The organism is Sphingobium terrigena (assembly GCF_003591655.1).
In the GTDB taxonomy this organism is placed as follows: Bacteria; Pseudomonadota; Alphaproteobacteria; order Sphingomonadales; family Sphingomonadaceae; genus Sphingobium; species Sphingobium terrigena.
The window spans coordinates 173,015-229,141 of the sequence record NZ_QVRA01000004.1 but is presented as its reverse complement, the minus strand read 5'-3'; the positions used below and the strand labels follow the sequence as shown (position 1 = coordinate 229,141).

55 protein-coding genes (2 of these 55 only partly in view) are annotated in these 56,127 nt (G+C 64.4%); 38 read left to right on the top strand and 17 right to left on the bottom strand.

The features are described from left to right. The 5 genes in view from D0Z70_RS06440 to D0Z70_RS06420 are tightly spaced (at most 28 nt apart) and all read left to right on the top strand, a layout consistent with a single transcriptional unit that may run on beyond the window. Positions 1-1,280, top strand: the 3' portion of a protein-coding gene (locus D0Z70_RS06440; RefSeq protein WP_239018835.1) for a DUF1592 domain-containing protein. The gene continues 1,153 nt to the left of window position 1, outside the view; 1,280 of the gene's 2,433 nt are visible here — the last part of the coding sequence; the start codon falls outside the window, past its left edge; its stop codon occupies positions 1,278-1,280. 10 nt (positions 1,281-1,290) lie between these two features. Then, complete coding sequence (locus D0Z70_RS06435) at positions 1,291-2,631, top strand: DUF1552 domain-containing protein (RefSeq protein WP_119744612.1); 1,341 nt, start codon at positions 1,291-1,293, stop codon at positions 2,629-2,631. Next, entirely contained in the window at positions 2,624-3,991 is a 1,368-nt protein-coding gene (locus D0Z70_RS06430) for an ankyrin repeat domain-containing protein (protein WP_239018834.1), read from the top strand. The genes D0Z70_RS06435 and D0Z70_RS06430 overlap by 8 nt, the downstream gene beginning before the upstream one ends. Before the next feature lie 28 nt (positions 3,992-4,019). Next, complete coding sequence (locus tag D0Z70_RS06425) at positions 4,020-4,517, top strand: c-type cytochrome (RefSeq protein ID WP_119744611.1); 498 nt, start codon at positions 4,020-4,022, stop codon at positions 4,515-4,517. 11 nt (positions 4,518-4,528) lie between these two features. Beyond that, the gene (locus tag D0Z70_RS06420; protein ID WP_239018833.1) at positions 4,529-5,200 is read left to right on the top strand and encodes a cytochrome b/b6 domain-containing protein; all 672 of its coding nucleotides are present in this window, start codon (positions 4,529-4,531) and stop codon (positions 5,198-5,200) included. A gap of 14 nt (positions 5,201-5,214) precedes the next feature. On the opposite strand, the gene D0Z70_RS06415 is transcribed toward D0Z70_RS06420, so the two are convergent. Then, positions 5,215-5,679: an Lrp/AsnC family transcriptional regulator gene (locus tag D0Z70_RS06415; RefSeq protein WP_119744610.1), complete on the bottom strand. Its 465-nt coding sequence runs from the start codon at positions 5,677-5,679 to the stop codon at positions 5,215-5,217. Positions 5,680-5,796: 117 nt separating this feature from the next. Here D0Z70_RS06415 and alr point away from each other — a divergent pair, with 117 nt between their 5' ends. From alr to D0Z70_RS06400, 3 genes are read left to right on the top strand one after another with little or no spacing between them, the layout of a single operon-like run. Beyond that, a complete protein-coding gene (gene alr, locus D0Z70_RS06410; RefSeq protein WP_119744609.1) occupies positions 5,797-6,930 on the top strand; it encodes an alanine racemase in 1,134 nt (377 codons plus the stop codon). Beyond that, a complete protein-coding gene (locus D0Z70_RS06405) occupies positions 6,927-8,183 on the top strand; it encodes a D-amino acid dehydrogenase (protein ID WP_119744608.1) in 1,257 nt (418 codons plus the stop codon). The genes alr and D0Z70_RS06405 overlap by 4 nt, the downstream gene beginning before the upstream one ends. Positions 8,184-8,203: 20 nt before the next feature. Beyond that, positions 8,204-8,548 carry a RidA family protein gene (locus tag D0Z70_RS06400; protein WP_119744607.1) on the top strand — a complete coding sequence of 115 codons (345 nt, stop codon included), beginning with the start codon at positions 8,204-8,206 and terminating at the stop codon, positions 8,546-8,548. Between the two features lie 68 nt (positions 8,549-8,616). Here the strand turns inward: D0Z70_RS06400 and D0Z70_RS06395 are convergent, their stop codons facing one another. The 3 genes from D0Z70_RS06395 to D0Z70_RS06385 form a co-directional block, all read right to left on the bottom strand. Next, positions 8,617-9,894: an amidohydrolase family protein gene (locus D0Z70_RS06395; protein WP_119744606.1), complete on the bottom strand. Its 1,278-nt coding sequence runs from the start codon at positions 9,892-9,894 to the stop codon at positions 8,617-8,619. Next, positions 9,887-10,714 (bottom strand): helix-turn-helix domain-containing protein, encoded by an 828-nt coding sequence (locus D0Z70_RS06390; protein WP_119744605.1) that lies wholly within the window; start codon positions 10,712-10,714, stop codon positions 9,887-9,889. Before D0Z70_RS06390 ends, D0Z70_RS06395 begins: the two co-directional genes overlap by 8 nt. Positions 10,715-10,791: 77 nt before the next feature. Beyond that, complete coding sequence (locus D0Z70_RS06385; protein WP_119744604.1) at positions 10,792-12,300, bottom strand: ANL family adenylate-forming protein; 1,509 nt, start codon at positions 12,298-12,300, stop codon at positions 10,792-10,794. A 129-nt stretch (positions 12,301-12,429) separates the two neighbouring features. Between D0Z70_RS06385 and D0Z70_RS06380 the strand changes: the two genes are divergently transcribed. After that, the gene (locus D0Z70_RS06380; RefSeq protein ID WP_119744603.1) at positions 12,430-13,374 is read left to right on the top strand and encodes an enoyl-CoA hydratase/isomerase family protein; all 945 of its coding nucleotides are present in this window, start codon (positions 12,430-12,432) and stop codon (positions 13,372-13,374) included. Here the strand turns inward: D0Z70_RS06380 and D0Z70_RS06375 are convergent. The 5 genes from D0Z70_RS06375 to D0Z70_RS06355 are packed head-to-tail and all read right to left on the bottom strand — an operon-like array spanning position 13,306 to position 18,910. Then, complete coding sequence (locus D0Z70_RS06375; RefSeq protein ID WP_119744602.1) at positions 13,306-14,718, bottom strand: amidohydrolase family protein; 1,413 nt, start codon at positions 14,716-14,718, stop codon at positions 13,306-13,308. The genes D0Z70_RS06380 and D0Z70_RS06375 overlap by 69 nt on opposite strands. Next, entirely contained in the window at positions 14,712-15,863 is a 1,152-nt protein-coding gene (locus D0Z70_RS06370) for a CoA transferase (protein WP_182913863.1), read from the bottom strand. The genes D0Z70_RS06375 and D0Z70_RS06370 overlap by 7 nt, the downstream gene beginning before the upstream one ends. Before the next feature lies 1 nt (position 15,864). After that, positions 15,865-17,361, bottom strand: coding sequence for a class I adenylate-forming enzyme family protein (locus D0Z70_RS06365; protein ID WP_119744601.1), 1,497 nt, complete (start codon positions 17,359-17,361; stop codon positions 15,865-15,867). Positions 17,362-17,370: 9 nt separating this feature from the next. Next, the gene (locus D0Z70_RS06360) at positions 17,371-17,661 is read right to left on the bottom strand and encodes a hypothetical protein (RefSeq protein ID WP_119744671.1); all 291 of its coding nucleotides are present in this window, start codon (positions 17,659-17,661) and stop codon (positions 17,371-17,373) included. A gap of 22 nt (positions 17,662-17,683) precedes the next feature. Then, entirely contained in the window at positions 17,684-18,910 is a 1,227-nt protein-coding gene (locus tag D0Z70_RS06355) for a CaiB/BaiF CoA transferase family protein (RefSeq protein WP_119744600.1), read from the bottom strand. Positions 18,911-19,142: 232 nt separating this feature from the next. Here D0Z70_RS06355 and D0Z70_RS06350 point away from each other — a divergent pair, with 232 nt between their 5' ends. Together D0Z70_RS06350 and D0Z70_RS06345 are read left to right on the top strand one after the other, a co-directional pair. Next, a complete protein-coding gene (locus D0Z70_RS06350) occupies positions 19,143-19,934 on the top strand; it encodes an SDR family oxidoreductase (protein ID WP_119744599.1) in 792 nt (263 codons plus the stop codon). Between the two features lie 170 nt (positions 19,935-20,104). Beyond that, positions 20,105-20,410: a hypothetical protein gene (locus D0Z70_RS06345; protein WP_119744598.1), complete on the top strand. Its 306-nt coding sequence runs from the start codon at positions 20,105-20,107 to the stop codon at positions 20,408-20,410. A 59-nt stretch (positions 20,411-20,469) separates the two neighbouring features. Here the strand turns inward: D0Z70_RS06345 and D0Z70_RS06340 are convergent, their stop codons facing one another. Next, positions 20,470-20,934 carry a MarR family winged helix-turn-helix transcriptional regulator gene (locus tag D0Z70_RS06340; protein ID WP_119744670.1) on the bottom strand — a complete coding sequence of 155 codons (465 nt, stop codon included), beginning with the start codon at positions 20,932-20,934 and terminating at the stop codon, positions 20,470-20,472. 76 nt (positions 20,935-21,010) lie between these two features. Beyond that, positions 21,011-22,267 carry an acetyl-CoA C-acetyltransferase gene (locus tag D0Z70_RS06335; RefSeq protein ID WP_119744597.1) on the bottom strand — a complete coding sequence of 419 codons (1,257 nt, stop codon included), beginning with the start codon at positions 22,265-22,267 and terminating at the stop codon, positions 21,011-21,013. Between the two features lie 157 nt (positions 22,268-22,424). Here D0Z70_RS06335 and D0Z70_RS06330 point away from each other — a divergent pair, with 157 nt between their 5' ends. Both D0Z70_RS06330 and D0Z70_RS06325 read left to right on the top strand, forming a co-directional pair. Beyond that, positions 22,425-24,089, top strand: a complete 1,665-nt coding sequence (locus tag D0Z70_RS06330) for an MFS transporter (RefSeq protein WP_119744596.1) — start codon at positions 22,425-22,427, stop codon at positions 24,087-24,089. 18 nt (positions 24,090-24,107) lie between these two features. Further along, a complete protein-coding gene (locus D0Z70_RS06325) occupies positions 24,108-25,151 on the top strand; it encodes an NAD(P)H-dependent amine dehydrogenase family protein (RefSeq protein ID WP_119744595.1) in 1,044 nt (347 codons plus the stop codon). Here D0Z70_RS06325 and D0Z70_RS06320 read toward each other — a convergent pair. Beyond that, positions 25,145-26,008, bottom strand: coding sequence for an SDR family NAD(P)-dependent oxidoreductase (locus D0Z70_RS06320; RefSeq protein WP_119744594.1), 864 nt, complete (start codon positions 26,006-26,008; stop codon positions 25,145-25,147). The two genes, D0Z70_RS06325 and D0Z70_RS06320, sit on opposite strands and share 7 nt — an antisense overlap. After that, complete coding sequence (locus tag D0Z70_RS06315; protein WP_119744593.1) at positions 26,005-27,222, bottom strand: MFS transporter; 1,218 nt, start codon at positions 27,220-27,222, stop codon at positions 26,005-26,007. The genes D0Z70_RS06320 and D0Z70_RS06315 overlap by 4 nt, the downstream gene beginning before the upstream one ends. Before the next feature lie 222 nt (positions 27,223-27,444). On the opposite strand from D0Z70_RS06315, the gene D0Z70_RS06310 reads away from it, so the two are divergent. The 7 genes from D0Z70_RS06310 (at position 27,445) to D0Z70_RS06280 (ending at position 32,233) form a co-directional block, all read left to right on the top strand. Then, the gene (locus D0Z70_RS06310) at positions 27,445-27,651 is read left to right on the top strand and encodes a hypothetical protein (RefSeq protein WP_147418744.1); all 207 of its coding nucleotides are present in this window, start codon (positions 27,445-27,447) and stop codon (positions 27,649-27,651) included. 15 nt (positions 27,652-27,666) lie between these two features. Beyond that, positions 27,667-29,001: an MFS transporter gene (locus D0Z70_RS06305; RefSeq protein WP_119744591.1), complete on the top strand. Its 1,335-nt coding sequence runs from the start codon at positions 27,667-27,669 to the stop codon at positions 28,999-29,001. Between the two features lie 32 nt (positions 29,002-29,033). Then, positions 29,034-29,336: a DUF1330 domain-containing protein gene (locus tag D0Z70_RS06300; RefSeq protein ID WP_119744590.1), complete on the top strand. Its 303-nt coding sequence runs from the start codon at positions 29,034-29,036 to the stop codon at positions 29,334-29,336. Positions 29,337-29,341: 5 nt separating this feature from the next. Further along, complete coding sequence (locus D0Z70_RS06295) at positions 29,342-30,127, top strand: acid phosphatase (protein ID WP_119744589.1); 786 nt, start codon at positions 29,342-29,344, stop codon at positions 30,125-30,127. Beyond that, positions 30,124-30,777: a carboxymuconolactone decarboxylase family protein gene (locus D0Z70_RS06290; protein ID WP_119744588.1), complete on the top strand. Its 654-nt coding sequence runs from the start codon at positions 30,124-30,126 to the stop codon at positions 30,775-30,777. The genes D0Z70_RS06295 and D0Z70_RS06290 overlap by 4 nt, the downstream gene beginning before the upstream one ends. A gap of 122 nt (positions 30,778-30,899) precedes the next feature. Continuing rightward, complete coding sequence (locus tag D0Z70_RS06285) at positions 30,900-31,130, top strand: biotin/lipoyl-containing protein (protein ID WP_006950849.1); 231 nt, start codon at positions 30,900-30,902, stop codon at positions 31,128-31,130. Beyond that, positions 31,127-32,233 carry a Gfo/Idh/MocA family protein gene (locus D0Z70_RS06280; RefSeq protein ID WP_119744587.1) on the top strand — a complete coding sequence of 369 codons (1,107 nt, stop codon included), beginning with the start codon at positions 31,127-31,129 and terminating at the stop codon, positions 32,231-32,233. The genes D0Z70_RS06285 and D0Z70_RS06280 overlap by 4 nt, the downstream gene beginning before the upstream one ends. Before the next feature lie 2 nt (positions 32,234-32,235). Here the strand turns inward: D0Z70_RS06280 and D0Z70_RS06275 are convergent, their stop codons facing one another. Further along, positions 32,236-33,036, bottom strand: coding sequence for an enoyl-CoA hydratase/isomerase family protein (locus tag D0Z70_RS06275; protein ID WP_119744586.1), 801 nt, complete (start codon positions 33,034-33,036; stop codon positions 32,236-32,238). A 147-nt stretch (positions 33,037-33,183) separates the two neighbouring features. Here D0Z70_RS06275 and D0Z70_RS06270 point away from each other — a divergent pair, with 147 nt between their 5' ends. Continuing rightward, positions 33,184-34,875, top strand: a complete 1,692-nt coding sequence (locus tag D0Z70_RS06270) for an FAD-binding protein (RefSeq protein WP_119744585.1) — start codon at positions 33,184-33,186, stop codon at positions 34,873-34,875. Between the two features lie 168 nt (positions 34,876-35,043). Then, positions 35,044-35,319 carry an HU family DNA-binding protein gene (locus D0Z70_RS06265; RefSeq protein WP_006950838.1) on the top strand — a complete coding sequence of 92 codons (276 nt, stop codon included), beginning with the start codon at positions 35,044-35,046 and terminating at the stop codon, positions 35,317-35,319. 107 nt (positions 35,320-35,426) lie between these two features. Here the strand turns inward: D0Z70_RS06265 and D0Z70_RS06260 are convergent, their stop codons facing one another. Both D0Z70_RS06260 and D0Z70_RS06255 read right to left on the bottom strand, forming a co-directional pair. After that, entirely contained in the window at positions 35,427-36,764 is a 1,338-nt protein-coding gene (locus D0Z70_RS06260; protein WP_119744584.1) for an LLM class flavin-dependent oxidoreductase, read from the bottom strand. Between the two features lie 136 nt (positions 36,765-36,900). Then, positions 36,901-38,253 (bottom strand): FAD/NAD(P)-binding protein, encoded by a 1,353-nt coding sequence (locus D0Z70_RS06255; protein WP_119744583.1) that lies wholly within the window; start codon positions 38,251-38,253, stop codon positions 36,901-36,903. Positions 38,254-38,352: 99 nt separating this feature from the next. On the opposite strand from D0Z70_RS06255, the gene D0Z70_RS24855 reads away from it, so the two are divergent. Genes D0Z70_RS24855 through D0Z70_RS06240 form a run of 4 tightly spaced genes read left to right on the top strand, consistent with a single transcriptional unit; the run spans position 38,353 to position 41,624 of the window. Beyond that, positions 38,353-38,490 carry a hypothetical protein gene (locus D0Z70_RS24855; protein ID WP_182913861.1) on the top strand — a complete coding sequence of 46 codons (138 nt, stop codon included), beginning with the start codon at positions 38,353-38,355 and terminating at the stop codon, positions 38,488-38,490. 1 nt (position 38,491) lies between these two features. Then, positions 38,492-39,469, top strand: a complete 978-nt coding sequence (locus D0Z70_RS06250) for an ABC transporter substrate-binding protein (RefSeq protein ID WP_119744582.1) — start codon at positions 38,492-38,494, stop codon at positions 39,467-39,469. A gap of 4 nt (positions 39,470-39,473) precedes the next feature. After that, a complete protein-coding gene (locus D0Z70_RS06245) occupies positions 39,474-40,667 on the top strand; it encodes an acyl-CoA dehydrogenase family protein (protein ID WP_119744581.1) in 1,194 nt (397 codons plus the stop codon). A 12-nt stretch (positions 40,668-40,679) separates the two neighbouring features. After that, a complete protein-coding gene (locus tag D0Z70_RS06240) occupies positions 40,680-41,624 on the top strand; it encodes a D-isomer specific 2-hydroxyacid dehydrogenase family protein (RefSeq protein WP_119744580.1) in 945 nt (314 codons plus the stop codon). A gap of 4 nt (positions 41,625-41,628) precedes the next feature. Here the strand turns inward: D0Z70_RS06240 and D0Z70_RS06235 are convergent, their stop codons facing one another. Next, the gene (locus tag D0Z70_RS06235) at positions 41,629-42,465 is read right to left on the bottom strand and encodes a LysR substrate-binding domain-containing protein (protein WP_119744579.1); all 837 of its coding nucleotides are present in this window, start codon (positions 42,463-42,465) and stop codon (positions 41,629-41,631) included. A gap of 288 nt (positions 42,466-42,753) precedes the next feature. On the opposite strand from D0Z70_RS06235, the gene D0Z70_RS06230 reads away from it, so the two are divergent. From D0Z70_RS06230 to D0Z70_RS06175, 12 genes are all read left to right on the top strand, one after another. Next, complete coding sequence (locus D0Z70_RS06230; protein WP_119744578.1) at positions 42,754-43,572, top strand: ABC transporter permease; 819 nt, start codon at positions 42,754-42,756, stop codon at positions 43,570-43,572. 2 nt (positions 43,573-43,574) lie between these two features. Beyond that, positions 43,575-44,372, top strand: coding sequence for an ABC transporter ATP-binding protein (locus D0Z70_RS06225; protein WP_119744577.1), 798 nt, complete (start codon positions 43,575-43,577; stop codon positions 44,370-44,372). Then, positions 44,369-44,983, top strand: a complete 615-nt coding sequence (locus D0Z70_RS06220; RefSeq protein WP_119744576.1) for a cysteine dioxygenase family protein — start codon at positions 44,369-44,371, stop codon at positions 44,981-44,983. Before D0Z70_RS06225 ends, D0Z70_RS06220 begins: the two co-directional genes overlap by 4 nt. After that, positions 44,980-46,242: a rhodanese-like domain-containing protein gene (locus D0Z70_RS06215; protein WP_119744575.1), complete on the top strand. Its 1,263-nt coding sequence runs from the start codon at positions 44,980-44,982 to the stop codon at positions 46,240-46,242. The genes D0Z70_RS06220 and D0Z70_RS06215 overlap by 4 nt, the downstream gene beginning before the upstream one ends. Before the next feature lie 16 nt (positions 46,243-46,258). Then, positions 46,259-47,347 (top strand): LLM class flavin-dependent oxidoreductase, encoded by a 1,089-nt coding sequence (locus D0Z70_RS06210; RefSeq protein ID WP_119744574.1) that lies wholly within the window; start codon positions 46,259-46,261, stop codon positions 47,345-47,347. Position 47,348: 1 nt separating this feature from the next. Continuing rightward, positions 47,349-48,308: an ABC transporter substrate-binding protein gene (locus D0Z70_RS06205; protein WP_119744669.1), complete on the top strand. Its 960-nt coding sequence runs from the start codon at positions 47,349-47,351 to the stop codon at positions 48,306-48,308. A 132-nt stretch (positions 48,309-48,440) separates the two neighbouring features. After that, complete coding sequence (locus D0Z70_RS06200) at positions 48,441-51,023, top strand: TonB-dependent receptor plug domain-containing protein (protein ID WP_119744573.1); 2,583 nt, start codon at positions 48,441-48,443, stop codon at positions 51,021-51,023. Further along, on the top strand, positions 50,998-51,963 hold the full coding sequence (locus D0Z70_RS06195) for an ABC transporter substrate-binding protein (protein WP_119744572.1): 966 nt from the start codon (positions 50,998-51,000) through the stop codon (positions 51,961-51,963). Before D0Z70_RS06200 ends, D0Z70_RS06195 begins: the two co-directional genes overlap by 26 nt. Positions 51,964-52,046: 83 nt before the next feature. Next, entirely contained in the window at positions 52,047-52,838 is a 792-nt protein-coding gene (locus D0Z70_RS06190; protein ID WP_119744571.1) for a class II aldolase/adducin family protein, read from the top strand. A gap of 11 nt (positions 52,839-52,849) precedes the next feature. After that, positions 52,850-54,202 carry an LLM class flavin-dependent oxidoreductase gene (locus D0Z70_RS06185; protein ID WP_420820373.1) on the top strand — a complete coding sequence of 451 codons (1,353 nt, stop codon included), beginning with the start codon at positions 52,850-52,852 and terminating at the stop codon, positions 54,200-54,202. A 104-nt stretch (positions 54,203-54,306) separates the two neighbouring features. Further along, positions 54,307-54,960, top strand: coding sequence for a peroxiredoxin-like family protein (locus tag D0Z70_RS06180; RefSeq protein WP_119744668.1), 654 nt, complete (start codon positions 54,307-54,309; stop codon positions 54,958-54,960). 128 nt (positions 54,961-55,088) lie between these two features. Beyond that, positions 55,089-56,127: the 5' portion of a bifunctional sugar phosphate isomerase/epimerase/4-hydroxyphenylpyruvate dioxygenase family protein gene (locus D0Z70_RS06175; RefSeq protein ID WP_119744667.1), read on the top strand. Its footprint extends 824 nt past the window's final position; 1,039 of the gene's 1,863 nt are visible here — the first part of the coding sequence; the start codon lies at positions 55,089-55,091; the stop codon falls past the right edge of the window.

Genomic DNA, 56,127 nt, shown 5'->3' with positions numbered 1-56,127 from the left:
TCCTGTGCAAGCCCGCCCGCGCCACCGCCGAAACCGCCTGCGCCCGGCAGATCGTGGCATCGCTCGCCCGCCGGGCCTATCGGCGTCCGGTGACCGACAGCGACCTGACCCCGCTGATGCGCGTTTATGCGACCGAACGCGCCCAGTCCGATTTCGAACATGGGGTCGAGGCGGCGGTGGAGGCGATCCTGGTGTCGCCCCACTTCCTGTTCCTGGTCGAACAGGATCCGGCGGGCAGCAAGCCGGGCGGCGTCCGGCCCCTGACCGATCTTGAACTCGCCTCCCGCCTGTCTTTCTTCCTGTGGAGCAGCATCCCCGACGAAACCCTGCTGCATCTGGCCGAAACCGGCCAGTTGCAGAAGCCCGGTGTCATCGACGCGCAGGTCACGCGGATGCTGGCCGATCCGCGCGCGCAGGCGCTGACGACCAATTTCGCGGGTCAGTGGCTCTATTTGCGCAACTTGGACCAGCAGCGCCCCGACATCACCGTTTTCCCCAAATTCGACACCCGCCTTCGCAGCGCCATGGCGCGTGAGACGGAAATGTTTTTCAGTTACGTTCTGCGGACCAACCGCAGCTTGCTGGATTTCATCGCGGCGAATTATACCTTCCTCAACCAGCGGCTGGCCGACCATTATGGTATCAGCGGCGTCACCGGCACCGCCATGCGCCGCGTCAGCCTGGACCCGGCGTCCAATCGCGGCGGCCTGCTGGGGCAGGCGAGTATCCTGACCGTCACCTCCTATGGCAATCACACGTCCGTCGTGAAGCGGGGCAAGTGGATTCTCGACAATCTGCTCGCCGCATCGCCACCGCCACCACCGCCAGACGTGCCCGCCTTGCAGGAAAAGCATGACGGTCGCCTGCTGACCGCGCGTGAACAGCTGGAACTGCATCGCAAAAGCCCGGCCTGCGCCGCCTGCCATGTGAAGATGGACCCGCTGGGCTTCAGCCTAGAAAATTTCGATGCGATCGGTGCCTTCCGTCAGAAGGATGCGGGCCAGCCCATCGACGTGTCGGCGCGGATGCCTGACGGCACCCAATTTGCCGGGCTTTCCGGGCTGAAACGGATATTGCTGACGCAAAAGGACGAGTTTGCCAGCGCCTTTACCGAGCGGCTGCTGACCTATGCGCTGGCCCGCGGCGTGGATGCGCGCGACATGCCGGCCATCCGCACCATCGGCCGCAGCGCCGCCGCCGACGGCTATCGCATCCAGACCGTCATCAAGGGGATCGTGCATAGCGCGCCCTTCACCCTGCGAAGGACAACCGGTCAATGAGGGGAGCAAGATGATCATCCTGCGCAAACCGCTTAGCCGCCGTACCCTGTTGCGCGGCGCAGGCACGACCATGGCGCTGCCATTTCTGGAAGCGATGATGCCATCGGCCAAAGCCGCCGATGTCGCGGCCCGGCCCAAGCGGCTCCAGATATTCTATTCGCCCAACGGCATGATGATGAACCAGTTTCTGCCGACAACGCAGGGACCGGGTTTCGCATTGCCGCCAACGCTGGAGCCGCTGGCGCCGCACCGCGCGCAGATCAGCGTCATTACCGGCCTTGGCCACCCCAGCGCGGCGGCGATGGGGGATCGTCCCGCCGGCCACGGCCGCTCCTGCCCCGCCTTCATCACCGGTGTCCATGTCAAGCAGACCGAAGGCACCGACATACGCTGCGGCATTTCGGTCGATCAGGCCTATGCCGATCATCTGGGTGACGCGACCCAGCTCAGCTCCCTGGAACTGGGGATCGATCAGGCCAGCCTGCTGGGTAGTTGCGACATCGGCTATAGCTGCGCCTATACCAACGGCATCAGCTGGCGGAACCCCACCGTCCCGCTGCCCGTCACCGCCAATCCGCGCGACGTGTTCGAACGGCTGTTCGGCGATGGCGACGCGCTGGACGCCAAGAGCCGCGTCGCCCAGTTGCGGCGGCAATCGAGCATCCTGGATTTCGTAATGGATGACAGCGCCCGGCTGAGCGGCGCGCTGGGGATGGAGGATCGCCACAAGCTCGACGAATATCTCGAAGCGACCCGCGACATCGAACGGCGCATCCAGCGCGCCATCGCATCGGGCGGCGGCGCGCAGAGCGCCGATCTGGAACGGCCTGCTGGTATCCCCGACAGTTTCGACGCGCATGTGCGCCTGATGATCGACCTTCAGGTGCTGGCGATGCAGGCCGACATCACCCGCATCGGCAGCTTCATGATCGGCCGCGAACTCAGCAACCGCACCTATCCCGAAATCGGCGTGCCGGATTCGCATCATATGCTCAGCCATCATGGCAACAACCCGGAAAAAATGGCCAAGCTGGCCCGGATCAACCGGCATCATATGGAATATTTCGCTTATTATCTGGACCGGATGAAGGCGGTGAAGGACGGCGAAGGATCGCTGCTGGACCGGACTTTGGTGCTGCGCGGATCGGCCTTTGGCGACCCCAATGAGCATGACCATATGGACCTGCCCGTCATTGTCGCGGGCGGACTGGTGCCGGGCGACCGGCATATCGTCGCGCAAAAGGGGACGACCATGTCCAACCTGCTGCTGAGCGCGCTGCATGTGCTGGATGTCCCCGCAACCCGTTTCGGCGACAGCGATGGCCCGTTCAAGGCGCTGACCAGTGCCTGATCGCCTGCGCGCTCTCCTCGCCTTGCTGGTGCTGCTCGCCGGTTGCGGCATGGCGCAGGCGCGCGCGCCGCAGAAGGATGACGGGCTGGCGCGCGCTATCGTAGCCAATGACGTCTTGGCGGTGCAGGCCGCGCTGGCAGATCGGGCCAACCCGAACCAGATATGGGCCTTCGGTGCGACGCCGCTCAGCTGGGCGGTGAATGTCCAAAATCCATCGATCGTCGCTGCGCTGCTGGCCGGCGGCGCAAGCGTCAACAGCGCCGATCAGGATGGCGTAACGCCATTGTCTCTAGCCTGCGAACTGGGCGAGCCGATAATCGTAACACAATTGCTTGATGCGCGCGCCGATGTGCGCGGTGTCCGCGCCGACGGCACGACCCCGCTTGCCATCTGCGCCCGCTATGGTCCTGCCGACGCCGTCGCGCGGATGCTGGCCATGGGCGCGGCCCCGGACCGGATCGACAGTCGCGGCCAGACGCCCCTGATGTGGGCTGCCGCCGCCGGACGGACTGAAGCCATCGCCCTGTTGCTGAAAGCCGGAGCAAACCCCAACCGCGTGTCGAAGGGTGGCTTCACGCCCCTGTTCTTCGCGATCAAGAGCGGCGTGGTTACCGCCACCCAGGCGCTGCTCGCCGCGGGCGCGGACAGCGCCTATCGCGGCCCGGAAAACACAAGCGCGGCGCAGCTTGCGCTTTATCAGAAAAATTACGGCGCAGCCGCCCTGCTGGTGCCGCATGGCGTTGACGTGACGGAGCGGGACCGGACCGGGGAGCAACTGCTCCATGGCGCGGCGGCAGGCGGCGACACGGAACTCATCCGCCTGTTGCTGGCCGAGGGGGCCGATTCCAATGGCCTGACCGGCCCGTCGCGAGTCACCTGGGTAACCGAAGCCAATTTCGGCGTTCCCCCGCCGCCAGTGCCACCCACGCCGCCGCTGCTGATCGCTGCTGCCAACGGCCATAAGGATGCGATGGCGCTGCTGCTGGCCGCGGGGGCCGATCCCCGCTTCGTCGCAGCCGACGGCACCAATGTCCTGCTGGCAGCCGCGCGTGGAGGCAGCGCGGCCACGCTCGACTATGCCCTGTCGCTGGCGCCTGTCGTTGATGTGACAGGACCATATGGCATGACCGCGCTCCACTGGCTGCTCGCCGGTGGCGTGCAGCCGGAGCTGGAAGCGATGCTGCGCATCCTTGCCGCCCATGGCGCGCGCACGGACATTCCCAACAAATTCGGCGCGACTGTCGCCCAGATGGCCGATGGCGGTCTCACGGAAGTGAAGCAGATTTTTCGCACCGTCTTTCCGGACAAGGCATCAGTGAAAATGGCGGGTGCCGCGCCGCAGACCGTTCCAGACCATTGAACAGCCAAAAAGCAGGGTAGATTATCGCATGACCATATCGCCGTCTTTTCGCCGCCCGACGCTCGCGCTGCTGGGATTTTCGCTGATCGGCCTGCCGATGCTGGCGGGACCGTTGACAGCCGCCCCAGCCGCCGCGCCCGCGCCCAAGACGGCGATCGCTGCGCGTCAGGCGGGCTACAAGAAAATGGGCGCAGCCATGAAGGCGCTGAACGACCAGCTCAAGAACGACGCTCCGGCGAAAGCCGCGATGGTCGCTGCGGCCCAGACGATCGCCGCCACCGCGCGCGATCAGTCCCGGCTGTTCCCGGCGGGCAGCGGCCCGACGGCGGGCGTCCCCACCGACGCGCTGCCCAATATCTGGACCGATCGCGCGACCTTTGACGGGCAGATGGCGAAGCTCGTCGCCGAATCCGGCAAGCTGGTCGGCATCGTCAATGGCGGCAATGCCGACGCCATCCGTGCCCAGGCCAAGGCGACCGGCGGCACCTGCGCCGCCTGCCATCGCCAGTTCCGCGCCGACAGCTGAGCGATCCCGCCATGCCGATCGACGCTCCATCCAGACGCTCGCTTGTCTGGGATATCTATATCCGCCTGTTCCACTGGCTGCTCGTCGGCCTGCTGGGCTTTTCCTGGTGGAGCGGCGAACGGCATGAGATGGAATGGCACCGCCTGTCGGGCTACGCTATCCTCTTCCTCCTGATCTTCCGCCTCTATTGGGGCTTTGTGGGCAGCGGGACGGCCCGTTTCGTCCATTTCGTGCGCAGTCCGCGCACGGCCTTCGCCTATCTCCGCAATCTCAGGACGCGCCCGTATCGCGCCACAGCCGGTCATAATCCGGTCGGCGGATGGAGTGTGGTACTGATGCTCGTCAGCCTGATCGCGATGGTGACGGCAGGCCTGTTCGCGGTGGATGTGGACGGTCTGGAATCCGGTCCCCTCGCCGATTATGTCAGCTTCGATCAAGGGCGCGTCGCCGCTGATCTGCACGGCCTGTTGTTCAACCTGCTGCTCGCCCTGGTCGCGCTCCACATCGTCGCGATCCTCTATTATCTGCTGCGTCTGCGCCATAATCTGATCGGCCCGATGATCCATGGCCGCGGCACCATGCCGGTCGAGCAAGCAACGGACCTGCCCGTCGGGTCACCCTGGAAAGCGCTGATCGGCCTGCTGATCGCCGCCGCCTGCACCTGGGCCATCGGCTTCCGCTAAGCCTTGCTTGCCTCTCACCCTTTGCTGCGGCGCGGGCGCAGCGCGTCGCGCATGGCGATGCTGGAATTGATCCGGGTCACGCCGGGCATTCGCGACAATATCTCGCTATGGATACGCTCATAGGAGTCGACGCTGTCCGCCTCCACCCGCAACCAGTAATCGACCGCGCCGGTCATCAGGAAACATTCGCGGATTTCCGGGCATTGCCGCACCGCATGTTCGAAGCGGGCGAGATGATCCTCGGTCTGCCGGTCCAGCGTCACCTGCACCAGCACATTGACCAGCCTGTTGTCGTCCCGCCCGCCTGCCACGACCGTATAGCCGCGAATATAGCCCTCTGCCTCCAATTGGCGGATGCGGCGGTGGCAGGCCGACGGCGACAGGCCGACCTCCGCGGCGATCTCGGCATTGGATCGCCGCGCATTCAGCTTGAGCAGGCGCAGAATCGCGCGATCCATATTGTCGAAGGACATGGCCATATATGCAAATTCCCTGAAACAATCGGTGATATAAGCGGAAAATATCGAATAATCATCCGCTGATTGCGTGGATATTCGAACAAACGTGATTTACACTGCGGCGGTATCGGAAAGGGAATGGCGATGCAGCATGGGACCGCGGGACATTTGCGCATCGACCTTGGCGCGCTGGTGGCCAATTATCGGCTGATCGCCGGGCATGTCGCCCCCGCCAGCGTGGCCGGCGTGGTCAAGGCTGACGCCTATGGCCTGGGGGCCGCCCCGGTATCGGCGGCCCTCTATGCCGCAGGCTGCCGCCATTTCTTCGTCGCCCATCTGTGCGAAGCGGTGACCCTGAAACCGCATCTGCCGACCGACACCACCCTCTATATCCTCAATGGCCTGCCGCCCGGTGCGGAAGCGGATTGCGCCGCGATCGGCGCGGTACCGGTCCTCAACGCACTCGAACAGATAGATAGCTGGGCCGCCCTTGCCCGCACTCTCGGTCGCCGCTTGCCGGGCGTGATCCAGGTCGATAGCGGCATGGCCCGCCTTGGCCTGACGCCCGACGATCTGGCGAGGCTGCGCCAGTCGCCGGAGCTGCTGGACGGTAGCGACCTGCGGCTGGTCATGACCCACCTCGCCTGCGCCGATGATCCCGACGACGCCTTCAACCCGCACCAACGCGCCTCCTTCGACGCTATCGCCAGCCAGTTTCCGGGCGTCCCCCGCTCGATCGACAATTCGGGCGGCGCAATGACGGCGGGCGTCGGCCATGGCGACATCGTCCGCGCCGGGATCGCCCTCAATGGCGGCGCGCCTCATGGCCAGCCCAATCCCATGCAATCGGTCGTCGCGCTCGACGCATACATCGTCCAGCTACGCACTGTCGAAGCAGGTGCCGGGGTCGGCTATGGCCTGACCCACCGTTTCGATCGCCCATCCCGTGTGGCGACCATCTCGGTCGGCTATGCCGATGGCTGGCCGCGTCATTTGAGCAACCGTGGCAGCGCCTGGATCGGCGGCGTGCGGGTGCCGATCGTCGGGCGGGTCTCTATGGACAGTATGGCGCTCGATGTCACCGACGTCCCCGATGCCTTGCTCCACGCCGGTGCGCCGGTCGAGCTGATCGGCCCGCACCAGACGATCGACGATGTCGCGGCGCAGGCCGACACGATCAGCTACGAAATATTGACCCGGCTCGGCCACCGCTATGCGCGCACCTATCTGCCCGCGCCGGTCGCCACCCCCGACAGGAGCATCATGGCATGAAGGTCGTCATCCTGGGCGGCGGCGTCATCGGCGTCACCTCCGCCTGGTATCTCTCGCAGGCGGGTCATGAGGTCGTCCTGATCGATCGCCAGACTGGCGTGGCGCAGGAAACCAGCTTCGCCAATGCCGGCGAAATCTCGCCCGGCTATGCGTCGCCATGGGCCGCGCCCGGCATCCCGGCCAAGGCGCTGCGCTGGCTGTTCATGCAGCACGCCCCGCTGATCCTGCGCCCCAATGTCGACATGGCGATGCTGCGCTGGATGATCGCGATGCTGGGCAATTGCAATGCCGCCGATTATCGCATCAACAAGGGGCGGATGGTGCGCCTCGCCGAATATAGCCGCGATCAACTAATCGCCCTGCGCGCCGATACTGGCATCAGCTATGACGAGCGCAGCCAGGGTACGCTCCAGCTGTTCCGCGAACAGAAGCAGCTCGACGGCATCGCCAAGGATATAGAGGTGCTGCGCGCCGACAATGTCCCGTTCGAGGTGCTGGACCGCGCCGGATGCCTGGCCGCCGAACCGGGCCTCGCCGCCAGCGCTTCGCCCATCGCGGGTGGCCTGCGCCTGCCCAATGACGAGACGGGCGACTGTTTCAAATTCACCAATGCCCTCGCGGACATGGCACGCGCGCGCGGCGTCCAGTTCCTGATGGGCCGCACGATCAAGGGGTTGGCGCGCGAAGCCGGGCGTATCGCACATGTCGTCACCGACGATGGCCCGGTCAGCGGCGACGCCTATCTCGTCGCCATGGGCAGCTTTTCGCCGCTGCTCCTCGCCCCGCTCGGCCTGCGCCTGCCAGTCTATCCGGTGAAGGGCTATTCGATCACCGTGCCGATCATCCAGCCGGATGCTGCCCCGGTCTCCACCCTGCTCGATGAAAGCTACAAGGTCGCGATCACCCGGCTGGGCGACCGCATCCGCGTGGGCGGCATGGCGGAATTGTCGGGCTACACCAATGATCTGCCGCAGGCGCGCCGCGACACGCTTGACCATAGTGTCGGCACGCTGTTCCCCGGCGCGGGGGATCTGAGCAAAGCGACATTCTGGAGCGGGCTGCGGCCGATGACGCCCGATTCCACCCCGGTGGTGGGGGCCACGCCGATCGACAATCTGTTCCTCAACACCGGCCATGGCACGCTGGGCTGGACCATGGCCTGCGGGTCGGGCCAGGTAATCGCCGACCTGATAGGCGGCCAAACCCCCGCGATCGAGACCGCCGATCTGGCGCTGGCGCGCTACGGCCGCTGATTTTCAAAGAGGATAAAGTCATGACCATTACCCGCATCGAAACCGGCCCGCGCATGAGCGAGGCGGTCATCCATGGCGATACGGTCTATCTGGCCGGTCAGGTCGGCGAAGGCGACAGCGTGACCGCCCAGACCCAGAGCGCTCTGACCGAGATCGACCGTCTGCTGGCGCTGGCGGGCAGCAGCAAGGCGCACATCCTTCGCGCAACCATCTGGCTGGCCGACATGGCCGATTTTGCGGAAATGAATGCGGTGTGGGACGCCTGGATCGCCGACGTCGCGGCCCCCACGCGCGCCACCGGCGAAGCGAAACTGGCAACGCCCGACTATAAGGTGGAAGTGATCATCACCGCCGCCCGCGCCTGATCCGGCACGGCGCAAAAAAAGCGGGGCGCTCTGGAGAGAGGGACAGAGCGCCCCGGCTATGCCCTCACTTAGAAGGGCAAATTATACATGGTCGTCGCGTTGTCCTGCAGCACCTTCTTCTTGACCGCATGGTCATAGCCGCCCAGCACATCGACGACATGCGCCTGCACGCCGGGATAGAGCGATGTGGGATGCGGGAAGTCGGTTTCGAACATCACCTTGTCCACGCCGATGGTTTCCAGCAACAGCTTGGGACCGACCTTCTCGAACCAGAAGGTGACCCAGAAATGGTCGCGGAAATATTCCCATGGCCGCTTGTTGAGCAGGCCTTTCTTGGTCGGCAGCATCTCGTTGAACTGATGCTCCAGCGCCTCGATCGCGAAGGGCAGCCAGCCCATGCCGCTTTCGATGAGGCCGATCTTCAGCTTCGGGTGACGGTCCAGCCGTCCCGACACCATCCAGTTGCCCAGCGTCGCGGCATTGCCGATCGAGAACATCGTCGCCACCACCGACAGCGTCTGTTCAAAGCCAAAGCCTTCCCAGGTCAGCGTATTGGGATCGACCGCCGAATTGAGGTGGAAGTTGAGCGGCATACCGGTCGCTTCGCACATCTCCAGGAACGGCGTCCAATAGTCGTGCAGGAAGCTCGGCACGCCGACACGTTCGGGCGTGTCGGGCAGGACGAAGCCCTTGAGGCCCATGTCGTAACAACGGCGCGCTTCGGTCTCCAGCGCCTTCTGGTCCCAGAAGGGCAGATGACCCATGTTGAAAATGCGGTTGCCCGACACCTGCTGATATTCGGCCGATGCGTCATTATACATCTGGACGATGGCCAGCGCGAGGTCGGGATCGCCCAGCGACATCAGCGACCCGGCCTGGGTCACGCCCGAATTCTGGAAACCGATCTGGGCATAGACGCCCATATCGTCCATCGCCTGCAACCGTTCCTTGATCAGATGACCACCCGGATGCGCCTGCTCCAGCTTGGGAAAGGCGAGCCGTCCCAGCAGCTTGTTATTGTCAGCGCGGATGACATTGCCACCCATCGACCCGAAATTGCGGTCGCCGACATACCAGCGTTCCACCCCGTCATTGTCCAGCTTCACATAAGGAACCTTGGACTTTAGCGCAGCGGGCGCGCGCGAAGTGAACAGGTCGGGCGCTTCGGTGATATGCGTGTCGGTATCGACGATCTTGATTCCGGCAAGCGACGGGTCCAGCCCGCCGGACTGAGACGCATAATCGACCTCACGGATGACGCCGCCCTCGGTATAGCCCTCGGCCGACCAATATTTGCGCGCGGATGCGGCCAGTTCCTCGTTGGCCTTGTCCTTCACGTCAGCCATGCTTGGCCTCCATCGTCTGGCGGCTGGCATCGAACAGTGGGGAGACAGGCGCGGGTGCCGGTTCCTCGACGCAGCGATGAACGGCCTCGTTCAAGGTGCGCAGCAGGCTGTCGGCATCGATCTGGTCGGACGGCTCATAGACAAAGCCAATCGCCAGCGGCTGGCCGTCGGGCATGTTGGGCAGCAGCACGGCGGTGACGTCGGCAATCGAGCCAAAGCCCGCCTTGCCCGTGGCAAAGCCATGGTCGCGGCAGGCCTGGACCTGCGCCGCCATTTCGGTGGGCAGGAATTTGCGGTCGGCGCTCGCTTCGGCGTTGAGGCGACGGATCATGCCGTCGCGACGCGGCTGGGCAATGGTCGACAGGAGCAACCAGCCAGCGGCGCTATCGGACAGATGATCCTGCTGGCCGCCGCAGAAACCGGCGGGACCGGCAGTGCGGAAGGTCCGCTTGCCAACGCGCCAGTTGAACACCTGCACCTTCAGCCCGACCATGCCGAACACGGCCACGCCAAGCCCGGTCTGCGCCGAAAGCCGGTCGATCAGGCCAGTGAGCGCACCATCACGGACCAGCTTGGGCTGAACGGCAGCCCCCAGCATCGCGGCGCGTGGGGTGGGTGAATAGGAACGCGAACAGGGATCCTTGTGCAGCAGGCCAAGGTCGACGAGGCTCGACAGCAGTTCAGACGTGCTGGACTGGGGGCGGTCGAACCGGCGGACAATGTCCATCACGGTAGCCTGGGGATGATCCTCATCGAAGAATTCGAGCACTTCGATGACGCGCTTGGCGATCTTAGCCTTGTTGGACTCGACTTGAGCCATGGTCCTCTCCTCCGGTTTATGAACAGTAGTGTTCACTAACGCGGCGGACCTGTCAATTAAAAATGAGATGCTCTCGTTTATGTGCTGTTCATCGTCGCATTGTCCAACTCGCTGTCGGTTTCGTCGAACAGGCGGCGAAGCGCCATGCGATCCGTCTTGAGCGACGGAGTGCGCAGAAAATCCGCACAAAACCGCCATTTCACCGGGACATGAGTGGCGAGCAGATGCGCGCGGACATGCGCCGCCAGCGTATCGGCATCGACCGGCGAGGCCGCAGGCGACAGCCGGATCGCCGCCGCCGGAACCTGCCCCAGCCGCGCGTCCGGCACGCCGATGACTGCCACCTCGGCGACCGAGGGGTGCAGCATCAGCGCCTGTTGGATCGACTCTGGCAGCAGCTTGAACCCGCCCCGGATGATCGCCCCGTCCGCCCGGCCCAGCAGAAACAGGAATCCGTCCGCGTCGATCCGCGCCATGTCCGACGTGCGAATCCAGTCTGGCCCGATTCGCGGCGATATGACCTCCAGCAATCCGGGCGTATCGGGCTGCAGGGGCGTCCCGCTGTCCGCATCGACGATACGCAATTGCGCTCCCGGCATCGCACGGCCCACCGTCCCGCGCTTGGCCTTGCCCCATGTCGCGTGCAACTCCGCCGTCATCATCGCCACCGGCCCGGCAAATTCGGTGGCACCATAGGATAGCAGGATGGGGATGCCATAATGCGCCTCGAACGCCTGCTGCACGCCGGGGTCGAGCGGCGCCGCGCCGCAGCCGATCGCCTTGATCGACGCCAGATCGGCGACCGGAATATCCGCGTCCAGCACCCCGCGCACGCTGCTGGGCGGCAATCCGGCATGGGCCGGGCGATAGCACAGCACATGGTCGTGCCAGGCGGCGATGGTGAACCGCTCCAGCAACAGCATCCGCTGCCCCCGGATCAGCATCGGCAGGGTGGAATAGAGGCCCGAAATATTGCCGATCGGAAAATAGAGCAGGAAAGGCGGCGCGGCCTGCACATCTTCGCCCTGCCTCTGGGTCAGCGGCGACCCCAGAAAATGCTGCTCCATCAGTGTGTAGGACACGGCAAAGGATTTGGGCGGGCCGGTGGTGCCGCTGGTCAATATCTCGATCTGCGGCTGATCCGGCCCGGTCCGCTTACACGCCGCTCCGGTCGCCGCACTACGCAGCGTCGCGTCCATGCCCTCCAGCGCGATCACGGCCACGCCCTCGTCCCGCGCTGCGTCGATCACCGCTTCGGTCAGGTCGTCGGCAAAGGCGATCAACGCTGGTCCACCTGTCCGCACGACATCGCGCGCGATTCCGCCGGGCGACTGGAAAGCATAGATCATGCGGATCGTGCGCCCTTGCGCCAGCAATCCGAGCAGCGCAGCCAGCGCCGCAGGCCGGTTGCGCGGCACGAAGGCGACCGGCGCATCCGGTCTGACCCCGCTGGCGGCCAGCGCCGCCTGCACCGCATCGGCAACTTGACGGATCGCCCCCCAGTCATGCCAGCGCCCTTCAAATTCGATCGCCGGCAGCGCCGGGTCACGCCGCAAGGCGTCAATGCTGCATTGCTGCAAACTCATGCCTGTCTCCCTGACGCGACGGATAGTGGGGCAGGGCAGGGTGTCCCGCCAACCATCTTGCGCAACGCTATGGCGATGAATGGGAAGTTTCGGTTTGCGACACCGACACGGGCTTCTAGCCTGCCACCGATGACGCCGCCCGCCGCCCCGATCGACCCGCAGCAACTCACGATTTCGTGGGACGGGGAGAGCGCACCCTATGCGATTGTCGATCTGGACGCCGTGCAGGACGCCACTCCCTGGCACCTGCCACCCTGTCCGCTGATCGGCATCGGCACCCCAGACCATCCCCGCGCCAAAGACGTCGATCTGTTAATCGAAGCGCCGGTATCTCTTGCCATTATAGCTGCCGCCATCGACGCCCAGCCAAAGGCGGCTGCGGTGCTGGTCCAACTGTTGCGTCTGATCGCAAACATGGACGCCGCGCCAGCGCTGGTCGCCGAATCGCTCGCCTATGGCCTGCTCCAGGGCAGTGACGCGCATGCCCAATGGCTTGCAACTCGGACCCCGGCACCAGCCTCACCGCCCGGCGACGTCCGGCTGGACCGCACCGATGACCAACTCATCATCACGCTGGACCGCGCCCACGCCCATAATGCGATCGACCGCGCCATGCGCGATGACTTGCGCGGAGCGTTCGATCTGGCGGCGCTGGATTGCGACATCGCCCGCATCAGCCTGCGCGGGGAGGGGCGTAGTTTTTCGGTCGGCGCAGACCTCTCCGAATTTGGCACCACCCGCGATCCCGCGACCGCCCACGCCATCCGCATGGTCACGCTCCCCGCCCATGCGATTGTGCGCTGCGCCGACCGGCTGGACGTCCATGTGCAGGGCGCTTGCGTCGGCTCAGCACTGGAAATGGCGGCCTTTGCCACTCGCCTGACCGCCAGCCCCAGCGCCTGGTTCCATTTGCCCGAGCTGGCGATGGGCATCATCCCCGGCGCGGGCGGCTGCGTTTCCGTATCGCGCCGGATCGGGCGGCAACGCGCCGCGCTGATGATCCTGTCAGGCCGCCGGATCAGCGCTGCTACGGCACTCGACTGGGGCCTGATCGACGCCTTCATGGACGATTGAACCGCCGATCATCGTCAATCTCACATCTCCCGCGTTCAGCCGCGTCCGCGCGTCGTCCCAACCCCGGTCCAGCAAACACAGATCCGCCGCAGCGCCCACTTCAACCCGCCGCACCCGCGACAAATCGACCGGATCGGCCAGGAACAGGTCGCGCGCCTGCTCCGGCGTCAGCGCCTCATCCACTCCCACCAACGCGTCCGCCGCCGTGCGTCGTGACACCGCCGCGCGCATCGCCGCCCAGGGATCGGCGCTGCCAAAGGGCGCATCGCTCCCGCCCGCCAGCACCACGCCCGCCCGCACGAACGCACCCAGCCGATAAAGGAAGGGCCGGTCGCGGGCATCGACATCGGTCAGATAGCGGTCGCCCCGCTCGGCGATAAAATGGGGCTGGCTGACCGCCTGCAATCCCATCCTTGCCATGTCCGCCAGCAGCGTGTCCGGCGTCACCCCGGCATGTTCGATCCGGTCGCCCGGCATCACCCCGGCCTCGCCCAGCGCTGCCAGCGCGAACACCAGTTCGGTCTGCGTCGTGCAATGGATCGCCGCCACCCGCCCGCGATCATGCCCACCACGCAGGAAGGCCACGCAATCGTCAAAATCGGGCAGTGCCTGTTCATGCAGATGCAGCTTCGCCGGGCCAATCTCAATACCGGACGGGGGCGGCGCGTCCGACAGTCCCAGCGTCCCGGCCAGCACTACCCGCTGCGGCAAATGCCCGGCGCGATGCTCGCCAGCAAAATGTGCCGCCATCGCCCCGTCATTGGCGGGAGACATGTCGGTCACCCCCGTCACCCCCATCGCCGCCAGTTCCGCTCCAATCGCGGCAAAATCCGGCGGCACGCTACCGAGCCGGTCGCGCAACCATGGGTCGGCATCGAACAGCTGCCCGCTCGCCCGGTCCAGCCCCGGTGGCGACGGTCCATCGCCCAATAGCAACGCCATCGCCGCGCTGTTCAGAAACCACATGCGCCCTGACCGATGCTGCACCCGCACCGGCCGTGCACCCGCCCAGCGGTCCAGCCGCGCCGCGTCCAGCATCCCGGCCACACTCTCATGATAGCCGATGCCGCGCAGCCAGCCTGCACCGGGCCGTGCCAGCGCCGCCGCCAGACCCTCCTCGTCCAGCACATCAGGCGGCCCGCACGCCACCGACTCGCGCGCCACCGCCAGCGCGGCGCAATGGATATGATGGTCATGCAAGCCCGGCAGCAACGCCCCGCCCGCCGCCTCGATCACCCGCTCGCCGTCCACCGGCGCAAGCAGCCCGATCGCTACGATCCGCCCGCCTGAAATCCGCACATCGGCCTGCGTCTGCCCGTCCATCTCCGCCCGCCGGATCAGCATTGGGCCAGCCAGACGTCATTATCCTGCCCCATCGCCGCCACGCGCCCGGCGGGACGCATATCCGTCACCGGAAAAACCTCCCCCTGCGCTGCGCCCCATGCCTGCAAGTCCGTCATCAGCGCCTTCTCGTCGCGCCGCCTCTCGCTGTCCAGCGCCATGGCGACGATCGCGCTCATCGACAGGATCATTCGTGCGCCCCGTCCGTCGCGGACCCGATCCAACGCCAGCCGCGCGGCATATATGCCGGTCAGCGGATCGGCGCAGGCATCCCCGCCAAAGCCCACTCGCCCGCTTGCGGCTATTATGGCATCGCTCAAACCACCCGCCACGCTGGCATCATCGCCAAAGCCGATCCAGTTGCCAGCATCACCCGTCGCACCATGGCCGGTGATCGTCATCCACACCAGCCCCGGCACCGCCCGCACCAGCGCATCGGCGTGGATCCCCAACTGTCGCAACGCGCGCGGTCGCGCCGCCTCTACCACCACGTCGGCGCGTCGGATCAGCGCGATCAGCGCCTCCCGATCCGTTTCCTCACGCAGGTCCAGCGCCACATTATCCTTGTCCTGATTGATCCGTGCAAACAGCGCCGGATCGCCCTCGCGCATCCGGTCGGGCCGGTTGCGGCTCTCGACCTTCACCACCTGCGCCCCGGTCAGGCCGATAAGATGCGTGGCCAGCGGCCCCGCCCACAGCGCCGACAGGTCGATGACCAACAACGGTTCCGTCCGTGCCTTGACCGGCCCCTCGGCCGTCACCTGGCAGGGCGGCGACACCGGCACTTCCCCCAGCCGCGCGATCGCCAGCCCCAGCATACGCCCCTGCGTCACCAGCGCAGCACTATCGCGTGCAAGAAAAGCGGCTAGAATCTGAGCATCATCACCGGGGTCGATCCCGCCGTCCTGAAATAGCGCAGGCAGCATCGCCCGATCGTCATCGCGCGCCAGCGCCAGCGCGACATGCCCGTCCCGCGCGGCATAAAGACGGCATCCACCCCCCGCCGACACCGCGCCCGGCACGGCAAAGCCGTTCAGCGCCGCCCGCTCACCCATCAGCATCGTTCCGGTAAGCGCCGGAGGCATCCCCATCGCCCGCAACTCTCCCTCCGCCCATCCAGCCAGCGGCAGGGTCAGCGCGCGCGGCATGTCAGGCGGCAAACAGCTTCTTGATCTCCCGCCGCAACAGCTTGCCCATTTCATTATAGGGCAGGGCATCGGCGAACAGCACCCGTTCCGGCACGCGCGAGGATCGCAGCCGGGCGCGCACCATCTGCTTCAATTCATCCTCGCCTGGCGCGTCATGCCCCGCGCGCGGCACGACGATCAGCCCAACGGCTTCACCCCATTCGTGGGAGGGGATGGCGACCGCCGCCGCTTCGGCCACCGCCGGATGGGTCATGACCACATCCTCGATTTCGCCGGGTGAGATATTCTCGCCCCCCCGCACGATCACATCGTCGGCCCGCCCCGACAGGAACAGATAGCCGTCCGCGTCGATATAGCCCGCGTCGCGCGTCGGGAACCAGCCGTCGGCGTCCAGCGCGCTGCGTTCGCGATATTCGCCCGACACCTGCTCGCCGCGCACATAGATTTCGCCTGGCTCACCCGGCGGCAGCACCGCGCCATCCTCGTCGCGAATCTCGATCTCTACAGTCGGCAGCGGTCGGCCAACCGATCCCAGCCGCGCCCGTACGATCGGGTCGTCCGATCCATGCGCCGCGCGATGCTCGTCCGGTCCCAGCAGGGCGATGGTCGAACTGGTCTCGGTCAGCCCATAGGCATTGGTAAATCCGGTCGCCGGAAACAGGTCCAGCGCCTGATGGATCAATTCGATCGGCATCTTGCCGCCACCATAAGCGATTGCGCGCAGCGCCGGCAGGTCAGGATTATGGCCCTTCGCCATAGTCTCAATGATCCGCGCCAGCATGGTCGGCACGACAAAGGCATTGCTCGCCCCTTCGCCCGCCGCCAGATCGAGCCAGGCTTCGGGCGAGAAAGCGGGCAACATCAATATCCGCCGCATCGCATAGATGGAGCTGAGCAAGGCGGCGATGCCCGCAATATGGTATGGCGGCACGCTGACCAGCGCGGCATCCTCTTCCGGCGCTGCGGCAAATTCGACCGTGCCCAAGATATAGGACACAAGGTTCGCGTGGCGCAAAATCGCTGCCTTGGGCGCGGCGGTGGTGCCGCTCGTGAACAGCTGGATCGCAACGCCCTCGCCATCCTCGCCCTCGCTCGGCGCATCGACAGCGCGCGCCTGCGCGGCCTCGACAAAGGCGGCGCGAGTCAGCACGATATTGCTGTCCGCCGGGCAAAGCCGCCTTACCCGATCCACATCGCCCACGATCAGCGCCGGGGTGATCCGCTCCAGCAGCGCGCCAAGGTCCGCGTCCGCCAGCCGGTAATTCAATGGCACATAGGGGACGCCCGCCAGCGCTGCGCCAAACAGCGCCATCGCCGCCGCCTCGCTGCTCTCATCCAGCAACGCGACATGGGCGCAGCCGCTGTCGCGGATCAGCGCCGCCGCGCCGCGCGCGCCAGCCAGCAGATCGGCATAGGACCAGCGCTGACCGTCACAGACCAGGCCGATACGGTCGGGCGCTGTATCGGCGGCCATTTCCAGAAAAAGGGCGATGTTCATGGGGTAATGTCAGTCCGACGCGGGCAGGGGCTTGGCATCCTTGATGCTCAGCGCCACGCCATCGACCGACAGCGATCCCTTGCCCGGCTTGACGCACAGCAGCTCGAACGTCCCGGCCGCATCGATATAGCGCTTGCCCATCAGCGTGCCGGCGGCAAAGGCCGTGTCCGGCGTGCCGATCGCATCGGGCTTCGCCTCGCCCATCGCCGCGCCGCCACATTCTATGCCGCCAGTGCCGCTGCGGATCACCATCACTTCGGTGTCACACACCGCGCTTTTCAGTTTCGTTCCGGGCTTCATGTCCATCCTGCCTTTCAAAGCGTCACGCAATTGCGCCGCTGGCTTTCCATTGTTCGATCTGGTCCCATTCGACACCCAGTTCCATTAGCACAATTTCGGTATGCTCGGATGCCTGCGGCGCGCGGGTCGTTTCCAGAGGCTTGCCGTCAAACTGCACCGGGCCACGGACCAGCCGTAACGGCTTGCCACCATCGGCACCCTCGACCTCGATGATCATGTCGTTGGCCAGCGCCTGTTCGTCGGTCAACAGGTCGGCAAAGCTCTGCACCGGCGCCCATTGGCCCTTCATGGTTTTCAGGTGCGACCGCCAATAGGCAAAGGGTTTTTGCGCGAATGCCTTGACCAATATGTCGCTCGCCGCGCCCGCATTTTCGATCAGCGACAGCACATCCTTGAAGCGCGGATCGTCCGCTGCTTCCGGCACGCCCACATGCGCAAACGTATCGGCGATCAGGCCGGTCGGGCTGACCATGCACAGGTTGATCGTGCCGCCATCGGACGTGCGGAAATTGCCCATGAACGGGTTGCGCAGCGATCCGCCTGATACCGGCATCCCGTTGCGCGTCTCGATCCCGGTTTCCATCACCTGCGAAATCAGCGCGCCCGATGCCCACCAGGCTGCGCTCAGCAGCGACACGTCCAGTTCGGTCGCCTCGCCGGTCCGTTCGCGATGGAGCAGCGCGCCGGAAATGCCCCCGGCGATGAACATGCCGCCGATCGAGTCGCCGAATGCGGGAATGCCCTGGGTCAGCGGACCCGGCAGGGCTTCGGGCGTCATCGCATAGGCGACCCCACTGCGCGACCAGAAGCAGGTGCCGTCAAAGCCGCCAATTTCGCGCTCCGGCCCCTTGTCACCCAGCGCGCTGCCACGGGCATAGATGATGTTCGGGTTGACCGCGCGGATATGTTCAATGTCAAACTTGTTCTTCTGCCGCACCTGGGGCAGGTAGTTGGTCAGGAACACGTCGGCCGTCTTGGCCAGCTCGTAAAGCACTTCCTGTCCTTCGGCGGTGGACAGGTCGATGCCCACGCTGCGCTTGCCGCGATTGGGATGCTCGAACAAAGTATGGCGCAGTGGATCGAGCGTCACCCCGCCCATGTTGAGGAACCCGCGCTGGGTGTCACCGCGCACCGGATGCTCGATCTTGATGACGTCCGCGCCCCAATCGGCCAGGATCGCCCCTGCGGCAGGCACATAGGTGAATTGCGCCACTTCCAGTACGCGCACACCCTTCATGACCTGGGTCATAAACTCTTATCCCCTCATTCGCCGCGCAACGCGACCTTCATCGCTTAAAAGTGGTAGAAGCTGTGGCGGTTGCCGCAAGAGCCGACAGGCTGTTGGATGCGGGCTATCGCTAGCGCGATGCAAAGCCCCGCCTCAACGCCGCCACGATATGCGGCACGGTCCGAAAAACTGGGATTGAGCGCCGGGAAATCCAGGCCGATAGCAGGCGGGATAAGATACCGGAAGGATTGCCATGCTGATCGACTCTTCGCTTTCCGCCATCGTCACCGGCGGCGCATCGGGCCTGGGCCTGGCCACGGTAAAGGCGTTGCGTGCTGCGGGTGCGAAGGTCGCGATCTTCGACATCAACCAGGATCAGGGCGAAGGCATTGCGGCACAGGTCGGCGCGACCTTCCACCGCGTCGATATCATGTCTGAGGAAAGCGCGATCGCAGGCTTCGACAGCGCCCGTGCCGCGCAGGGGCAGGAACGGCTGCTGGTCCATTGCGCCATGGTGTCGAAGGGCGGCAAGACTGTCTCGAAGGACAAGGAAAGCGGCGGTTTCAAGCGGCTTTCAACCGAAGATTATGCGATTTCTGCGCAGGGCATATTGGTCGCCAGCTACCGCATGGCCTCCATCTCCGCGCTCGGCATGGCCGCGCTCGATCCGCTGGCCGACAATGAACGGGGCAGCATCATCCTGACGTCCAGCGCCGCGGCGGAGGATGGCCAGGTGGGGCAGATCGCCTATGGATCGCTCAAAGCCGGGGTCAACGGCATGGTCCTGCCAATGGCGCGCGATCTCATGGATCTGGGGATTCGCGTCAACGCGATCATGCCCGGTATCTTCGCGACCCCGCCGATGCTGCGGTTCAAGGAGATGAACCCGCCCATGTATGAAAATCTGGAAAAATCGGTGCCGTTCCCGCGTCGGCTGGGGCAGCCCGAAGAATTTGCGTCGCTCGCCATGGAGCTGGCCCGCAACAGTTACATCAACGCCCAGACCTTCCGCATCGACGGCGCGATTCGCTTCCCGCCGCGCTGATCAGCCGCATATTCTGACGCCGATTGCAGGGCGCGTCGCACCAGCGGCGCGCCCTTTTCTTCGCACATGCAAAAATAAAATACTAAGCTAGCTTGACATGTTTTTGACGAACTACTAACCTGGCTTAGTATTAAATGAATCGCTCTCCTTTTTATGCCCAGAGGTTCACCATGATCCGTTTTGCCAAAATCGCCGCCTATGTCTCACTCACTGTCGCCGTCGTGCCGCAGGTCGCTGCCGCTGATGACGCGGTGCAGCTGACCTCGGCCTCGACCATCGCCACCGAATATAAGGGCAAGATGCTCTACACCGCGTCGGGCGATCGCCTTGCCGCCGTCTATCGCGTCGGTGCCGATGGCGCCGCGCAGATCATCCTCAATGGCAAGATGGTCGCCGTCCCTGCCGCTAGCCTGGCTGCTGCCGATGGCAAACTCGTGACCAACCTGTCGAAGCGTGACCTGCTGACCGCGCGTTGATCGGAGGGGCCACGCCCCTACGTATTGAAAAGGCCGCTCCCTGACCCGGAGCGGCCTTTTCACGTCTTGGCGATATTCTCGGAAATCATATCCAGCAGCGCATTGATCCGGTGCAGGTCGTCATGATCGAAGCCGGCAAATGCCACTTCCTCATTAGCGCGCGCAATCCCTGCCAGTTGCGCCGTGATCGCCTGTCCCGCCTCGGTCAGGAACACCGCATGGGCGCGGCGATCATCATCCTTGGTCCGCCGTTCCAGCAGCCCTTCCGCACATAGCCGGTCGATCAGTCGCCCGGCCGACGCTTCGGCAATTTCCAGCATATTGGCGATGGTGCGTTGTGTCGCGCCGGGGTGGCGCGCGACCACCGCGATCACCGTCCATTGCGACCGCGTCACGCCCAGCCGCACCACGCTCTGGTCGAAATGCGCCCGCAACTGCCGCGCGATCACCGCCAGCTTCAGCGAAGCGTTGCGCATCAGCGCCTTCGCGTCATCAGCCAGCAGATCGTCATTCGGTTCAGCCATGAAGCGCGTACCATAGCGCCATTGCGGCGAAACGAAACCGTCCTCGTTGCAAGCCTGCGCGATGGTCTGCGCTGGATCAGACACGTTCGATGATGATCGCTGGCGCCATGCCGCCTGCCGCGCACATGGTGATCAGGCCATACCGTCCGCCGGTCCGCTCCAACTCGTCCAGCGCCGTGCCGATCAGCACCGCCCCGGTCGCGCCGATCGGATGGCCCAGCGCAATCGCGCCGCCATTGGGATTGAGCTTGGCCCGGTCGATGCCCAGATCGCGGATGAACTTCTCGGTCACGACCGCAAACGCCTCATTCACTTCAAAGACGTCGATATCCTCGACCCGCAGCCCCGCCCGCGCCAGCACCTTGCGCGCCGCCGGCACCGGCCCGTTCAGCATCAGCGTCGGGCAGTCGCCCATATTGGCGGTCGCCACGATCCGCGCGCGGGGTTTCAGGCCATGGCGCTGCGCATAATCCGCCGACGCGAGCAGGATCGCAGCGGCTCCATCAACCACGCCCGACGACGTTCCGGCATGGTGCAGCGGCGTGATCGCCAGATCAGGATATTTCTGGTTGATCAGCTGGCGGAAAGTCGGCCCGTCGGCGCGCGATGGCATGTCCAGAAAGGCGGCAAAGGCGGGCTTCAATTGCGCCAGTTGTTCTGCGGTCGTGTCGGGCCGGGGATATTCTTCATGGTCCAATATGATCGCGCCCGCATCGTCCACTACCGGCACGGTCGATCGGGCAAAGCGCCCTTCCTTGAGTGCGATTCCAGCGCGCCGCTGGCTCTCCGCGCCAAAGGCGTCGAGCTGCTCGCGGCTGATCCCCTCCATCGCGGCAATCGCATCGGCGGCCACGCCCTGGTTCGACTGGGGATGCTTGGCCTGCAACCGCATATTGCCCGTGCCAAGCCCGCCGACCGATGGCACGCCCGCTTCCCGCAACGACTGGCCGTAGGACATGACGTGCGACATCATCTCGGTGCCGCCTGCAATAACCAGATCTTCCATCCCGGCCATGATCTGCCCGGCGGCCAGATTGGTGGCGGTGAGCCCGCTGCCGCAGAATCGGTCGAGCGTGACCCCTGAAGCGCGCACATCATAATCGGCGTCGAGTGCCGCCATCCGTCCCATATCGCCGCCCTGCAATCCCATTTGCGCGCTGGTGCCCCAGATGATGTCGTCCACATCTGCGGTATCGATGCCGTTGCGGTCGCGGATCGCGCGCAGCACGGTCGCTGCGACATGCTGCGGGTGCAGATGCGACAGCGCACCCTTGCCCAATTTGCCGATGCTGCGCGGGGTGCGGACCGCGTCGATAATATAGGCCTCTGCCAAGGCTCGTCTCCTGTAGATTGCTGGCGTTGCTATCGCATGGAAGGCGCACATTCCCAATCGCATGGGCGATTGATAAGGCGGGCCGGGACGTGCAGGGTGGACGGCAGGACAGCCCGTTGCCCAAGGTGGGTCGGGATCGAAAAGCGCAGGAGGCGGGATGGCGAGTGCCGGGCATGATCGGTCATCAGGCGGCACCTTTGCGCCGCTGCGCGAACCTGTGTTCCGCCGTATCTGGAGCGCCAGCCTGCTGTCCAATTTCGGCCAGCTGATCCTGGGCGTCGGCGCGGCGTGGGAAATGACCCGGCTGACCCCGTCACCCGGCATGGTGGCGCTGGTGCAAACCGCGCTGATGCTGCCGCTGATGCTGGTGGCGCTGCCCGCCGGTGCGCTTGCCGATATGTTCGACCGGCGGCGCATCGCCATGGTCGGCCTGGCTTTCTCCATGATCTGCGCGACCATCCTGACCTTGCTCGCCTGGTCCGGCCATAGCTCGCCCTGGATGCTGCTGGCCTTCTGCTCGCTTATCGGTGCCGGGGTCGCGCTCTATTCGCCCGCCTGGCAATCCTCGATCAGTGAACAGGTTGGGGGCCATCATCTGCCCGCTGCCATCGCGCTCGGCACGATCAGCTATAATGTCGCGCGCAGTTTCGGCCCGGCGATCGGCGGGGTGATCGTGTTGGCGGCAGGCGCGCACGCCGCCTTTGCCGTCAACGCCATCGGCTATCTGCCGCTGTTCATCGCCTTCTTCCTCTGGCAGCGCCGCCATATCTCGTCGCGTCTGCCGCCTGAACAGATTCACCGCGCGATCGTGTCCGGCGCGCGCTACGCCCTTCACGCCGCGCCGATCCGCACGGTACTGGTGCGGGCTTTCCTCTTCGGTCTGGCGGGGGCATCCTCGTCCGCGCTCGCGCCGCTGATTGCCAAGCATTTGCTGGGCGGCGACGCCAGCACTTTCGGCCTGCTGCTGGGCGCGGGTGGGCTGGGCGCGGTGGGCGGCGCCTTGCTGGTGGCGCCCTGCCGGGAACGGCTCGGCACCCACCGTACCGTAACGCTGCTGGCGCTGCTCAGCGGCGCGGCGCTGGCGCTCGCTGGCTTCAGCCGCTCGGTGCCGCTGACCTGTTTTGCCCTGTTCATCGCGGGAGGGGCCAATATCCTGACCATCGCCCTGTTCAACGTCGCGGTCCAGCTGTCCGCCCCGCGCTGGGTGACCGCGCGCGCGCTGTCGCTTTTCTCTTCGGCGCTGACCGGCGGCATCGCGATCGGCGCGGCCTTGTGGGGCTGGGTCGCGGGTCAGCTATCGGTCGATGGCGCGCTCTATCTGTCGGGTCTTGCCCTCGCGGCGCTGCCGGTCATCGGCCTGCTGTTGCCTCTGCCCGACACCAAGGAATCGGATGTCGAACCCTTCCTGCTGAGTAACGAACCGGAAGTCGGTATGGCGCTGACCGGCCGGTCGGGACCGATCATCATCGAAATCGACTATGAAGTCGATCCCGCACGGGCGCGCGATTTCTACAGCGCAATGTTGCAGGTCCAACGCACCCGGCTGCGCAATGGCGGATTCAACTGGTCCATCTCGCGTGACATTGCCGATCCGGCCCGATGGACCGAACGCTATCAATGTCCGACCTGGGGCGACTATCTCCACATGCGCGAACGCTTCACCCAGGCGGACAAGGATATCCAGCTATATGCGCGATCCTTCGATCAGAAGGCCGGCGATCCGCGCGTGCGGCGGCGGCTGGAACGACCGTTCGGATCGGTGCGCTGGCGTCCCGATACGCCCGATCCGCAGCAGGGCATGATCAACTATATCGGGCCATGATGCCCGGAAGGAGAGGCAATGACAGGCAAGCGGCGATACCGCGTCATCCAATGGGCCACCGGCAATATTGGGTCCCGTGCGCTGCGCACCGTCATCGAGCATCCCGCGCTCGACCTTGTCGGCCTGTGGGTCAGTTCCAACGACAAGCGCGGCAAGGATGCGGGCGACCTTGCCGGGCTGGACCCCTGCGGCATCATCGCCGCAGGCTCGGTGGATGATCTGGTCGCGATGGAGGCCGATTGCGTCCTCTACATGCGACAGGGTACCGACATGGACGAGCTGTGCCGCCTGCTCGCATCGGGCAAGAATGTCGTCACCACCCGTGGCGACTTTCACCATCCGCCCGCAATGGACCCGGTCGCGCGCGACAAGATCGAAGCGGCCTGCCGCACCGGCAATAGTTCCATCTATAGCACAGGCTCCAGCCCCGGTTTCGTGACCGAAGCCCTGCCGATCCCGTTACTCTCCCTCTCGCGACGGCTCGATTGCCTGACGATCGACGAATTTGGCGACGTGTCGAGCCGCAACTCGCCCGATCTGTTGTTCAACATCATGGGCTTTGGCCGTGTGCCCAGTGCCTTCGATCCGCGCCAGATCGAGCATGTGAAGGGCGACTTTGCTGGCTCGCTGGCCCAGCTGGCGGCCGCGGCGGGGATCATCATCAATAGTTGGGACGCGGTCGGCGAAATGGGCGCGGCAACCCGCGATATCGTGATTGCGGCTGGCACTATCCCGGCAGGCACCGTCGCCGCCCAGCGCATTACCGTGTCGGGAATGCGCAATGGCAAGCCGGTGCTGCGTTTCCGCGCCAACTGGTATTGCAGCCGCGAAATCGACCAGCCCGACTGGCGCCTGCGCGAATCCGGCTGGCGTATCCGGGTGGAGGGGGACACGCCGGTGGATGTCGATATCCGCTTCCCGGTCTCCCCGGAAGATTATGCCGCCTTCACCCCCGGCCTGACCGCCCATCGCGCGGTCAACGCGATTGCAGCGGTCTGCGACGCCCCGCCCGGCATCCGCACCACGGCGGACATGCCTCAGGTGATCGCTCGCTTTCAGTAGCCCGCTACCAGTGCCTCGCTCACCCGCCACAATCGCGTAGCGGCGGCATCATCCTGCGCCGCTGCCGAACAGGCCACGGCCTCGCGCAGATGGAAATAGCCGCCGCTAGACCGGCCCGGTGCCGGATCGCTGGCCAGCCACACCAGCGTGTCCGCCGCCAGCGCCGGTGTCAGCGCCCGGTCGGCGATCGATTCCATATAGGCCTGCATCGGCGCGTCGCAGTGGCTGGCAAAATTGCTCGCCACCACGCCGGGGTGCATCGCATGGGCGACGATGCCCGTGCCGTCCAGCCGCTGCGCCAGTTCGCGGATGAACAGGATATTGGCGAGCTTGGCATGGCAATAGGCCGCGCCACCGACAAACCCCTCGGCAAAATTCAGGTCGTCCCAGGCAATCCCGGCACAATGTTCGTGGCCCGTGGAGGATACCGCCGCCACCCGCACCGAACCGGGTGCCGACTGCGCCGCCGCCGCCAGCAAATTGGGCAGCAATATCTGCGTCAGCAAAAAGGGCGCGAGGTGATTGGACGCGAAGGTCGCCTCATGCCCCTCAGGCGTGATGATCCGCTGCGCCATCACCCCGCCCGCATTGTTGAGCAGCGCGCCGATCTCCGGTGCCAGCGCCGCAATCTCGCGTGCTGCCCGCGCGGTTTCCGCCAGCAGCGCCATGTCCGCCCGGATCATGGTGAAATCCGCGCCGGGCAGGGCGGCCAGCTCTACCTCCGCCGCTGCGCACCGCGCCGGATCGCGCCCGACGCCGATCACCCGCCATCCCTGTTGCAGCAACGCCCGCGCTGCTTCCTTGCCAACGCCCGCGCTTGCGCCCGTGACGACAGCGACTTTTGCCCGGCTCGTCATGCGCGCACCGCCTCCATCTTTCGCGAACCATGGCCCAAGGTCAGGAACAGTGCAGCGCCCATGATGGTGACACAGGCACCGATCATCAGGAATGGCGCATAGCTGCCCCATAGGCCCAGCGTATAGCTCAGCGTCAGCGACCCCAGCGCTGCCCCGCCCGCGATCGCCGCGCCGACCAGCCCCATCACCAGGCTGAACACGCTCAGCCCGAACCGCCGGGACACCAGATAGGCAGCAATATCCCCCTCGGCCCCTTGCGCCAGCCCCATCATCCCGACCGACAGCGCCAGCACGATGGTGCTGTCAAACGGCGACGCCATCAGCATCATGCCAATCGCCGGCATTGATAGCGTCAGCGCCGCAACCAGATGCGGCTCCATCCGGTCGAGCGACAGGCCGCAGGCAAAGCGGCCCACCATCACGCCGATCGCAAAGACGGAAATCAGCCAGGTCGCCGTCTGCGATTGCGCACCGCTATCCATCAGCACCAGCTTCAACTGAGACGACAGCAGCCCTTGCGGGATATTCACCAATATCATGCCGACGATCAGCACCCAGAAGGCCGGATTACGCACGATCACCCCATAGCCCGCTTTGGGTTCGACCGGCACGTCCGCGTCCTGATGCACGCCGATATGCGGCGGCGTCATCAGCACGGCGATCAGGCCGAAGATCATCGTGATCCCGCCCATCAGCAGATAGCCGTTGCGCCACCCATCGCTCTCGATGAACCTGCCCAGCAGCGGCGCGATCACCGCGCCCACCAGCGGCGGCCCGGTCATGACGATGGAAAAGGCCAGCCCGCGCGCCCTCTCGAACCGCTCCGCCACGATCCTGGTATAGACGGGCGATGTGGTCAGCGTGCCGACCACGATCTGCAGGACCGCGATGGCAAAGAAGGCGCGGATGCTGCCGGGCTGCATCGCAAAGGCAATATAGGCGCTCGGCCCGGCCAGCACGCCCACGGCGGACACAGCCCGCACCCCGAACCGGTCGGTCAGCCGCCCGGTGATCGGCTGCGCGATCAGCATTAGCAGCCCCATACTGCCCAGCAGCGCAAATTGTGACTTGGGCCAGCCGAACTCGGCGATCAGCTTGGGCGCAAACAGGCCCATCGTGTAGGCAGACAGGCCTATGCCGAACCCCAGTCCCATGGTCGCGGCAAGCAGCGGGCGCCAATGCGTCCGCAATTCGCCCCAATAGGCCGATCCCATCCTCATCTCCTGTCATGATGCCATGCTTGTCGGGCTGTTCAGGCACAGACTGGCTGCCATGCCGGATCGCGCCAGGCAAATCGCCCCCGCGCTATCATCGTCATATGGCGGGCCAGCCTGACAATCGCGGTCCGCCCGCCTGAGCGATATGTCCCCTACGCGCCTTGTGCGGCGGTGCGCCTTCGGGCGATCATCGCTGCAACGGACATGGAAGGAGCGGACATGGCCGGCAGCCACGCGGGAAAGTGCGCGCTGGTGACCGGCGTATCGTCGGGCATCGGCGAAGTGGCGGGACTCGCGCTGTCCGACGACATCGCGCAAGCGATCCTTTTCATCACGTCATTGCCCGCGCGGGCGAATGTATCGCAAATCCTGATCCGCCCGACCGCCGACACGGTGGCGATGCAGGCCGACCCAGACAGACTATAGAGGCGAGGAAAGACTATGGCCGACATCGAACCGCGCGCGCCCGCGCTGTCAGAGACGCTGCCCAGCATGGCCTACAGGTCCTGGTTCCTCTTCATCATGGTGCTGGTGTCTGCTTCCGTGCAGGGCGAACGCTATCTGATGGTGGTGATGGTCGAACCGATCCGTCGCGAACTGGGCCTGTCCGATGCGGCGATCGGCATGGTCAAGGACATGATCATCGCCATCGTCTATATCCTGGCCATCATCCCGCTCGCGCGGCTGGCCGATCGCTGGTCGAAGCGCAAGATCGTCGCCATCGCCGCGACTGTCTGGAGCCTGGCGATCATCGTCTGCGGCATGGCCAAGAATTTCTGGGTCTTGCTGATCGGTCGGGCTGGCATCGGCCTTGGCGAAGGGGGCTTTACCCCGCCGTCGCAGGCCTGGATCGCCGACCTTTTTCCCGTTCGCCAGCGCGCGACGGCGCTTTCCATCTTTCTGCTCGGCGCGTCGCTTGGCACCTTCCTTGGCCCGGCGGTAGGCGGCTGGGCCGTGCAGGAATATGGCTGGCGCAACACGCTGATCTTCGGCAGCATCCCTGGCTTCATCCTGGCGCCCATCGTCTGGTTCACCCTGCGTGACACCCGCGCGGGACTGGCCGATGGCGCGCCGATCGAGACAAGCCCACCGGCGTCGTTTCTCAAGACCGCGCGCGAACTGATGGCGATCAAGACCTTGCCACCATTCATTCTCGCCGCCTCATTGAACGCCTTGCTGACCATGGGCTTCATCAGCTGGGCGCCCGCCTTCATGGAGCGCACCCACGGGATGCCCGCCAATGAAGCCGGGTTGCAGATGGGCGGGGCGCTCTTCTTCGGGTCCGCGATCGGCCATACGGTCGGCGGTCCGCTGGCAGACTTTCTGGGGCGTCGCGATCTGCGCTGGTATGTCTGGATGATGATGTTCAGCGGCGCGCTCGCCACCGGCATCGGCTGGTTGATCCTCACCGGCTCGGCCGACCGGGTGTTCCCGCTTTATGGCCTCAACATGCTGATCGGCGGCCTGTCCGCCGCGCCGCTGATGGCTGTAGTCTCTGGCCTCGTCCCGTCCCGCTCGCGTGCGACCGCCATCGCCGTGCTGATGGTGTCGATCCAGGTCATCGGCCTTGGCGGCGGGCCGGTGCTGGTCGGCTGGCTCAGCGACATGCTGCGCCCAATTTATGGCGAGGATTCGCTGGGCATGGCGATGCGCTGGGCGTTGCTGGTCGGTGTTCCCAGCACTATCCTGGCCTGGATCGCCAGCCTGTCCTGCCGCACCGATTTTGCGACGGCCGGCGGCTGGAACGGCGCGGCGGTCAACCATGCGATGCATTGACGCCGCCGTAAATCAGACAGTGAGTTAGACATATGCCAGCCTATTTTATCTTTACCCGTGAAGGCCCGATCGTCGATCAGGCGGCAATGGATGCTTATAGCGCCGGGAACCGGGCGCAGGCCGGGCGGTTCATGACCGAATATGGGCTGAAACCGCTGGCCGTATATGGGGCGCTCGACACATTGGAGGGCGATGCCCCTGACGGCGTTATAATTTTGGAGTTTCCTGACGCGGACAAAGCGCGCGCATGGTATAATAGTGATGAATATCAAAATGTTATACCGCTGCGTGATAAGGCTGCACCCTATCGCGCGCTTCTGGTTGGGGGGCTGTGAGCGGGATGAAATCCTATGTGCCCGGCTGGCTCCTTCTTGCGCTGGCCTGCCCCGCCATCGCTGCGGAAACGCCCATGGCTTCGCCCCGGCTGCGCACGGGCTATCTCAAGAGCGGGCCTTTGCCCGACAGCTTCGCCCCGCCACCGCCCGCACCCGGCTCCGCCGCGCTGGCCCGCGATGAAGAGGGGGCGAAGGCCGCGCTGGCGCTGAGAGGCAGCCCGCGCTGGACGCTGGCGACCACAGACGCTGATTTGCTCAGTCCCAAAGCGACTGCGACCTTCTCTTGCACGCTCGGCGTTGCGATCGGCCCGGACACGACGCCCCGGCTCGACCGGCTGCTGCGCCGGACCATCGCCGATTTCGGCATGTCCACCAGCGCGATCAAGCATCGCTACGCCCGCCCGCGCCCCTTCATGATCAACGGTCAACCCACCTGCACGCCGGACTGGGAGCCGATGCTCCTTAAGGACGGCTCCTATCCGTCCGGCCACAGCGCCATCGGCTATGGCTGGGGGCTGGTGCTGGCGGAGTTGCGCCCGGACATTGCCCCGGCCCTGGTCGCGCGCGGTCGCGCCTTCGGCGACAGCCGCCGCATCTGCAACGTCCATTGGCTCAGCGATACCGAGGAAGGCCGTCTCGCCGCCACGGTCGTGTTCGCCCGGCTCAACGCCGACCGGACGTTCCAGAAAGACTTGAAGGCCGCACGCAAGGACATCGCCCGTGCCACGGCCCGGCCTACCGGCTGCGACAATGAAGCGGCTGCACTAATCCAAGGAGTGAACCAGCCATGACCGAGATCAAACCCCGCATCCCGCCGCTCCCGCGCGAGGAATGGACCGACGATGCGCGCGAGGTGTTTTCCTATTGGGGCGAACCCAATAGCTGGGAAGAAGGCTCTAAAACCAATATATTAATGGTCATGGCCAACCATCCTGCGCTGGGCAAGATGTATAATGTCTGGGGCAAGCATCTGCTTATGTCCAACTCACTGTCGACCAGGCATCTGGAACTGCTGATCCTGCGCGTCGCATGGGCTGTGAAGTCCGCCTATGAATGGCATAATCATGTCGGCTATGGCCTGAACGCCGGCCTGACGCTGGAGGATATCGCCGCCATCCGCGACTATCCCACGGGCGGCAATTGGGACGAGGCGGACGACGCCGTGCTGCGCTCGGTCGATGAACTTATCGCCGACGGCATCATCAGCGACGCCAACTGGGCCGTGCTGGGCCGCAACTTCACCAAGCAGCAGCAGATGGATCTGGTATTCTCGATCGGCCATTATGTGATGACGAGCTGGGCGCTCTCCTCCTTCGGCGTCGGGATCGAGGGCGGCGCGGACCCGATCGGCTTCGACCTCAAGACCGCATCCGGCAAGACCCCCGGCAAGACCTACAAGCCCGGCGAGACCGAGGACTGGACCGACAGCCGCGGCTACTGATTTCTGGCGCTATCGCGGCAACGATATTGGCTGCATCATCGCCCCTGCGCATTGCCGCACCGTCGCCGGAGCGGGCATGACGGATGCCAAGAGACATTCCTGTTTGCATGAGGGACAAGACCATGGCGACCGACATTTTGCTGCCCAAGATCGGCTTTTCGATGACCGAGGCCCAGATCGCCGAATGGCTGGCGGAAGATGGCGCACAGGTCGAGGAAGGCCAGCCGCTCTATCTGCTCGAAGCCGACAAGTCGGCCAATGAAGTGGAATCGCCCGCCAGCGGCACGCTGCGCATCATCGCCCAGCCCGGCGAAACCTATGAAGTCGGGACGGTCCTCGGCACGATAGAATGAGACCATTGCGCGTCGGCATCGTCAGCGCCGCCTGGGGAGCCTTCGCCCATCTGCCCGCCTGGCGCGCCATTCCCGGCGTAGAGGTCACCGCGATCTGCACAGCGCGGGAGGAAACTGCCCGCGCCGCCGCCGACCGGCTGAACCTGCCGCGCGCGTTCTGGAACGCGACCGAAATGTGCGCCGACCCGGATATCGACATCGTCGATCTGGGCACCCGCCCCAGCGTCCGCCTGCCGATGGTGCTGGCCGCGCTCGCCAATGGCAAGCATGTCTATAATGCCAGTCCTCATGCTCCCGACTGGGTTGGGGCGAAGGCGATCGACGCGGCATGGCGGGTCGGAACCAGCATTGGCGTGGTCGATGCCTTCTCCCAATGGCTGCCAGCCCATGCCCAGATGAAGGCGATGCTGGATGCGGACTATATCGGCAGTCCGTTGGGTGGTACCTGCCATTTCAACCTGTCGCTGTTCAACAGCCCGATCAAGCAATTCCCCTATAACTGGTTCGCGCAAAGCGGGCAGGGGGTCTCGGCCGTCCGTAACAATGGCAGCCATGCCCTCTACATGCTGCGCCATCTGTTCGGCCCGGTCGCCGAACTGGTCGGCGACGACAGCCAGATATTGCGCGAGTGGCGCTTCCCAGATGGCGATGCGATCAAGCCCGAAACCAATGATTTCGCCAATATCATCCTGCGCTTCGAAAGCGGCCTCACCATGCAGATGCAGATCAGCTGGAGCATGGCGCTGCACGACGGCTGGCTGGTTGACGTTTTTGGCGACAAGGGACGACTGGTCGCTTCCTCGCCCACCTTCCCGACAGCGCGCGACTGCACCCTGCGCGGCGGTCAGCTGGGCGGCGAGTTGCAAGACATCGCTATCTCCGACAGCTACAAAAGCGCGCCCGGCATCGCCCTCGACTGGCAGAGCGAACCCCAGCCCAGTTACCCGATGGCGCTATCGATGCACGCAATGGTCGAAACGATCCATGGACGTGGCCACGCCGCGCCCGACTTTGCCGAAGCGCTGGAGGTCGAACGCCTCCAGGAAGCGATCCGCCTTTCGAGCGAAACCCGCCGCTGGGTGCGACTGGCGGACGTCAGCTGACCCTACCGCCCCGTAAACCGCGGGGCGCGCTTCTCCTTCAGCGCCGCGATCCCTTCCCGATGATCATCGCTGCGGACGCTGAGCGATTCATAGGCGATCCCCGCTTCCATCACCGCGCTGGCGATCCGCTTCAGCTCCATATTGGTCAGCACTTTCGTCCAGCGGATCGCATTGGGCGCGCCCGCCAGCAGCTTGCCGCAAAAGGCGTCCACAGCCCCGTCCAGTTCCTCCGGCGCAACGCAATGGTTGATCAGCCCGATCTCTGCCGCCTTGCGCGCGCTAAGCAACTCGCCGGTCAGCAGATATTCCTTGGCCTTGGCCAGCCCGATCCGCTGCGCCCACACCAGCGCGCCGCCATCCCCGGCAACCAGCCCGATGCCGACATGCGGATCACCGATCTTCGCCCCCTCGGCGGCAAAGATCACATCGCACAATAAAGCGATCGACGCGCCCAGACCCACCGCATGGCCATTCATCCGGCACACCATGGGCTTTTCAATGTCCAGCATCGCAAAGACGATCCGCTTGGCCTGCCGCGCTTCATGGTCGAACAGATGCGGGTTGGCGGCATTACGCTCCATATGCGCAATGTCGCCACCAGCCGAAAAGGCGCGACCCGCGCCGGTCAGCAGGATGACGTCGGACGCAGGGTCGGTCGCCGCAAAAGTCAGCGCTTCGGGCAATTCGTCATGCAGCGTCAGATTGACCGCGTTCAGCGCATCGGGCCGATTGAGCGTCACGACCAGCAACCGTTCGCGTCGTTCGAGCAAAATCGTCTGGAACAGGGGCAGTGGCTGGCTCATGCGCGGGTCTCCTTACCCCTCCCTTATCATGCTCCATGCCCCTGCCAACGTCGCCATGGCGATAAGCGCAGCCCGCTTGCCCGCGCGGGCTGCCATTCCCTGCCATCGCGCTATAGCTTTGTGGCAAGACATAAGGGAGAGCGGAGCATGGCCGGGTTTGACGAGACCTTCGACTGGGTGGTCGTGGGCAGCGGCGCTGGATCGATGATTTCCGCGCTGGTCATGCGCCATGCCGACAAGTCGGTCGTTATCCTTGAAAAAACGGCCTGGGCCGGTGGCACCACCGCCAAGTCGGGTGGCGTCATGTGGATTCCCGCCAACCGCTTCATGCTGGCCGACGGGGAACAGGACAGCGCCGACGCGGCCATGACCTATCTCGACGCATTGCAGGAACTGGACGGCACACCCGCCCCCGGCACCTCGCGCGAAAAGCGGTTGGCCTATGTGACGCAGGCACCCCGCGCGATCGACTTTCTGGTCGACAAGGGCGTCGCGCTGCAACGCGGCGCAACCTTCTGGCCGGACTATTATGATGAGCTGCCGGGCGGCTGCAAGACGTCGCGCACGGTGGTCGCCAAACCCTTCGATCGCAAGGAACTGGGGTCATGGCGTGACAAGCTGCGCAAGGGCTTTGCCGAATTCAACGTCACCCTGGTCGAAGGGATGGAGGCACAGGGCCATCGCCGGACCAACAAGGCGTCGGGCAAGATGCTGGGGCGGATCGTCCTGCGCATCCTGCGCGATCTTGTGCTGGGCCGCAAATATACCACGGCGGGCGGGGCGTTGCAGGGACGGATGCTCAAGGCTGGTCTGGATGCGGGCGTGGACCTGCGGCTGAACGCACCGGTCAGCGAACTGGTGATCGAGGATGGGACAGCCACCGGCGTCGTGACAATGCGCGATGGCAAGCCGTGGCGGATCGGCGCGCGACTGGGTGTTCTCGTCAATGCGGGCGGTTTTGCCCGGAATCAGGCGATGCGCGACACCTATATGCCCGGCACGCAGGCGCAATGGTCGCAAACCGCCGAGGGCGACACCGGAGAGATGCACCGCGAACTGGAACGGGTCGGCGGCCAGTTGGCGCAGATGGACCAGCTGGTCGGCTACCAGATGACCCTCGCGCCCGGCTGGGACAAGCTCTATGTCGCGCCCGGCGCCCAGTCGATGACCGGCAAGCCCCACGCGATCCTGGTCGACCAGACCGGCCAGCGCTACATGAATGAAGGCGGCAGTTACGAACTTTATTGCGAAAATATGCGCAAACGCAACCTCGTCGCCCCATCCATTCCCAGCTGGGCCATACTCGACCGCCAATATGTGGAACTCTACGCGATCGCTGGCAAATTCATCGACAAGAAGATCCCTGAAAACTGGATCGAAAGCGGTTACCTCCACACCGCCGACACGATCGAGGGACTGGCCGCCAGCATTCATGTCGATCCCGCCGCGCTGGCGGCAACCGTGGCGCGATGGAACGGGCATGTGGCCAAGGGTGTGGACGAAGATTTCCACCGGGGCGAGCGCGCCTATGACAATTGCGGTTTTGTCGGCGATCCCTTCTCGGAACGCAGCGCTATCGGTGCGATCGACAAGGCGCCCTTCTACGCCGTTCCGGTCGTGCCGGGGGACGTCAGCACCTATGGCGGCGTCATCACCGACGACAAGGGCCGCGTCGTTACAGCCGAAGGCAGCGTGATCGCAGGCCTCTACGCCACCGGGGTCACGACTGCGTCGGTGATGGGTAATGTCTATCCCGGCGCGGGCGCAAGCATCGGCCCGTCGCTCACCTTTGGCTATATCGCCGCCCGCCATGCGGCTGGTTTGGACAACCAGCTTTAGCCGATCGGTTTGGGCGATCGGCCGTCCCGAAACTGGCCAAGTGCGACAAAGGACAGGAAAATCGCCCTAAACGTCCCGCTAAGCCTAAGATTGCGGCACGTGGCATATGGACCAGCGCCTCAGCCTTGGTTATGCGGTCTAGGCAATAACCCCTAAGAAAGGCATTTTATGAACAATAGCGATCTGGCCGACGGCGTTGCCTCGGCACATGGCATCACCAAGGCGGATGCCCGCAAGATTGTCGACGGTGTTTTTGCTGCCATCGCCGATGCCGCCGCCAAGGGCGAAGAAGTATCCCTCAACGGTTTCGGCAAGTTCAAGGTGAAGGATTCGCCAGCACGCGAAGGCCGCAACCCCTCGACCGGTGCGACCATTCAGATCGCGGCGTCGAAGAAGCTGGGCTTCACGCCGGCCAAGGCGGTCAAGGACAAGCTGAACGGCTGATCGGACAAACCGGCGCCGCTCTCAGGAGCGACGCCGGTTGCCTATATACCCCTGATGTTCGGGGATGCGGTCCGATCTCTATCGCACCGGTTTGCGCGAAGCGCGCATCAGGCCGCGCTTTTGCGGCTTTTACCCACTGAATAGCGGTTTTCCGGCACTGGCAGGCCCAGATGCTCGCGGAAGGTCGTGCCTTCATAGTCGGTTCGGAACAGGCCACGCGCCTGAAGGATCGGGATCACCCTGTCGACGAACAGGTCCAGCTGTCCCGGCAATGGCTCGAACACCACAAAGCCGTCCGCCGCGCCGTTCTCGAACCATGTTTGCAAGCGATTGGCCACCGTTTCGGCCGATCCCACAAAGTCCCCGCGCGGGCTCGCCAGCCGCTCGGCCACCTGCCGCAACGTCAGATTTTCCGCGCGCACTTCGTTCAGAACCCGCAGCGTAGCGCTCTGCTGGCTGTTGATGCCGATATGTTCGACATCGGGGAATGGGGCATCCAGATCATATTGGCGGAAATCATGGTCGTTGAACGTGCGTGACAGAAAGCCAAGCCCGGTGTCGATCGACTCCAGCGCCGCCAGCTCACGATAGCGCGCTTCAGCGTCCTCGTCGCTGTCGCCTACGATCGGGGCGATGCCCGGCAGGATGAACAGCTGGTCGGGGTCACGGCCCAGACCCTTGGCACGTGCCTTGACATCGGCCAGATAGGCCTGGCCCTCCTCCTGTGTCGGGGCATGGGTGAAGATCACCTCCGCCCGACGCGCGGCGAAATTGCGTCCGTCGTCCGAAGCCCCCGCCTGGAAAATGACTGGCTGCCCTTGTGGCGTGCGCTTGATGTTCAGCGGCCCGCGCACCTGGAAAAATTCGCCCTTATGGTCCAGCCGGTGGAGCTTGTCGGGATCGACAAACTGGCCGCTGTCCTTGTCGCCGACATGGGCGCTGTCATCCCAGCTGTCCCAAAGCCCCTGGACCACGTCCAGATATTCGCCCGCAATCCGATAGCGCAGGGCATGGGCGGGATGTTCGGTCTTGCTGAAATTGGCGGCGGTATCGCCCAGCCAGGACGTCACGACATTCCACCCCGCACGCCCACCGCTCAGATGGTCGAGCGACGCAAACTGTCGTGCGACATTGAAGGGTTCGGAATAGCTGACCGTCAATGTGCCGACCAACCCGATGCGCGACGTTGTGGCGGCCAGCGCCGACAGGATGGTGATCGGCTCGAACCGGTTGAGATAATGCGGGCTGGACTTTTCGGTGATCGACAGGCTGTCGGCGACGAAGAGGAAGTCGAACTTCCCCCGTTCCGCGCTGGCCGCCTGCTTCTGATAATGGGCAAGGCTGGTGCTGGCGTTGACGTCGCGGTCGGGATGCCGCCAGTCGTTCCATGTCCGCCCCACGCCATGCAGGATGAAACCGAGTTTGATATGCCGTTGCTGGGTCATGACTATGCCTTTCAGGAAAACCACGCCCGGTTTTACTGGAGGCGCCCGACGCCAACCAACGCCAAGTCCTCGACGACATATGATTTGGGCAAATAGAGCGGGATTTGATCCCCGTCGCGCCAACGTTGACCTGTGGCTAAAGCCCTTCCGCCTCGACCCAATGTGCGCCTGTAATCTGCCGCGCCAGCGTCCACACTTGCCGCCGAATGTCAGGCACCGCCACAATTTCCCAATGCGCGCCGCGTGTCATCGGGCCGACGACGAAAAGGCGGGCCTGCGCCGATCCATCATCGGCAATGGCATGGCATTGCTGGTCCACGTCTATGCCGATCGCCAGCGGATCGGGACGGATCACGCCGCGCGCATGGAGATTTTGCAGCAGGGGGTCGCCCGTGCGCCGCAGGTCGCCCAGTGGCCCGGTGCAATTAACCACCCGCGCAACATCGATCCGCTCGATCGCGTCCTGCCCGCGTCCACGCAGAGCCATGCTGATGCCCGATTCCATCGCGATCGCATCAACAATCTTGGCGGCGCGGACTTGCAATCGCCCTTCCGCCTGCATCGCCGCCAGCCGTGCGGCGACCGGCGGCGCGATACGATGGCGATGGATATCCCAATAGGGCCGCAAATGGCGCAGGAAACGGGCTTGTTCGGCAGGGCTGGCGGCGCGCCACATGTCCGGGGTGAAGGGCCGCAGCTCATCAACCGCATTGCGCCAGCCAATCTCCGCCGCGCGCGTACGAACCATGTGGACCAGCGCGGATGCCGGTCCCCTTGGTCTTTCCCCGCGCGGAGTATAGGGTGGGGCTGGCGCATGGCTATGCGGCAACAGCCCGCGCCGTGACAGGGCGATGATCCGCCCGGCAAAACCTGCACTGTCCAGGCTTAGCGCACAATCCACCGCAGTCAGCCCGCTGCCCAGTAGCAGCACCGTATCAGCCTCGTCCAGTCCCTTCGCCATATCGGCGGCCCAGGGATTATTGACATAGGCGGGGCTGGCCATTTCAGCCAAAGCGGGCAGGTCATGGGGCGGCAGATTGCCGGGCGCGATGATCGCAATATCGGTCGCGATCGTCCCTCCCGATCGCAACGCCACCTGCGCGCCACACGGATCAAGCACCAGATCGACCGCCTCATCCTCCAGCACGGTCAGCCGGTCTCCCGCCAGTCCCCGCACCGAATCCAGCATGGCGCACAGATAGGCCCCATAGTCGCGCCGCGTCGCAAAGCTGCCTTCCTGTCCCAGCCCCGCCTGCGTCAGCCACGCGGTGAAATGCTCCGGCTGGTCGGGCAGTGCGCTCATATTGGCGGCGCGCACGTTCAATATATGGTCAGCCTGCGCTGCGCCATAGGCCAGGCCCCGTCCCAGCCGGTCGGGCCGGCGCTCCACCATCGTCACCCGCAAAGACCCGTGGCGCAGTAGGTTGATCGCCAGCAACGTGCCGCTGAAGCCTCCTCCAATGATGGTGGCGTGATCGACCTTCAGCATGAATCAAGCATTTCTAATCATTGGCGGAGCATTGCTTGTGGGACTTATCTCTACCTTTGCAATAGATAAAGCATCAATCTGCACGAGAGAAGGACGACCATGACCTTTTTGCATTCCCTTAAACATGGCTGGCTACGCCTGCGTGCGGCGGCACGGCGCGAATTTCTGCGTGATCCTGAAGTGATCCTGTTTGAACGTGCCGCCGACCCGGCACCAAAGGGCGCGGGCGCGCGCTAGCATGTGGTCAAGGCGAGGATTTCTGGGTGCTACCGCTGCCAGCACCCTGCTGCTGACAGGGTGCAGCCGTAGCGAAAATGGTCGTCCCCGGCTGCGCATATCCATCACCGGCAAGGGGGAGGGCGATACGCGGCTGCTGTTCAAGGCGGCGGGGATCAAGCCGGAAGGATTTGATCTCCAATATAGCGAATTTCAGTCCGGCCATCTGGTAGTCGAGGCACTGAATGGCGGTTCGCTCGACTATGGTGGCATGAGCGAAATCCCGCCCATCTTCGCCGCCGCCTCCACTATCCAAAGCTTCCGCCAGATCGCTGTCTCCCACGGCGACGTCAATAATCAGGTGGTGTTGGTGCCCAAAGGGTCCAAGGCGCGCTCGATCGCCGATCTTAGGGGCAAGCGCGTGGGCTATGTCCGCGCGACGACGACCCAATATTTCCTCATCCGTATGCTCGAAGAAGCGGGGCTGAGCTGGGATGACATCACGCCGGTTGCCATGGGGGTGTCCGATGGCGCTGCCGCCTTTTCGCAAGGGGCTCTCGATGCCTGGGCGATTTACGGCTTCCCGATCCAGCGCGCCGTCGCGACGGAAGGGGCGCGGGTGCTGCGCACCGCCTATGGCATATTGTCGGGCAATTATCTGGTCGCGGCCCATGTCGATGCGCTGGCCGATCCTGACAAGGCGAAGCTGATCGGCGACTATCTGGGCCTCGTCCAGAAGGCCTTTGGCTGGGCGGTCGCGCATCAGGATGAATGGGCCGGGATCATCGCGCAAGATATCGGCGTGCCGCGCGCCTATGTCGTCGATCAGTTCCAGCGCAAGAGCGCCGCCTTTGAACTGCGCCCCGTCACCGACGCCGCCATCGCCTCGCAACAGCAGGTCGCTGACCTGTTCTTCAAACAGGGCTTGCTGCCCAAGGCCGTGGACGTCCGCCCGCTATGGGACACCCGCTTCAATTCCGTCATTCCAAAGAGAGGCTGAAACGATGGCCAGCCAGCCGATACTCCTCGATACCCTTTCGTCCGCAGCACCGGTGTCCGCCGACCTGCTCGATCGCGTGACCCGGCAACTTGCCGCCACCGCCGAAGCCTATGACCGCAGCGGCGAATTTCCCCGCGCCAATTTCGATCTTCTGGCGCGCGAAGGGCTGATCGGCCTTACCGTATCGCGCGATCTGGGCGGTCGTGGCGCATCCCTGTCCGACGCGATCCGGGTCTTGGGAGCGGTCGCCAAGGGCGAACCATCGACCGCACTGATCCTGTTCATGACCTATCATTATCACGCCTCCCACGCCAAAAACGGGGGGCGGGCGCAGGGCTGGCCAAAGGACATTTACGAGCGGCTGGCGCGCGATGCGGTGGCGGGCAGGGGACTGATCGGTGGCCTGCGAGTCGAACCCGAACTGGGGACGCCCGTGCGCGGCGGCCTGCCCGCCACGGTCGCGCGACGCACCGCCGACGGCTGGGCGATCAGCGGCACGAAAATTTACTCGACCGGATCGACCGGACTCGACTGGTTTTCGGTCTGGGCCAGGACTGACGAGCAAAATCCGCGCGTCGGCAATTTCCTGGTAAAGGCGGACAGCGCAGGCATAGAGATCGAACCGGTCTGGGACCATCTGGGGATGCGCGCCACGGTCAGCCACGCAGTCCATTTCACCGATACGCCCACGCCGCTCGACCATGCGGTCGACATTCGCCGGCCCGAACAATGGGCGAGCGCGGCAGCCGATCCGGGGCTGGCGATCTGGAATGCGCTGTCCATCTCCACCATCTATGATGGCGTGGCACGCGCCGCGCGCGACTGGCTGCGCGCCTATCTCAATGACCGGGTGCCGACCAATCTGGGCGCATCGCTCGCCACACTGCCGCGCGTGCAGGAGAAATTCGGCGAGATCGAAGCCCTGTTGCAGGTCAATCGCACGCTGATCCGCGACGCGGCTGCGCGCCACGATGCGGGCGATCCACCCGGTGCGGTGGAGGTGAATAGCATCAAATATGTCGCCACCGCCAACGCCATCCGGGCTGTCGAAATCGGCCTGGAGCTAACCGGCAACCCCGGCATCAGCCGCAAGAACCCGCTCGAACGCCATTATCGGGACGTGCTGTGCAGCCGCATCCATTCGCCCCAGACCGACACGATCCTGATCGCCGCGGGCCGCGCGGCGCTTGGGAATTGAAGGGACGCTGATATGTCGCTGATCATCGCCAGCCAGTTGGAGGCCGATTTCAACCGCAGCCTGGGCCTGCATCCCTCCGCGCCCACATTGATTGACGTGGCGGAGGATGAACCCTGGACCGCTGCCAGTGAGGCCGACATATTGCTCGTCCGCCCCTCGCTCGCCTGGCGCCAGTCGCTCCATGCGCGGCCCAATATCTGGCCGGGCCGCCTGAAATGGGTCTATAGCGCATCGGCGGGCGTGGATTTCTATCCCGACTGGCTGCTCGACGCGCCACTCGTCACCTGCGGGCGCGGCGTCGCGTCGGAAGAGATTGCCGACTATGTCATCGCCGCCATCTATGCCCATGCCAAGAATTTGGAGGCAGTGACGGCGCGATCACGCGCGCAATGGGTCCATGCGCCGCTCGGCCGTGTTTCGGGGACGACCATCGGCATTGTCGGCCTCGGCGCGATTGGCGTTGCGGTTGCCCGGCGCGGGCTGGCGCTGGGCGCACAGGTCATAGGCGTCCGTCGATCCGGCACCCAATCCGGCCTCAACGGGGTCGAGCTTGTCCGTGACGTCGAAACCCTGGTGGCGCGCGCCGACCATATCGTCATCGCCGTGCCTGCGACGCCGGAAACCCGCCATCTTTTCGATGAGGCACTCCTCGCCAAGGTGAAACCGGGCGCGCACCTCATCAACGTCGCCCGCGGCACCGTGATCGATCAGCCCGCTTTGGTCGATGCGCTCGACAATGGGCCATTGGGCTTTGCCACGCTTGACGTGACCGAACCGGAGCCGCTGCCCGAAGGCCATCTCCTCTACACCCACCGCCAAGTGCGCCTCACCCCGCATATCTCCAGCAACTATACGCTGGTTCGCCACCGGTTGCTGGAGAAGGTGCAGGACGATCTGACCCGCTTCGTGCGTGGGGAAAAGCCCAGCGATATTGTCGATCCGTCGCGGGGCTATTGACGGTTCAGAGCGCCTGAACCGTCTCCCGCGCCAGTTCCGCCAGACGGTTCGCCGCCTTGTCCAGCCTGTCCCCGGTCCGCAGGATCGCAGCGACGCGGGGCAGCGAGGGCGGGCGATCATGATCCAGAATCGCGTCATCGCCCAGGAACAGATGGGTGCGGCAGGTAATGCCCAGCCCTGCACCCACGGCGGCTTTCAACGTCGCCAGATTGGGCGTCTCCACCGTGATTCGCCATTGCAACCCTGCATCCTCCAGCGCGCGGATCGCCGCCTCGCGGAAGCGGCACGGCTCTTCCAGCACGGCGAGCGGGATGACCTCACGGTCCGCCAGCGCGGTTTCGCCATACCAGCTCATCGGCGCGACGGTCACGGCATGGGGGTCATTGGGGGCGGCAAAGCCCAGCAATATGTCCAGCTCGCGCCGGTCGAGCAATATCTGCAACTCCGCCGTCCCGGCGACGCGGGCGTAGATTTGCGCGTCGGGGTGCAGTTCGGCAAAGCGCGAAAGCAGGCCGGTGAGCAGCGTGTCGGCGAAATCCTGCACCATGCCGATCCGCGCCGGGCCGGCAAAGCGCCCCGCGCTGACCGCCGCGACCGCTTCATCATGCAGGTTCAGCACCCGCCGTGCATAGTCGAGCAGCACATCGCCCGCGCTCGTCAGCGTCAATCGCCGCCCTTCGCGCAGGAACAAGGTCTGCTGCACCAGTTCCTCCAGTCGCTTGATCTGAAGGCTGAGTGCGGATTGGGTCACGAACACCTGTTCCGACGCATTCAGCATCGACCCGGTATCCACGATAGCAACGAAGCTGCGCAGCAAATTGGTCGGCAGATTGACCGGCACGATACACCTCATGGTATGAAGGAAGCGCTGGTCCCCAAATTGGAACCGGCATAGCGCTCTATCGCTGATGCTTATATATCAATCAAAATAGTAGAGATTTATATCGGCCATGAAATTCTTGGCCCTACGGACATTATCCGCAAAAACCGCCATATTCCGCGCCAGGCGGGCCGAAAAATGCGGTCAATCCCGACCTATCAACAATGGTCATAGGTGGCCCATATAAAACTTAATTGAATTGGTAGAGAAATAATGGTGGCTTCTCGCCAAGATCACAAGGGCGAGAATATGACGGTTTTGACGATAGGCAGCACAGAAAGGCACCGCGACACCGTGCGCGGCTTTTCGCTGTCGCGCTTTGGCGGGCGCTGGCTTTCGCCGGTGCTGCTTCTGTTCCTGTGGGAACTAGGGTCTCGCACCGGCCTGATCCCCGAACGTACGCTGGCCGCGCCCTCGGCGGTGATCGGCACGCTACTGGAAATGGTCATATCGGGCGAACTCCCTTCCAACCTGCTCGTGTCCTTCGCCCGCGTCGCTGCCGGCCTGCTCATCGGCGTCAGCCTTGGCCTGGGCCTTGGCTTGGTCGCTGGCCTCTCGCGTGCCGGCGAACTGGCGGTCGATCCGCTCATGCAGATCAAGCGCACCATTCCCGCACTCGCGCTCACGCCGCTGTTCATCGTCTGGTTCGGTATCGGTGAAACCCCCAAAGTCGCGCTGATCGCCTTTGGCACCATCTTCCCGGTCTATCTCAACCTCTATAGCGGCATACGCGGCGTCGATCTGCGCCTGCTCGACGCTGCCAAGAGCTTCGGCCTCAGCCGCTGGGAACAGGTCTGGCACGTCATCCTGCCCTCGGCGCTTCCTTCGCTGCTGGTCGGGCTGCGCTACGCCCTGTCGGTGTCCATTCTCGTCCTCGTCGTTGCCGAACAGATCAACGCCTCGGCAGGGTTGGGCTATCTCATCAACAATGCCCGCGATTTCATGCGGACCGACATCATCGTCGTCTGCCTCATGGTCTATGCCATTCTTGGCCTTGGTGCCGACTGGCTGGTCCGCACGATCGAAGCCCGCGCCCTGATCTGGCGCCCCAGCATAGTGGAGCAATAAGCATGAACGCTCGTTTCGGATTTTCCACATTGCATAGTGCCGCTGTCATTGCCGATGCCCCGCATCCTGAACCCGTCGTGCGGCTGCGCAATTTCGTCCGCCGCTTTGGCCCGAATACCATCATTGACGGCCTGAACCTGGAGATTGCGCCGGGCGAGTTCATCGCGCTGCTCGGCCGTTCCGGTTCCGGCAAGACTACGCTGCTGCGCACCCTTGCCGGGCTGGACGAAGTGCGCGGGCAGGATGTCGAAGTGCCGGGCAGCCGCGCCGTCGTCTTTCAGGACGCCCGCCTGCTCCCTTGGAAACCGGTGTGGAAGAATGTTGCGCTGGGCCTGTCGGGTGACAATGCCCGCGACCGGGCAGAAGCGGCGCTCAAGGAAGTCGGCCTTGGCCACCGTCTCGACGCCTGGCCGCTCACCCTGTCCGGCGGCGAAGCCCAGCGCGTCGCGCTCGCCCGCGCGCTGGTGCGCGAACCCAAATTGCTGCTGCTCGACGAACCCTTCGCCGCGCTCGATGCGCTGACCCGCTACCGGATGCACGATCTTGTCCTCTCGCTCTGGCGCAAGCATCGCCCCGCCGTGCTGCTCGTGACTCACGATGTCGAGGAAGCGATTGCGCTGGCCGATCGTGTGCTGGTCCTCGACAAGGGGCGCATCGTTGCGCAGGAACGCATCACCGCCCCGCGCGGCGAACGCGCCAGCTTCGCCCAACGCCTGCGCGAAAAACTCCTCTCCCATCTGGGCGGCGACGATCATGGCGATGGCGTCGTCCCGTTCCCGATCGCCGAGGCAGCGGAATGAACGCGGTCACGGCGATCGACCGGCCCGTCAAGCTGGACCGGCTGCGCGGCTTCGTGACGGCCTTTGCCGATCTGCTGGCGGCCACCCGTGACGAAGGCGCGATCCTGCAAAGCGGCGCTGCGCTGCTCACCCGCCTGATCGCCAAAGACGACTGGCTGCCGGATGCGTTCGCCCGCCCGAACCCCGATCGCTACCAGCAATATCTGCTCCACTGCGACAGCCGCGAGCGGTTCAGCGTCGTGAGCTTCGTCTGGGGACCGGGCCAGTCCACCCCGATCCACGACCATAAAGTTTGGGGTCTGGTCGGTGTGCTGCGCGGCGTGGAAAAGATCGAGCGCTTCCGTCGTCTCCCAACCGGCGGACTGGTCAACGAAGGCGAAGAATATCTGTACGAAGGCGAGGTCGACGCCGTTTCTCCCCGCATCGGCGACATTCACCGCGTCACCAATGGCCGCGCTGACGCGCCCTCCGTCTCCATCCACGTCTATGGCGCCAATATCGGCGCGGTCGAGCGCGCGACCTACGCCCTCGACGGCGCGCCCAAAAGCTTCATTTCGGGTTACGCCAACAGCGTGATCCCCAATCTCTGGGATAGATCGAAAAGCCTATGACCACTGATACGCTCGACCGCATCCTGACCTCCACTCCGCAGGATATCCGCCGCGCGCTACTGGTCGGCAGCGAAATCGCGCTGATCGACGTGCGTGAGGAACATGATTTCGCGCAGGGCCATCCCCTGTTCGCCGCCCAGATCCCGCTCCGCCGCATCGATGAGGAAGCCCGCTGGCGCATTCCCCGTCTGGCGACGCCGATCGTCGTCTATGACAATGGGGAAGGCTTCGCGCGCAAGGCCGCTATCCGCCTCGAAGCCCTGGGCTATACCGATGTCCGCGAACTGGAAGGCGGCCTGTCGGGCTGGCGCGAGGCTGGCTATGAACTGTTCGAGGACGTCAACAGCTATTCCAAGGCCTTTGGCGAACTGGTCGAACATCGCCGCCACACGCCCAGCCTGCCCGCCGAAGAGGTGCAGGCGCTGATCCGGGAAAAGGCGGACATCGCCATTCTCGATGCCCGCCGCTACGATGAATATAATACCATGAGCATCCCCACCGGGACCAGCGTGCCGGGCGCGGAACTGGTGCTGCGCGCGCGCAGTATCGCGCCTGATCCCGATACCACCATCATCGTCAACTGCGCGGGCCGGACGCGCTCGATCATCGGCACACAGTCTTTGGTCAATGCAGGCCTGCCGAACAAGGTCTATGCGCTGCGCAACGGCACGATCGGCTGGACGCTGGCGGGGCAGGAACTCGAAACCGGCCAGACCCGCGTCGCGCCCGACATTGATCATCCGTCTGCCGAAGAGGCGCGCGTCCATGCTCGCGATGTCGCCTATCGCGCCGGAGTAAAGCGGATCGGCTGGGAAGAACTGGAACAGCTCAAGGCCGACACCGGGCGCAGCCTCTACCTCTATGACGTGCGCCAGCCGCGCGAGTTTGAAAGCGGTCATCTCCCCGGCTTCCGGAATACGCAGGGCGGGCAACTGGTGCAGGAAACCGACCATAACGCCCCGGTTCGCGGCGCGCGCATCGTCGTCACTGACGATATTGGCCCGCGCGCCGACATGACCGCCTCCTGGCTCGCCCAATTGGGCTGGGACGTGTCGATCCTCGATGTCGACTGGTCGGCGGTCACGCTGGAAACCGGCCCGGACGGCGCGCCCACGCCCCGCACGCGGGAGGGGCGCTATAAACGCCCCTATGAAGGCACCGACAACCAGGCCGAAAAAATGCAGGCCTATCTCGACTGGGAATATGGCCTCGTCGCCCAGCTGGAGCGCGACGGCACCCACGGCTTTTTCGTCATCTGATCATCAGGAAACATCCATGAGCGTCAAATTCATCGGCTATATCGGCTTCAACAACGGTTCCGAAACGCAGGCGGCGGTGCGTAGCCGCGTGCTGGACAAGGACTATGTGGAAGCCGCCGCTCAAGCGCAGGAGGAGGGCGGCTTCGACCGCGTCCTCATCCCCTTCGGCTCCAACAGCCCGGAAAGCCAGATCGTCGCGGCCCATGCTGCCGCGATCACGTCCAAACTCGGTTTCCTCGTTGCCCATCGCCCCGGTTTCACCCAGCCGACGGTCGCCGCGCGCCAGCTGGCGACGCTGGACCAGCTTTCGGGCGGGCGCGTCGCGGTCCACATCATCACCGGCGGCGCGGACGAGGAAATGGCGCGCGATGGCGACACGAAAAGCGTCAAGGCCGAACGCTATGCCCGCACCGACGAATATCTGACGATCCTGCGTCAGGAATGGACCGCTGCGCAGCCCTTCGACCATCAGGGCCGCTTCTACGACGTCAAGCAGGCGTTCAGCGCGATCAAGCCCGACAATCTGCCGGTATTCTTCGGCGGATCGTCGGATGAAGCGATCGACGTGGCAGGCCGCCATGCCGACGTCTATGCACTCTGGGGCGAAACGCTCGAAGCGGTGGGCGACACCGTGCGACAGGTCCGCCGATCGGCTGCGCGCTATGGCCGCAACCCCGGCTTCTCGCTGTCGCTGCGACCAGTGGTCGCCGATACCGAGGAAGCGGCATGGAAACTGGCGGCGGAGATTGAGGAGCAGGTCCGCGAGAACCGGGTTGCGGCGGGCCTGCCGCTCACCGGCCATCGCCCGCCCAATGCGGGATCGCTGCGCCTGCTGGAGACCGCCAGCGGCAACCGGCGCGACACGCGGCTGTGGACTGGCGTTGCCGCGCTCACGGGCGCGGCGGGCAACAGCACCGGCCTTGTCGGCACGCCCGAACAGGTCGCAGACGCGATGCTCGATTATTATGACATCGGCATCGACCATTTCCTGATCCGCGGCTTCGATCCGCTGGGCGACTCGATCCTCTATGGCCGCGAGTTGCTGCCGGTCGTGCGCGCCAAGGTTGCGCAGCGTGACGGTGCAAGTCTGGCGCTCGCAGGCTGATATGCGTAAAAAGACCGTCGTCCTCCTGTCGGTGACCCTTATCGCGGCGGCGGGCATCGGCCTTGCCGCCGCGACCTTTCGCCAAAGCGACGACAACGTCCTGCGCGTTGCCAATCAAAAGGGCCAGGTAAAGGCGATGATGATCGCGTCGGGCGTGCTGGATGGCGCGCCCTATACGGTCGAATGGTCGGAATTTCCCGCAGCCCAACCACTGCTCGAAGCGGTTGGCGGCGGCGCCGCTGACCTGGGTCTTGCCGCCGACGCCCCCTTCATCTTCGCCTATCAGAGCGGCAGCCCGGTCAAGGCAATCGCGGTGCAGGCACCCGCCAATCAGGCGGCGCAAGCGCTGGCGATACTGGTCAAGACCGGTTCGTCGATCCGCATACCGCGCGATCTGGTCGGCAAATCCATTGCGACCACGCGCGGGTCGATCGGCCATCATCTGCTGCTCCAGGCGCTGGAGCGGGCCAATATTCCGGCGGACAAGGTGCGCGTCACCCTGCTCCCGCCCGGCGATGCCAAGGCCGCGTTCGACAGCGGGGCGATCGACGCCTGGGCGACCTGGACCCCCTATACCAATGTCGCGATCAAAGAAGGCGCGCGCGTGGTTGTCGATGCCAAGGATTATGGCCTGCCGCTCTATATCGACATCGCCCATGCCGACTCGATCGCGCCCAAACGCGCATTGCTGGCGGACTTTCTGAAGCGGGAGGCGCAGGCGGTCGCCTGGGCGCGCGCGCATCCCGATCAGTTCGCGCAGGTGCTGGCGAAGGAAACCGGGCTGCCGCTCGACATCGCCCGCGCCAGCTTCGACCGCAGCAACCGTGTGTCGCGCCCGATCGACGCCGGCATCATCGCCCATGAACAGGCGATCACCCACAGGTTCCAGAAAGCGGGCCTGACCGACGGCAAACGCGACGTCGCCCAGGCATTCGACACCAGCTTTTCCGATAATCACTGAAACAATAAGTTTTGCGTGGAAAAGACAATCTAAAATTTAATTTTAGTCATAGATTCGGATGCGAAGTCATTATTCAATTCTCATGGTAGAAAATAGACGGTTCCCGGAAATCTATTGGGGAACATAAAAGCAATGAAGAATATCGGGTCCTATTACGCATCGACAGCGGCAGTTGCTTTATTGCTGGCAAGCGGCTCTGCACATGCGCAGACCGATGCATCGCCGCAGCCCGCCGCTGCCGAAGCGGCGGACGCAGGCACCATCATCGTCACCGGTGTGCGCGGCGCGCCGCGGACTGTGGCCGAAAGCCCGGCCCCGATCGACGTCGTCAGCGCGGACAAACTCCAGGCAACCGGCTCGGCCGAATTTGGCGAAGCCCTGTCCAAGCTGCTACCCTCGCTCAATTTCGGTGCTACCCATGCGGGCGTGTTCTCGATCGGTCGTCCCGTCACCAATCGCGGCCTGGCCCCTGCCTACACGCTGGTGCTGGTCAACGGCAAACGCCGCCACAATGGCGCGTTCCTCAGCAACAGCACCGCCGACACCTCCGGCTCAAACCCGGTCGATATCGACCTGATCCCGACCAGCGCGATCGACCGGATCGAAGTGCTGAAGGACAGCGCCGCCGCCCAATATGGCACCGACGCCATTGCCGGGGTCATCAATATCCAGCTGGCCGAAAAGCCGGGGCTGAGCGGCGATTTCACCTATGGCACCCTGTACGATGCCAATGGCGAGCCGGACAGCTGGAAAGGGACGATCCGCTACGGCACCCGCATCGGCGATGGCGGTTTCCTGACGATCAGCGGCGACATCCGCAAGCGCGGCGGTGCCTGGTGGAACCTGCCCGCGACCGACACCAATCTCTACGGCCTGCCCGCCGGTCGCACGATCGATCAGGTGGTGGCGACCAGCGGCCTGACCCGCGATCAGGTGCTGGCCAATGTCGCTGACGCCAACGCGCGCAATGCCCAGTGGAACCGTGACGGCGCACATAATGGCGATCCGCAGATCAAGGCGTTCAACCTTTCCTACAATGCCCAACTGCCGGTCACCGACAACGCCACCCTTTACAGCTTTGGCACCTATGGCGAACGCGACGCCCAGATCGGCAACAACTTCCGCCGCCCCAACAGCACGGCCAATTTTACCGCACAATTCCCCGACGGCTATTATCCGCTCAACAGTATTGACGAAAATGACTTTCAGTTCGTCGGCGGTCTGCGCGGGGAATTGGCGGGTTGGAACTATGACGTTTCGTCCTCCTTCGGTCGCAATTACAGCCATCAATATTCCAAATTGTCGGTCCGTCCCTCGCTGGGGCCAACGGGACCGACCGAATGGCCCAACCTTGCCAATTTCGAATTTCGCCAATGGACCCACAATGTCGATCTGACCCGTGAGTTCGACATAGGCCTCGCCCGGCCGGTCCAGATCTCGGTCGGCGGCGAATATCGCCTCGACCGCTTCCGCACCTTCGCGGGCGATCCGCTGGCTTATGAACCGGCCACCTACACATTCAAGCCCGGCGACCAGCAATATGACTGGAATGTCGGCCGCATCGCCTCCCCGGTGGTGCAGGGCGCGATCGTCCTGTCCCCTGCTGACGAGGCGGACATCAGCCGCAAGGTTTATGCCGGCTATGTCGATGTCGGTGTCTATCCGCTCGACGCCTGGTATATCGGCGCGGCGGTGCGGGCCGAACATTATAGCGACGGATCGGGCAGCCCGGTCGGCTTGAAACTCAACAGCCGCTATGAATTCAGCCCGGCACTGGCCATTCGCGGCACCGTGGGCACCGGCTTCCGTGCGCCTTCACTGACCCAGATCGGCTATGCCCAGACCGACGGACGCACATCCTCTTTCTTCAATGCCGAAACAGGCCAGACCGAATTGCGCCCCACCGTGGCCAAGCTGGTGACGGCCGACTCGACCGTCGGTCAGCTGCTGGGGGCAAAACCGCTCAAGGCGGAAAAGACCTGGAATGCGGGTCTTGGCGTCGTGTTCACGCCCACCCCGTCGCTGTCGATCACGCTCGATGGCTATTATATCAAGATCAAGGACCGGATCGAACGCACCGGTCGCCTGTTCGGCACCGGCATTTCAGCCATCCTCGCCGCCAATGGCCTGTCCGACATCGAACAGGCGGAATATTTCATCAATGCCGCCGATACCACGACCAAGGGCTTCGATATCGTCGCCGACTATTCCACCACGCTTGGCGATTTCGGCAGACTGGGCGCAACGCTGGCGTTCAACTATTCGCGGACCAAGGTGAACGACGTCGTCGCCACCCCGACGCAGCTGTTCGCGGCCAACGGCACATCGCTGCTGGGCGCAGGGTCGGTGTTCTTCGGCGGCGACAAGATCGGCGAACTCGAAGTGCTGCAACCCCATACCAAGCTGGTCAGCACCCTGAACTGGTCGAAGGGGATTTTCGGCCTCAGCCTCACCAACACCCGCTATGGCAAATATACCCAGCGCACCGCCGCGGGCGACGATCGTCACTTTGGCGCAAAGATCATCACCGACGCCAGCATCAGCGCCAAAGTGACCCGCTTTGCCACCCTGTCGGTCGGCGCGACCAACTTCTTCGACGTCCGCCCCGAAACCAACGGACCGGGCAATCCCCAGACAGGGCAGGGCTATTACGGCCCGTCCCCCTTCAACCCCGCAGGCGGATATTATTATGGACGGCTCGCATTTGCTTTCTGACCGGCGCAGCTTCCTGGCCGGTGCCGCGGCCCTGGGTCTCGCCGCGTGCAGCGGGACCGGGCAGGGCGGGCGGACCAAATTGGTGCTGGGCGATCAGGTCCACCTCCTCCAGTCGAAGGCGGAGGCGGCAGGCGTCCTCGACAATCTGGCCTATGATATTGAATGGGCCAATTTCGTGGGTGCCGCCCCGTTGCTGGAAGCGCTCAACGCAGGCGCGGTCGATACCGCGCCTGCGGGCGACCTGCCGGTGGTGCTGGCCGCTGCCGCCAAGGCGCCGCTCAAGATTATCGCTGGGACGCAATTTTCGACCCGCAACATCGGTATCATCGCTGCCAAAGCCTCTTCGCTGCACAGGATCGCTGATCTGGCCGGTCGGCGCGTCATCGTGTCGAGCGCGCGCGGCAGCATCTCGCACTATCTGCTGCTTGAAGCGCTCAAGGAAGCGAAGGTCGACCGGCGCAAGGTCGATATCGGCTTCATGCTGCCCAACGATGCCGCTGCGGCCTTTGCCGCCGGCCGCATCGACGCCTGGGCGACCTTTGGCACCTATCAGATCGCCGCTGAACTCGCCGGTGCCCGGCTGTTGCGCGATGGTGAGGGCATCAACAGCCCTTACGCCCTGATTGCCGCGTCGCAGGAAGCGTTAGACGATCCGGCCCGGCGCAGCGCCTTGCGCGACCTGCTGGCCCGATTGCAGAAATCGGCTGAATGGTCAGCGGCGCACCCGGCGGATTATGCCGCGATTTTTCAGCAGCAGACCAAGGTGGACCCGCAGATCGCCCGCCTCATGGTCGAGCGTCAAAACGGTTTTCTCGTCCCGCCCGGCGCTGCCGTCATTCGGCCCCTCCAGCGCGTGGTCGATCGCTTCTACGCCGATGGCGAACTGCCCGCCCATGTCGATGTCGCGTCGATCGTCGATGCCGGGATCTTCCCTGCATGAGCATCAGCGCCCTTCACTTCAGCCATTCTCATTGGGCCGCGCCGCGCGGCCTCCCTATTATCGTCGGCAAAGGAGTCTGAGCCATGGCCACTATCCTCAAGGATGATCGCTTCCGTGACACCCATATCAGCGAGGCTGAATGGAAGGTCCGCGTCGATCTTGCCGCTTTCTATCGCCTGTCGGCCCTCTATGGCTGGGATGATTTCATCTACACCCATATCTCCGCCCGCGTACCGGGACCGGAGCATCATTTCCTGATCAACCCCTTCGGCCTGATGTTTGACGAAATTACCGCGTCCAGCCTGGTCAAGGTCGATCTCGACGGCAATGTCATCGGCAAGAGCGATTATGGCATCAACTATGCCGGCTATGTGATCCACTCGGCGATCCACGGCGCACGCGATGACGCCCATTATATCGCCCATTTCCACAGCGCCGACGGCATGGCCGTCTCCGCCCATGCCGAAGGGCTGCTGCCGCTCAACCAGCGCGCGCTCGCGCTGATCCCGCGCCTGTCCTATCATGATTATGAAGGGGTCGCGCTCAATCTGGATGAGCGCGAACGGCTGGTCGCCGATCTTGGCGATACCAAGGTCATGCTGCTGCGCAATCACGGCACACTGGCTTTGGGCGCTTCGCCGGGTGAGGCGTTCAGCGGCATCTATCATCTGGAAGAAGCCTGCAAGGCGCAAGTCCGTACCCTCAGCATCGGTCGCGACCATATCCTGATCGCGCCGCAGGAAGCGCAGGAAGAAGTCCGTCGCCAGATGACGCAAGAACGCGCACCGGTCGAGGGCGCCAAATCCCATTATGATCTGGTCTGGGAAGCCGCCCTGCGCAAGGCGCAGCGTCAGGCACCCGGCTTCGACGTCTGACCCGGAGCGCGATCATGAGCAAACGCCAACTCAAGCTCGGCCTTGTCCCCACCGGCGTTGGCGGCCCCGGCGACAGCAATCGCTGGCTCGACACCGACATTCCGCTCGACGCCAGCGTCAATATCGACTGGTATATCCATGTCGTGCGTCAGGCGGAGGCCGCGAAATTCGATCTGGTGTTCATCGTCGACAGCCAGTTCATCACCGCCAATTCCCCGCCCCATTATCTTAACCGGCTGGAGCCGCTGACCTTGTTGTCGGCGCTGGCGGTCGCCACGAAGAAGATCGGCCTCGTCGGCACGCTGACCACCTCCTATAATGACCCGTTCAATCTCGCCCGCCGTTTCGCCTCGCTCGACCTGATCAGCAAGGGGCGGGCTGGCTGGAATGTCGTCACCAGCGGGGACGCAGGCACGGCGGGCAATTTCAGCCAGCCAGAACATTTCGACTATGACACACGCTACCGCCGCGCGGTCGAATTTCTCGACGTGGCGCGGGGCTTGTGGTCGTCATGGGAGGAGGGCGCACTGGTCCGTGACCGCGCGACCGGCCAGTTCCTCGACGCCGCCAAACTCCACCGGCTGGATCATGCAGGCGAGTTCTTCCAGGTTGTCGGCCCGCTCAACATCCAGCGTTCGCCGCAGGGAGAGCCGGTCATCTTTCAGGCTGGCGACAGCGATCAGGGCCGCGATCTGGGCGCGACCGTCGCAGACGCCATCTTCACCCATGCGGCGACGATCGAACAGGGGCAGGCCTTCTACGCCGACCTCAAGGGTCGCGCCGTCCGGCAGGGCCGCGATCCTGACCAGATCGTCATTCTGCCGGGATTCTCGGTCTATGTCGGCGAAACCGACGAACAGGCGAAGGACATAGAGCGCCACTATCGCACGCTCGACCAGAGCTTCGATCAGGCGCTCGCCGAATTCGGCCGCCCGTTCGGCTGGCATGATTTCCGCCAATATGATCCCGATGCGCCATTTCCGGTCGCCGCGCTCGAACATGCCAAGAGCAGCTTCTATACGCACGCCAAACGGGTCACTGACCTGGCCGTTGCCGAAGGCCTGACCCTGCGCCAGACGGTCGAGGGCGCGCGGGCCGGGCGCGGCAGTCCCTTCGTCGGGTCGGCCGAAACCGTCGCCAATGAAATCCAGCGCTGGTTTGAAGGCCGCGCGCTCGACGGCCTCAACGTCCATCTGGGCCACCCCAGCCAGTTCGACCGCTTCGTGGGTGAAATCGTCCCGATCCTCCAGGAGCGCGGCCTTTTTCGCCAAGACTATGAGGCGGACACGCTCCGCGGCCATCTGGGCCTGCCCATCCCTGCCGGTCGCCGCACAACAGCCACTGACCGACGCAATGCCGCCTGAACGCAGACATCTATGACAATTCGTCACTCTCCTTCCCGCAACTCTCATTGGCGCGCTCACCCCTCCATCGCCAATATTATGGGAGTTGCGGGAAGGAGAATATGATGGCGACGATCCTCAAGGACACACTCAAGGCGCAATTTGAAGCCTTGCAGGCAGAGCGGGCGCGCAACTGGACGCCCGCGCAACTGGAGGGCAATGCCCGCCAGCGGCATTCGCTGCGCGAACGGTTCGATCCAGCAGACGTCGCCCAGGTCGGCGATGTCCTGCCTCCGCAAGATTTCGCCCAGGCCAATGGCAATGTGTTCAGCCTCGACACGCTGACCGCCAATGGTCCGGCGCTGCTGATCTTCTTCCGTTTTGCCGGTTGCCCGGCGTGCAATATCGCGCTGCCCTATTATGCCGATACGCTCTACCCCGCACTGCGTGACCGGGGTATCCCGCTCGTCGCGCTCAGCCCGCAGCAGGCCGATCGCCTGGACGAGATTCGACAGCGCCACAATTTGCCCTTTCCAGTCGCGACCGATGAGGACAACAGCCTCGCACGAGAACTGGGCATCGCCTTCAGGCCCGACGATCGCCCGTCGCCTCCGCCTGCCGGCTGGATCGGCGAGGTCACCGGGACGGGTAGCTGGGAATTGCCGCAACCGGCTGTCCTGCTGGTCGGGCCTGGGCGGGTGGTGCGCTGGCTAGCAGTCAGCCCGGACTGGCTGGACCGGCCCGAAGCGGACGAGATATTGCGCCACATCGCTGCATAAGGCGGCTTCATCTTGATTGCGACGGTCCGGTGGACGGGCCGTCGCAGCAACAGCGATCATGATTACCCCTTCTCTCCCATTGTACTAAATGGTACATGGTCCGCGAGGATGCAGAGAAGGGTGATCATATGAGGACGTCCATCGCGACCGTTTCCGTCAGCGGGACGCTCGACACGAAGTTGCAGGCGATTGCCGCCGCAGGGTTCGACGGTGTCGAAATTTTCGAGAATGACCTGATCGGCTACGCCGGATCGCCGCGAGAGGTGGGCGCGATGATCCGCGACCATGGCCTTGTCTGCACCTTGTTCCAGCCGTTCCGCGATTTTGAAGGGATGCCAGGCGATTTGCGCGCCAAGACCTTCGACCGGGCCGAACGCAAATTCGACATCATGCAGGAGTTGGGCACCGATCTGGTACTGGTCTGTTCCAACGTCTCACCCCAGGCGCTGGGCGATCGCCAACGCATCATCGACGATTTTTCAGAACTCGGTGCCCGCGCGGTCAGTCGCGGTTTGCGGGTCGGCTATGAGGCGCTGGCCTGGGGCCGCCATATATTCGACCATCGCGATGCGTGGGAGATTGTCCGTTCCGTCGATCATCCCGCGATCGGCCTGATCCTCGACAGCTTCCATTCGCTTGCACGCCGCGTGCCGATCGACAGCATTGCCGCGATCGATCCGGCCAAGCTGTTCATCGTCCAGGTCGCCGACGCGCCCGCGCTGGACATGGACTATCTCTACTGGAGCCGCCATTTCCGCAACATGCCGGGGCAGGGCGATTTGCCCATTGCCGACTATGTGCGCGCATTGCTCGACATCGGCTATGATGGCCCCTTGTCGCTGGAAATCTTCAACGACCGGTTCCGCGCCGGCTCATCCTCCGGGGTCGCGCTCGACGGCTATCGCTCACTCCGCATGGTGGAGGATGAGGCGCGCCGCATCTCCGCCCGGCCCGCCGCCATTGCCCCGCGCGTCAAGATTGACGGGGTGGAATTTATCGAGTTCGCCGCCAGCGAAAGCGAAGCGCCGGTCCTGGCCGACATGCTGTCAGCCATGGGCTTCACCCTGGTCGGACGGCATGTCCGCAAAGCCGTCACGCGATGGCGGCAGGGGGCGATCAACCTGGTCATCAACTGCGAAACCGAAGGCTTCGCCCACAGCCACGACA

What these genes read in the sequence shown, in the direction of transcription:
- D0Z70_RS06435 (WP_119744612.1), top strand. Translation starts at nt 1,291, where the DNA reads ATGATCATCCTGCGCAAACCGCTTAGCCGCCGTACCCTGTTGCGCGGC.
- D0Z70_RS06425 (WP_119744611.1), top strand. Translation starts at nt 4,020, where the DNA reads ATGACCATATCGCCGTCTTTTCGCCGCCCGACGCTCGCGCTGCTGGGA.
- D0Z70_RS06420 (WP_239018833.1), top strand. Translation starts at nt 4,529, where the DNA reads ATGCCGATCGACGCTCCATCCAGACGCTCGCTTGTCTGGGATATCTAT.
- D0Z70_RS06415 (WP_119744610.1), bottom strand. Translation starts at nt 5,679, where the DNA reads ATGGCCATGTCCTTCGACAATATGGATCGCGCGATTCTGCGCCTGCTC.
- alr (WP_119744609.1), top strand. Translation starts at nt 5,797, where the DNA reads ATGGCGATGCAGCATGGGACCGCGGGACATTTGCGCATCGACCTTGGC.
- D0Z70_RS06405 (WP_119744608.1), top strand. Translation starts at nt 6,927, where the DNA reads ATGAAGGTCGTCATCCTGGGCGGCGGCGTCATCGGCGTCACCTCCGCC.
- D0Z70_RS06400 (WP_119744607.1), top strand. Translation starts at nt 8,204, where the DNA reads ATGACCATTACCCGCATCGAAACCGGCCCGCGCATGAGCGAGGCGGTC.
- D0Z70_RS06395 (WP_119744606.1), bottom strand. Translation starts at nt 9,894, where the DNA reads ATGGCTGACGTGAAGGACAAGGCCAACGAGGAACTGGCCGCATCCGCG.
- D0Z70_RS06390 (WP_119744605.1), bottom strand. Translation starts at nt 10,714, where the DNA reads ATGGCTCAAGTCGAGTCCAACAAGGCTAAGATCGCCAAGCGCGTCATC.
- D0Z70_RS06385 (WP_119744604.1), bottom strand. Translation starts at nt 12,300, where the DNA reads ATGAGTTTGCAGCAATGCAGCATTGACGCCTTGCGGCGTGACCCGGCG.
- D0Z70_RS06380 (WP_119744603.1), top strand. Translation starts at nt 12,430, where the DNA reads ATGACGCCGCCCGCCGCCCCGATCGACCCGCAGCAACTCACGATTTCG.
- D0Z70_RS06375 (WP_119744602.1), bottom strand. Translation starts at nt 14,718, where the DNA reads ATGCTGATCCGGCGGGCGGAGATGGACGGGCAGACGCAGGCCGATGTG.
- D0Z70_RS06370 (WP_182913863.1), bottom strand. Translation starts at nt 15,863, where the DNA reads ATGCCGCGCGCGCTGACCCTGCCGCTGGCTGGATGGGCGGAGGGAGAG.
- D0Z70_RS06365 (WP_119744601.1), bottom strand. Translation starts at nt 17,361, where the DNA reads ATGAACATCGCCCTTTTTCTGGAAATGGCCGCCGATACAGCGCCCGAC.
- D0Z70_RS06360 (WP_119744671.1), bottom strand. Translation starts at nt 17,661, where the DNA reads ATGAAGCCCGGAACGAAACTGAAAAGCGCGGTGTGTGACACCGAAGTG.
- D0Z70_RS06355 (WP_119744600.1), bottom strand. Translation starts at nt 18,910, where the DNA reads ATGACCCAGGTCATGAAGGGTGTGCGCGTACTGGAAGTGGCGCAATTC.
- D0Z70_RS06350 (WP_119744599.1), top strand. Translation starts at nt 19,143, where the DNA reads ATGCTGATCGACTCTTCGCTTTCCGCCATCGTCACCGGCGGCGCATCG.
- D0Z70_RS06345 (WP_119744598.1), top strand. Translation starts at nt 20,105, where the DNA reads ATGATCCGTTTTGCCAAAATCGCCGCCTATGTCTCACTCACTGTCGCC.
- D0Z70_RS06340 (WP_119744670.1), bottom strand. Translation starts at nt 20,934, where the DNA reads ATGGCTGAACCGAATGACGATCTGCTGGCTGATGACGCGAAGGCGCTG.
- D0Z70_RS06330 (WP_119744596.1), top strand. Translation starts at nt 22,425, where the DNA reads ATGGCGAGTGCCGGGCATGATCGGTCATCAGGCGGCACCTTTGCGCCG.
- D0Z70_RS06325 (WP_119744595.1), top strand. Translation starts at nt 24,108, where the DNA reads ATGACAGGCAAGCGGCGATACCGCGTCATCCAATGGGCCACCGGCAAT.
- D0Z70_RS06320 (WP_119744594.1), bottom strand. Translation starts at nt 26,008, where the DNA reads ATGACGAGCCGGGCAAAAGTCGCTGTCGTCACGGGCGCAAGCGCGGGC.
- D0Z70_RS06315 (WP_119744593.1), bottom strand. Translation starts at nt 27,222, where the DNA reads ATGGGATCGGCCTATTGGGGCGAATTGCGGACGCATTGGCGCCCGCTG.
- D0Z70_RS06310 (WP_147418744.1), top strand. Translation starts at nt 27,445, where the DNA reads ATGGCCGGCAGCCACGCGGGAAAGTGCGCGCTGGTGACCGGCGTATCG.
- D0Z70_RS06305 (WP_119744591.1), top strand. Translation starts at nt 27,667, where the DNA reads ATGGCCGACATCGAACCGCGCGCGCCCGCGCTGTCAGAGACGCTGCCC.
- D0Z70_RS06300 (WP_119744590.1), top strand. Translation starts at nt 29,034, where the DNA reads ATGCCAGCCTATTTTATCTTTACCCGTGAAGGCCCGATCGTCGATCAG.
- D0Z70_RS06295 (WP_119744589.1), top strand. Translation starts at nt 29,342, where the DNA reads ATGAAATCCTATGTGCCCGGCTGGCTCCTTCTTGCGCTGGCCTGCCCC.
- D0Z70_RS06290 (WP_119744588.1), top strand. Translation starts at nt 30,124, where the DNA reads ATGACCGAGATCAAACCCCGCATCCCGCCGCTCCCGCGCGAGGAATGG.
- D0Z70_RS06285 (WP_006950849.1), top strand. Translation starts at nt 30,900, where the DNA reads ATGGCGACCGACATTTTGCTGCCCAAGATCGGCTTTTCGATGACCGAG.
- D0Z70_RS06280 (WP_119744587.1), top strand. Translation starts at nt 31,127, where the DNA reads ATGAGACCATTGCGCGTCGGCATCGTCAGCGCCGCCTGGGGAGCCTTC.
- D0Z70_RS06275 (WP_119744586.1), bottom strand. Translation starts at nt 33,036, where the DNA reads ATGAGCCAGCCACTGCCCCTGTTCCAGACGATTTTGCTCGAACGACGC.
- D0Z70_RS06270 (WP_119744585.1), top strand. Translation starts at nt 33,184, where the DNA reads ATGGCCGGGTTTGACGAGACCTTCGACTGGGTGGTCGTGGGCAGCGGC.
- D0Z70_RS06265 (WP_006950838.1), top strand. Translation starts at nt 35,044, where the DNA reads ATGAACAATAGCGATCTGGCCGACGGCGTTGCCTCGGCACATGGCATC.
- D0Z70_RS06260 (WP_119744584.1), bottom strand. Translation starts at nt 36,764, where the DNA reads ATGACCCAGCAACGGCATATCAAACTCGGTTTCATCCTGCATGGCGTG.
- D0Z70_RS06255 (WP_119744583.1), bottom strand. Translation starts at nt 38,253, where the DNA reads ATGCTGAAGGTCGATCACGCCACCATCATTGGAGGAGGCTTCAGCGGC.
- D0Z70_RS24855 (WP_182913861.1), top strand. Translation starts at nt 38,353, where the DNA reads ATGACCTTTTTGCATTCCCTTAAACATGGCTGGCTACGCCTGCGTGCG.
- D0Z70_RS06250 (WP_119744582.1), top strand. Translation starts at nt 38,492, where the DNA reads ATGTGGTCAAGGCGAGGATTTCTGGGTGCTACCGCTGCCAGCACCCTG.
- D0Z70_RS06245 (WP_119744581.1), top strand. Translation starts at nt 39,474, where the DNA reads ATGGCCAGCCAGCCGATACTCCTCGATACCCTTTCGTCCGCAGCACCG.
- D0Z70_RS06240 (WP_119744580.1), top strand. Translation starts at nt 40,680, where the DNA reads ATGTCGCTGATCATCGCCAGCCAGTTGGAGGCCGATTTCAACCGCAGC.
- D0Z70_RS06230 (WP_119744578.1), top strand. Translation starts at nt 42,754, where the DNA reads ATGACGGTTTTGACGATAGGCAGCACAGAAAGGCACCGCGACACCGTG.
- D0Z70_RS06225 (WP_119744577.1), top strand. Translation starts at nt 43,575, where the DNA reads ATGAACGCTCGTTTCGGATTTTCCACATTGCATAGTGCCGCTGTCATT.
- D0Z70_RS06220 (WP_119744576.1), top strand. Translation starts at nt 44,369, where the DNA reads ATGAACGCGGTCACGGCGATCGACCGGCCCGTCAAGCTGGACCGGCTG.
- D0Z70_RS06215 (WP_119744575.1), top strand. Translation starts at nt 44,980, where the DNA reads ATGACCACTGATACGCTCGACCGCATCCTGACCTCCACTCCGCAGGAT.
- D0Z70_RS06210 (WP_119744574.1), top strand. Translation starts at nt 46,259, where the DNA reads ATGAGCGTCAAATTCATCGGCTATATCGGCTTCAACAACGGTTCCGAA.
- D0Z70_RS06205 (WP_119744669.1), top strand. Translation starts at nt 47,349, where the DNA reads ATGCGTAAAAAGACCGTCGTCCTCCTGTCGGTGACCCTTATCGCGGCG.
- D0Z70_RS06200 (WP_119744573.1), top strand. Translation starts at nt 48,441, where the DNA reads ATGAAGAATATCGGGTCCTATTACGCATCGACAGCGGCAGTTGCTTTA.
- D0Z70_RS06195 (WP_119744572.1), top strand. Translation starts at nt 50,998, where the DNA reads ATGGACGGCTCGCATTTGCTTTCTGACCGGCGCAGCTTCCTGGCCGGT.
- D0Z70_RS06190 (WP_119744571.1), top strand. Translation starts at nt 52,047, where the DNA reads ATGGCCACTATCCTCAAGGATGATCGCTTCCGTGACACCCATATCAGC.
- D0Z70_RS06180 (WP_119744668.1), top strand. Translation starts at nt 54,307, where the DNA reads ATGGCGACGATCCTCAAGGACACACTCAAGGCGCAATTTGAAGCCTTG.